At 67.6% G+C, this 54879-nt stretch carries 62 protein-coding genes (1 of these 62 only partly in view); 30 read left to right on the top strand and 32 right to left on the bottom strand.

All coding sequences use genetic code 11. From position 1 onward, the window contains the following. From RJ1_RS27395 to RJ1_RS27355, 9 genes are all read right to left on the bottom strand, one after another. On the bottom strand, positions 1-1203 hold the 5' portion of the coding sequence (locus tag RJ1_RS27395) for an APC family permease (protein WP_073365671.1). 162 nt of this gene lie to the left of the window's left edge; only the first 1203 of its 1365 coding nucleotides appear in the window; it begins with the start codon at positions 1201-1203; the stop codon falls past the left edge of the window. Then, positions 1200-2135 carry a carbon-nitrogen hydrolase family protein gene (locus tag RJ1_RS27390; RefSeq protein ID WP_073365670.1) on the bottom strand — a complete coding sequence of 312 codons (936 nt, stop codon included), beginning with the start codon at positions 2133-2135 and terminating at the stop codon, positions 1200-1202. The genes RJ1_RS27395 and RJ1_RS27390 overlap by 4 nt, the downstream gene beginning before the upstream one ends. A gap of 155 nt (positions 2136-2290) precedes the next feature. After that, positions 2291-2815 carry a flavin reductase family protein gene (locus RJ1_RS27385; RefSeq protein WP_073365669.1) on the bottom strand — a complete coding sequence of 175 codons (525 nt, stop codon included), beginning with the start codon at positions 2813-2815 and terminating at the stop codon, positions 2291-2293. Positions 2816-2822: 7 nt separating this feature from the next. Next, positions 2823-3170: a cupin domain-containing protein gene (locus RJ1_RS27380; RefSeq protein ID WP_073365668.1), complete on the bottom strand. Its 348-nt coding sequence runs from the start codon at positions 3168-3170 to the stop codon at positions 2823-2825. Positions 3171-3176: 6 nt separating this feature from the next. Continuing rightward, complete coding sequence (locus RJ1_RS27375; RefSeq protein ID WP_073365667.1) at positions 3177-4634, bottom strand: pyrrole-2-carboxylate monooxygenase subunit; 1458 nt, start codon at positions 4632-4634, stop codon at positions 3177-3179. Position 4635: 1 nt separating this feature from the next. Continuing rightward, on the bottom strand, positions 4636-5313 hold the full coding sequence (locus tag RJ1_RS27370) for a DUF2848 domain-containing protein (RefSeq protein WP_073365666.1): 678 nt from the start codon (positions 5311-5313) through the stop codon (positions 4636-4638). Then, positions 5310-6122, bottom strand: a complete 813-nt coding sequence (locus tag RJ1_RS27365) for a carbon-nitrogen family hydrolase (protein WP_073365665.1) — start codon at positions 6120-6122, stop codon at positions 5310-5312. Before RJ1_RS27365 ends, RJ1_RS27370 begins: the two co-directional genes overlap by 4 nt. Beyond that, entirely contained in the window at positions 6119-6340 is a 222-nt protein-coding gene (locus RJ1_RS27360; RefSeq protein WP_240319832.1) for an FCD domain-containing protein, read from the bottom strand. Before RJ1_RS27360 ends, RJ1_RS27365 begins: the two co-directional genes overlap by 4 nt. Before the next feature lie 101 nt (positions 6341-6441). Further along, positions 6442-7809 (bottom strand): MFS transporter, encoded by a 1368-nt coding sequence (locus tag RJ1_RS27355; protein WP_073365664.1) that lies wholly within the window; start codon positions 7807-7809, stop codon positions 6442-6444. 326 nt (positions 7810-8135) lie between these two features. Between RJ1_RS27355 and RJ1_RS27350 the strand changes: the two genes are divergently transcribed. Next, positions 8136-9749, top strand: a complete 1614-nt coding sequence (locus tag RJ1_RS27350; protein ID WP_073365663.1) for an amidohydrolase — start codon at positions 8136-8138, stop codon at positions 9747-9749. 8 nt (positions 9750-9757) lie between these two features. On the opposite strand, the gene RJ1_RS27345 is transcribed toward RJ1_RS27350, so the two are convergent. Next, positions 9758-10387 carry a TetR/AcrR family transcriptional regulator gene (locus RJ1_RS27345; RefSeq protein ID WP_073365662.1) on the bottom strand — a complete coding sequence of 210 codons (630 nt, stop codon included), beginning with the start codon at positions 10385-10387 and terminating at the stop codon, positions 9758-9760. 163 nt (positions 10388-10550) lie between these two features. On the opposite strand from RJ1_RS27345, the gene RJ1_RS27340 reads away from it, so the two are divergent. The 4 genes from RJ1_RS27340 (at position 10551) to RJ1_RS27325 (ending at position 14767) form a co-directional block, all read left to right on the top strand. Further along, a complete protein-coding gene (locus RJ1_RS27340) occupies positions 10551-12056 on the top strand; it encodes an APC family permease (RefSeq protein WP_073365661.1) in 1506 nt (501 codons plus the stop codon). 28 nt (positions 12057-12084) lie between these two features. Next, positions 12085-12447 (top strand): hypothetical protein, encoded by a 363-nt coding sequence (locus tag RJ1_RS27335; protein WP_240319831.1) that lies wholly within the window; start codon positions 12085-12087, stop codon positions 12445-12447. 42 nt (positions 12448-12489) lie between these two features. Continuing rightward, positions 12490-13041, top strand: a complete 552-nt coding sequence (locus tag RJ1_RS27330; RefSeq protein ID WP_073365659.1) for a TetR/AcrR family transcriptional regulator — start codon at positions 12490-12492, stop codon at positions 13039-13041. Positions 13042-13171: 130 nt separating this feature from the next. Beyond that, complete coding sequence (locus RJ1_RS27325; protein WP_083400562.1) at positions 13172-14767, top strand: GMC oxidoreductase; 1596 nt, start codon at positions 13172-13174, stop codon at positions 14765-14767. Between the two features lie 123 nt (positions 14768-14890). Here RJ1_RS27325 and RJ1_RS27320 read toward each other — a convergent pair whose 3' ends face one another. Continuing rightward, positions 14891-15805 (bottom strand): exodeoxyribonuclease III, encoded by a 915-nt coding sequence (locus RJ1_RS27320; RefSeq protein WP_073365658.1) that lies wholly within the window; start codon positions 15803-15805, stop codon positions 14891-14893. A 119-nt stretch (positions 15806-15924) separates the two neighbouring features. Between RJ1_RS27320 and RJ1_RS27315 the strand changes: the two genes are divergently transcribed. After that, positions 15925-16548 (top strand): maleylpyruvate isomerase family mycothiol-dependent enzyme, encoded by a 624-nt coding sequence (locus RJ1_RS27315; RefSeq protein ID WP_073365657.1) that lies wholly within the window; start codon positions 15925-15927, stop codon positions 16546-16548. 16 nt (positions 16549-16564) lie between these two features. On the opposite strand, the gene RJ1_RS27310 is transcribed toward RJ1_RS27315, so the two are convergent. Beyond that, complete coding sequence (locus RJ1_RS27310) at positions 16565-17989, bottom strand: WS/DGAT/MGAT family O-acyltransferase (RefSeq protein ID WP_073365656.1); 1425 nt, start codon at positions 17987-17989, stop codon at positions 16565-16567. Positions 17990-18366: 377 nt separating this feature from the next. Here RJ1_RS27310 and RJ1_RS27305 point away from each other — a divergent pair, with 377 nt between their 5' ends. Further along, positions 18367-19038, top strand: coding sequence for a nucleoside/nucleotide kinase family protein (locus RJ1_RS27305; RefSeq protein WP_073365655.1), 672 nt, complete (start codon positions 18367-18369; stop codon positions 19036-19038). An 8-nt stretch (positions 19039-19046) separates the two neighbouring features. On the opposite strand, the gene RJ1_RS27300 is transcribed toward RJ1_RS27305, so the two are convergent. From RJ1_RS27300 to RJ1_RS27285, 4 genes are read right to left on the bottom strand one after another with little or no spacing between them, the layout of a single operon-like run. Next, positions 19047-20048: a Gfo/Idh/MocA family protein gene (locus RJ1_RS27300; protein ID WP_073365654.1), complete on the bottom strand. Its 1002-nt coding sequence runs from the start codon at positions 20046-20048 to the stop codon at positions 19047-19049. A 1-nt stretch (position 20049) separates the two neighbouring features. Then, positions 20050-21234: a Gfo/Idh/MocA family protein gene (locus RJ1_RS27295; RefSeq protein ID WP_073365653.1), complete on the bottom strand. Its 1185-nt coding sequence runs from the start codon at positions 21232-21234 to the stop codon at positions 20050-20052. Between the two features lie 8 nt (positions 21235-21242). After that, positions 21243-21602: a universal stress protein gene (locus RJ1_RS27290; protein WP_073365652.1), complete on the bottom strand. Its 360-nt coding sequence runs from the start codon at positions 21600-21602 to the stop codon at positions 21243-21245. 37 nt (positions 21603-21639) lie between these two features. Beyond that, positions 21640-23058, bottom strand: a complete 1419-nt coding sequence (locus tag RJ1_RS27285; protein ID WP_240319830.1) for a sugar porter family MFS transporter — start codon at positions 23056-23058, stop codon at positions 21640-21642. 177 nt (positions 23059-23235) lie between these two features. On the opposite strand from RJ1_RS27285, the gene RJ1_RS27280 reads away from it, so the two are divergent. Together RJ1_RS27280 and RJ1_RS27275 are read left to right on the top strand one after the other, a co-directional pair. Further along, the gene (locus RJ1_RS27280; RefSeq protein ID WP_073365650.1) at positions 23236-23892 is read left to right on the top strand and encodes a TetR family transcriptional regulator; all 657 of its coding nucleotides are present in this window, start codon (positions 23236-23238) and stop codon (positions 23890-23892) included. Continuing rightward, positions 23892-24554 (top strand): enoyl-CoA hydratase/isomerase family protein, encoded by a 663-nt coding sequence (locus RJ1_RS27275; protein WP_073365649.1) that lies wholly within the window; start codon positions 23892-23894, stop codon positions 24552-24554. The genes RJ1_RS27280 and RJ1_RS27275 overlap by 1 nt, the downstream gene beginning before the upstream one ends. Positions 24555-24602: 48 nt before the next feature. Here the strand turns inward: RJ1_RS27275 and RJ1_RS27270 are convergent, their stop codons facing one another. From RJ1_RS27270 to RJ1_RS27260, 3 genes are read right to left on the bottom strand one after another with little or no spacing between them, the layout of a single operon-like run. Continuing rightward, entirely contained in the window at positions 24603-25802 is a 1200-nt protein-coding gene (locus RJ1_RS27270) for an acetyl-CoA C-acetyltransferase (protein ID WP_073365648.1), read from the bottom strand. A 32-nt stretch (positions 25803-25834) separates the two neighbouring features. Then, positions 25835-26497, bottom strand: coding sequence for a 3-oxoacid CoA-transferase subunit B (locus tag RJ1_RS27265; RefSeq protein WP_073365647.1), 663 nt, complete (start codon positions 26495-26497; stop codon positions 25835-25837). After that, complete coding sequence (locus RJ1_RS27260; RefSeq protein WP_073365646.1) at positions 26494-27261, bottom strand: CoA transferase subunit A; 768 nt, start codon at positions 27259-27261, stop codon at positions 26494-26496. Before RJ1_RS27260 ends, RJ1_RS27265 begins: the two co-directional genes overlap by 4 nt. A gap of 199 nt (positions 27262-27460) precedes the next feature. Here RJ1_RS27260 and RJ1_RS27255 point away from each other — a divergent pair, with 199 nt between their 5' ends. Beyond that, positions 27461-28243 (top strand): IclR family transcriptional regulator, encoded by a 783-nt coding sequence (locus RJ1_RS27255; protein ID WP_073365645.1) that lies wholly within the window; start codon positions 27461-27463, stop codon positions 28241-28243. Positions 28244-28484: 241 nt separating this feature from the next. Here the strand turns inward: RJ1_RS27255 and RJ1_RS27245 are convergent, their stop codons facing one another. From RJ1_RS27245 to RJ1_RS27230, 4 genes are all read right to left on the bottom strand, one after another. After that, positions 28485-28724 carry a DUF6400 family protein gene (locus tag RJ1_RS27245; RefSeq protein WP_073365643.1) on the bottom strand — a complete coding sequence of 80 codons (240 nt, stop codon included), beginning with the start codon at positions 28722-28724 and terminating at the stop codon, positions 28485-28487. 170 nt (positions 28725-28894) lie between these two features. Beyond that, the gene (locus RJ1_RS27240) at positions 28895-29449 is read right to left on the bottom strand and encodes a YceI family protein (protein WP_073362530.1); all 555 of its coding nucleotides are present in this window, start codon (positions 29447-29449) and stop codon (positions 28895-28897) included. A 125-nt stretch (positions 29450-29574) separates the two neighbouring features. Further along, the gene (locus RJ1_RS27235; RefSeq protein WP_073365642.1) at positions 29575-30051 is read right to left on the bottom strand and encodes a carboxymuconolactone decarboxylase family protein; all 477 of its coding nucleotides are present in this window, start codon (positions 30049-30051) and stop codon (positions 29575-29577) included. Positions 30052-30074: 23 nt separating this feature from the next. Beyond that, a complete protein-coding gene (locus RJ1_RS27230; RefSeq protein ID WP_073365641.1) occupies positions 30075-30536 on the bottom strand; it encodes a MarR family winged helix-turn-helix transcriptional regulator in 462 nt (153 codons plus the stop codon). Between the two features lie 100 nt (positions 30537-30636). Here RJ1_RS27230 and RJ1_RS27225 point away from each other — a divergent pair, with 100 nt between their 5' ends. After that, positions 30637-31146 carry a VOC family protein gene (locus RJ1_RS27225; protein WP_073365640.1) on the top strand — a complete coding sequence of 170 codons (510 nt, stop codon included), beginning with the start codon at positions 30637-30639 and terminating at the stop codon, positions 31144-31146. A 22-nt stretch (positions 31147-31168) separates the two neighbouring features. Next, positions 31169-31948, top strand: a complete 780-nt coding sequence (locus RJ1_RS27220; RefSeq protein WP_073365639.1) for a pirin family protein — start codon at positions 31169-31171, stop codon at positions 31946-31948. Here RJ1_RS27220 and RJ1_RS48940 read toward each other — a convergent pair. Further along, entirely contained in the window at positions 31911-32093 is a 183-nt protein-coding gene (locus tag RJ1_RS48940; protein ID WP_338049582.1) for a hypothetical protein, read from the bottom strand. The two genes, RJ1_RS27220 and RJ1_RS48940, sit on opposite strands and share 38 nt — an antisense overlap. A gap of 9 nt (positions 32094-32102) precedes the next feature. On the opposite strand from RJ1_RS48940, the gene RJ1_RS27210 reads away from it, so the two are divergent. From RJ1_RS27210 to RJ1_RS27145, 14 genes are all read left to right on the top strand, one after another. Then, on the top strand, positions 32103-32324 hold the full coding sequence (locus RJ1_RS27210; protein WP_240319829.1) for a hypothetical protein: 222 nt from the start codon (positions 32103-32105) through the stop codon (positions 32322-32324). Between the two features lie 24 nt (positions 32325-32348). Beyond that, entirely contained in the window at positions 32349-33341 is a 993-nt protein-coding gene (locus RJ1_RS27205) for an alpha/beta hydrolase fold domain-containing protein (RefSeq protein ID WP_338049581.1), read from the top strand. Next, positions 33338-34408, top strand: a complete 1071-nt coding sequence (locus RJ1_RS27200) for a quercetin 2,3-dioxygenase (protein WP_073365637.1) — start codon at positions 33338-33340, stop codon at positions 34406-34408. The genes RJ1_RS27205 and RJ1_RS27200 overlap by 4 nt, the downstream gene beginning before the upstream one ends. 51 nt (positions 34409-34459) lie before the next feature. Then, on the top strand, positions 34460-35137 hold the full coding sequence (locus tag RJ1_RS27195) for a FadR/GntR family transcriptional regulator (RefSeq protein ID WP_073365636.1): 678 nt from the start codon (positions 34460-34462) through the stop codon (positions 35135-35137). A 127-nt stretch (positions 35138-35264) separates the two neighbouring features. Next, the gene (locus tag RJ1_RS27190) at positions 35265-36539 is read left to right on the top strand and encodes an MFS transporter (RefSeq protein WP_073365691.1); all 1275 of its coding nucleotides are present in this window, start codon (positions 35265-35267) and stop codon (positions 36537-36539) included. A 41-nt stretch (positions 36540-36580) separates the two neighbouring features. Beyond that, positions 36581-37426, top strand: a complete 846-nt coding sequence (locus RJ1_RS27185; protein WP_073365635.1) for a fumarylacetoacetate hydrolase family protein — start codon at positions 36581-36583, stop codon at positions 37424-37426. Further along, positions 37423-39060, top strand: a complete 1638-nt coding sequence (locus tag RJ1_RS27180) for an FAD-dependent oxidoreductase (RefSeq protein ID WP_073365634.1) — start codon at positions 37423-37425, stop codon at positions 39058-39060. The genes RJ1_RS27185 and RJ1_RS27180 overlap by 4 nt, the downstream gene beginning before the upstream one ends. Positions 39061-39117: 57 nt before the next feature. Beyond that, positions 39118-40251 carry a DUF3500 domain-containing protein gene (locus tag RJ1_RS27175; RefSeq protein WP_073365633.1) on the top strand — a complete coding sequence of 378 codons (1134 nt, stop codon included), beginning with the start codon at positions 39118-39120 and terminating at the stop codon, positions 40249-40251. A gap of 145 nt (positions 40252-40396) precedes the next feature. After that, positions 40397-40984 (top strand): Rv1733c family protein, encoded by a 588-nt coding sequence (locus RJ1_RS27170; protein ID WP_240319828.1) that lies wholly within the window; start codon positions 40397-40399, stop codon positions 40982-40984. A 95-nt stretch (positions 40985-41079) separates the two neighbouring features. Continuing rightward, on the top strand, positions 41080-41277 hold the full coding sequence (locus RJ1_RS27165; RefSeq protein ID WP_073365632.1) for a hypothetical protein: 198 nt from the start codon (positions 41080-41082) through the stop codon (positions 41275-41277). Between the two features lie 62 nt (positions 41278-41339). Further along, a complete protein-coding gene (locus RJ1_RS27160) occupies positions 41340-41729 on the top strand; it encodes an ArsR/SmtB family transcription factor (RefSeq protein ID WP_073365631.1) in 390 nt (129 codons plus the stop codon). Beyond that, positions 41726-42814 (top strand): ACR3 family arsenite efflux transporter, encoded by a 1089-nt coding sequence (arsB, locus tag RJ1_RS27155; RefSeq protein WP_073365689.1) that lies wholly within the window; start codon positions 41726-41728, stop codon positions 42812-42814. The genes RJ1_RS27160 and arsB overlap by 4 nt, the downstream gene beginning before the upstream one ends. Next, on the top strand, positions 42811-43221 hold the full coding sequence (locus RJ1_RS27150; RefSeq protein WP_073365630.1) for an arsenate reductase ArsC: 411 nt from the start codon (positions 42811-42813) through the stop codon (positions 43219-43221). The genes arsB and RJ1_RS27150 overlap by 4 nt, the downstream gene beginning before the upstream one ends. A 113-nt stretch (positions 43222-43334) precedes the next feature. Next, positions 43335-44273 carry a peptidase associated/transthyretin-like domain-containing protein gene (locus RJ1_RS27145; protein ID WP_073365629.1) on the top strand — a complete coding sequence of 313 codons (939 nt, stop codon included), beginning with the start codon at positions 43335-43337 and terminating at the stop codon, positions 44271-44273. Between the two features lie 6 nt (positions 44274-44279). Here RJ1_RS27145 and RJ1_RS27140 read toward each other — a convergent pair whose 3' ends face one another. Together RJ1_RS27140 and RJ1_RS27135 are read right to left on the bottom strand one after the other, a co-directional pair. Further along, positions 44280-44885: an Rv1733c family protein gene (locus tag RJ1_RS27140; protein ID WP_073365628.1), complete on the bottom strand. Its 606-nt coding sequence runs from the start codon at positions 44883-44885 to the stop codon at positions 44280-44282. A gap of 102 nt (positions 44886-44987) precedes the next feature. Continuing rightward, on the bottom strand, positions 44988-45890 hold the full coding sequence (locus RJ1_RS27135; RefSeq protein WP_073365627.1) for a LysR family transcriptional regulator: 903 nt from the start codon (positions 45888-45890) through the stop codon (positions 44988-44990). A 74-nt stretch (positions 45891-45964) separates the two neighbouring features. On the opposite strand from RJ1_RS27135, the gene RJ1_RS27130 reads away from it, so the two are divergent. Beyond that, on the top strand, positions 45965-46921 hold the full coding sequence (locus RJ1_RS27130; RefSeq protein WP_073365626.1) for a DMT family transporter: 957 nt from the start codon (positions 45965-45967) through the stop codon (positions 46919-46921). A gap of 19 nt (positions 46922-46940) precedes the next feature. Here the strand turns inward: RJ1_RS27130 and RJ1_RS27125 are convergent, their stop codons facing one another. The 3 genes from RJ1_RS27125 to RJ1_RS27115 all read right to left on the bottom strand — a co-directional run bounded on the left by RJ1_RS27125 (position 46941) and on the right by RJ1_RS27115 (position 50480). Next, positions 46941-47996, bottom strand: coding sequence for a GGDEF domain-containing protein (locus RJ1_RS27125; protein WP_073365625.1), 1056 nt, complete (start codon positions 47994-47996; stop codon positions 46941-46943). 78 nt (positions 47997-48074) lie between these two features. After that, a complete protein-coding gene (locus RJ1_RS27120) occupies positions 48075-48971 on the bottom strand; it encodes a carbon-nitrogen hydrolase family protein (RefSeq protein ID WP_073365624.1) in 897 nt (298 codons plus the stop codon). Between the two features lie 3 nt (positions 48972-48974). After that, positions 48975-50480, bottom strand: coding sequence for an APC family permease (locus RJ1_RS27115; protein ID WP_073365623.1), 1506 nt, complete (start codon positions 50478-50480; stop codon positions 48975-48977). A 129-nt stretch (positions 50481-50609) separates the two neighbouring features. Here RJ1_RS27115 and RJ1_RS27110 point away from each other — a divergent pair, with 129 nt between their 5' ends. Both RJ1_RS27110 and RJ1_RS27105 read left to right on the top strand, forming a co-directional pair. Beyond that, complete coding sequence (locus tag RJ1_RS27110; protein ID WP_073365622.1) at positions 50610-51206, top strand: TetR/AcrR family transcriptional regulator; 597 nt, start codon at positions 50610-50612, stop codon at positions 51204-51206. A gap of 33 nt (positions 51207-51239) precedes the next feature. Next, positions 51240-51617 carry a hypothetical protein gene (locus RJ1_RS27105; protein WP_073365621.1) on the top strand — a complete coding sequence of 126 codons (378 nt, stop codon included), beginning with the start codon at positions 51240-51242 and terminating at the stop codon, positions 51615-51617. On the opposite strand, the gene RJ1_RS27100 is transcribed toward RJ1_RS27105, so the two are convergent. From RJ1_RS27100 to RJ1_RS27090, 3 genes are all read right to left on the bottom strand, one after another. Next, positions 51579-51962: a hypothetical protein gene (locus RJ1_RS27100; protein ID WP_073365620.1), complete on the bottom strand. Its 384-nt coding sequence runs from the start codon at positions 51960-51962 to the stop codon at positions 51579-51581. The genes RJ1_RS27105 and RJ1_RS27100 overlap by 39 nt on opposite strands. Positions 51963-52295: 333 nt before the next feature. Then, positions 52296-53369, bottom strand: coding sequence for an alkene reductase (locus RJ1_RS27095; RefSeq protein ID WP_073365619.1), 1074 nt, complete (start codon positions 53367-53369; stop codon positions 52296-52298). 200 nt (positions 53370-53569) lie between these two features. Further along, the gene (locus tag RJ1_RS27090) at positions 53570-54019 is read right to left on the bottom strand and encodes a hypothetical protein (protein WP_073365618.1); all 450 of its coding nucleotides are present in this window, start codon (positions 54017-54019) and stop codon (positions 53570-53572) included. A gap of 136 nt (positions 54020-54155) precedes the next feature. On the opposite strand from RJ1_RS27090, the gene RJ1_RS27085 reads away from it, so the two are divergent. Beyond that, positions 54156-54879: DUF222 domain-containing protein (locus RJ1_RS27085; protein ID WP_143169565.1), on the top strand; the 724-nt coding region annotated here is incomplete at its 3' end.

The raw sequence follows: 54879 nt of genomic DNA, 5'->3' as shown, positions 1-54879 counted from the left end.
GAGGCGGGTGATCATGTAGATGGTCACGCACAACCCCAGCGCAGGCAGGACCAGGTAGTTGACCGTGTTGATGTGCCGGGTGCGGCGGTGGCGCACGTAGTAGGCGATGACGCACGCGTTGACCGCGGTGAAGGCCAGGAACGCGCCGAAGTTGATGAAGCCCATCGCGGTCTCCAACGAGAGGTTGAGTCCGAGTATGCACATCGCACCGGTGACGAGCAGGCAGAAGATGGGTGTCTTGGTGCGCTTGTCCAGTCTTCCGAAGACGCGCCGGGGGAGAACGCCGTCGCGGCCCATGATGTACAGCAGCCGGCTGGAGCTGAGCTGGACGGCCAGGCAGGACGCCCACCCGGCGATGACGGCCGCGAGATTGGTCCAGTCCGCGAAGAGTGTGCCACCGACTTCGATGGACATTGCGTATGCCGCGGACTGGGCGTCGTCGAACTCGGCGCCGGGGTGGACGAGCTGCATGAGGAACGCGACGACGGCGAAGAGGGTTCCGCCGATGGCGATGACGAGGACGACGGCACGGGGAATGTTCCGTCTCGCGTCACGGGTCTCCTCGGCGAGGGTGGTCACCGCGTCGAAGCCGAGGTAGGAGTAGGCGGCGACAGCAGCGGCCGCGGACACACCGACGACGGTGCTGTTCGCGTTCCAGAAGGGCTCCGTGATCGATGCGGGGTGGTGCCCGGCAAGGTACTTCACGCAGTACGCGGAGAACAGCAGAACCACGAACACGGCGACGCCGGTGAGGATTCTGTTGACCCTGTCCGCCAGTACGACGCCGACGATGTTGACGGTGGTCGTCAGGCCGGCGTTGACGAGCATCCACACCCAGATCGGCACCGCCGGGAACTGCGCGTTGAGGTAGATGGATTGGGTGAGCCAGGCGACCATCGGAAGGAACAAGTAGTCGAGGAGAACACTCCAGCCGACGAGGAAGCCGACGGGCGAACCGAGGTTCTTGCGGGCGTAGAAGTACGCCGAGCCGGACACGGGATGGATGCGCGCCATTTTCGCGTAGCTCGTCGCGGTGAGAAGCATGGCGCCCGTGGCGAGGAGGAATGCGGTCGGGGCGGTGCCGGCGCTGGCCACGGCGATCACGCCGAAGATGACCATGACGAGGCTCGGCGCCATGTACGCCAGACCGAACGCGACGACGGAGGGTAGCGACAACCTGCGAGCGAGTTGCGTTTCGGTCATCGCTCGCCGTCCCGCGTCGCCGGACGCGCGAAGACGACGGGTTCGTCGGGGCGAAGGGTTTCCGGGGTCTCGGCGGAGATCGCCGGACGCCAGGTGGCAGGGTCGATGAAGCCGTTGTAGAGCGGAAGGTCCAGGGGGCTGTCTTCGGCGGTGAAGAAACTCCACGGCCACGAGTCGCCACCGGTACCGAACTTGCGCGCGGCGGGAACACGATCGAAGTCCACGATGCTCAGCAGCGTGGTGTATTCCATTCCGATTGCAGCGACGCGTATTTCGCCCTCGGGATCGACGAGCAGGCTTCTGCCCGACGCCGTCGGCCCGGCGCCGTTGACGCTGGCGACCCAGATCTGGTTGACGATGGCATTGGCCTGATTGATCGGAATCTCCTGCGCACGACCGGAGGTCGAGGTCTGCACGACGTTGACCACGAGTTCGGCGCCCATCCATGCGAGATGTCGGGTCACCTCCGGGTACCAGGCGTCGTAGCACACGGACAGTCCGACCCGGCCGACGTCGGGAATGTCGAAGACGACGAATTCGCGGCCGACGCACATCGGCTCGTAGGGGCGCCAGGTGAAGACCTTCCGGTAGCTCGCGACGAGCTGACCGTCGGGGTTGTATACGACCGCGGTGTTGTAGACGTCGCCGTCGGCACCGCGCTCGAGCACGGTGCCGGGGATCAGCCACACCCCGAGCTCACGTGCGAGGTCGCCGAGCGCCTGCCCGCGTGGGCCGTCGAGGGGCTCGGCGTAGGTGTCGTAGTACTCGTCGAGGCTCATCGTCTCCGTCCCGATCGAGCACAGATGCAGTTCGGGGTAGACGACGAGGTCGGCCGCGTTGGGCGACTTCATGCGAAGGCGGAGTCGCGCTGCGAAGTCGGCGAGCGATTCGGCAGGGGCCTGGACGAGGGCAAGCCGGAGATGTCGGCTCATAGGTATCAGATCCTCGAGGACGGTGGCGTCGGAATGGATGAGGCGGCATGCGTGCCCGCCGGTGCACCGTAAGGGGGTGCGCCGGCGAGCATGTTCGCCTTGGGCCGTGTTCGGTTGTCGATGCAACGCGAGTGCGTCGCAACGGAAATAGCGGATCAGAACAACCAGGGAACCTCGTCGTGACCGAAGTCGTGGAAGTCGCCGAACCGCCCTGAGTAGAAGACGAGTCCGGTACCCTCGCGCCAGCGCATGTCCGTGACTTCGCCGTAGAAGACGCGGTGGTCGCCGATGTCGTGGGCGCTGTGGACCGTGCATTCGAGTTGGGCCAGAGCGTCTTTGATCAGCGGGAGGCCCGAGCGGCTGTGATCGCAGGGCAGGTCGTCGAATCGGGCGCCGCCGCGTGTGGCGAAGCGGCGGGCGAGTGCTTCCTGGCGGGAGCCGAGGATGGAGACGGCGAACGTGCCCGCGGCTTCCACGGCCTCGGTGGTGCGGGAGCCGTGGGTGAGCGAGACGAGCAGGATGGCCGGGTTCAGGCTGATCGACGTCAGTGAGCTGATCGTCATGGCACTGGGGCTGTTGTCGCCGTCGTCTGCGCTGACGACGGCGACGCCGGTGGTGAACCGGCCCATGCTTCGTCGCATGTCCGTCGGGGTGGGGGCGTGGAATGCCGGAAGGGTCATGGTGGGCCTACTTACTGTGGTACCGGACTTCGAAGGTGACGACGCCTTCGTCCGTGCTCCAGGGGCCGTGGGGCATGCCGGGCGGACGGCAGGCATACGTTCCCGCCGTGAACGTCTCGCCGAGAGTCAGGTCGGTGAACGACCCCTCCAGAATGTAGACCTCCTCCCAGAAGTCGTGCTTCTGCACGCCCATCGGGGTGGAGTCGGCGCCGGCCTCGTAGCGCAGGATCCGGGTGGCGACCTTGCCTTCGGGGTCCGTGGAGAGAATGCGTTCGGTGATCTTCGGATCGTCACCGGGACACACCGTCCACTCGACGTCCGTCACCGGGAAGAATTCGAATTCGGGCTTTGCCATGATCGTTTACTCGCTTTCCGCTTTGTATCCGTCGGTGAACTGCTGCACTGCCGCGACGGCGCTGTCGTAGTCGTAGTTGCGGTACGTGTACGCGCCCTTCACGACGAAAGGGGCACCGGCGTAGAACATCTCGTACTGCTGGTGCCGTCCGGCGAATTCGGAGCCGATGATGTCCCAGGCCAGCTTGAAGAGCTTGACGCGTTCCTCGGACGGCACACCGGGGGACTGGACGTAGTGCTCGATGTCGCGGGACGTCACCGGGCTGGTGAGGTCCTTGACGCTCGACGGAAGCTGCAGCACACCACCACCGACGAGGTCGCGCAGGATGGCGATCACCCGCGGGTAGATCTCCGACTGCAGGCCCATCGACCCGTACAGCGCCTGCCGGCCCGGCAACCACATCCCGGCCGAATCGGGCTCGGCCGTGTACTCGGCGGCCAGCACCGCGGAACGGACCCCGCTGACGAGGGAAGCAAGTTCTCCCAGCTTCTCTTGAACGCTGGGGATCTTGTCCACTCCGTTGACCTGGGTGACCCGACGCGCTACGCCGGCAATGAATTCCAGCTTCGTCGCGAATCGGATCTGTGCCTGCCAGTTGCCGAGCACGTGTGCGCCCGTCTCGAAGAACTGACGGCGGACACCCGTGGTGTCGCGGTCGACGAACACTCGATCCCACGGCACGAGGACGTCGTCGAAGACGAGGAGCGAGTCGGGCTCGTCGTAGCGGCAGGTCAGGGGGTAGTCGAAGGAGCTCGTGGCGGCGGGGATGTAGGGGCGGCGGACGTACTGTTTGAGGCCGGGTGCGTTGGCCGGGACCACGAACCCGACGGCGAAGTCCGTGTCGTCGGGGCCGAGCGGTTTGATGCACGAGACGAAGATTTCGTCGGCGATCGCTCCGCCGGTGGCAAGCATCTGCGAGCCACGGATGACCAGGCCCTCGGTGGTCTCCTCGACCACGCCGGCCTGCAGGTACTCACCCTCGCATCCCGACGCCGTCGTCGCGCGGGAGACCTGTGGCGGGATGATCGCGTACGAGACGTAGAGGTTCTCGTCGAGCAGGCGCTCGTAGAACGTCGAGACGTTCGCCCCGAAGTCGTGCCCACCCTCGGCCTCGAACACCTCGGGATGTGCCGCGAACGCCGCGAGGAACGTTCCCACGTGATCGGGGCTGCGTCCGATCCACCCGTGCGTGTGCCGCGCCCACGTCTCGATCGCCTCCCGCCGCTGCGCGAGTTCCTCCCGCGACCGTGGGATCGAGAACACCCGATTCGCCGCGTTCCCGGTTTCGGCTGCGACGTACTGCATGCCGCTCGCCTCGTCCGCAGCCAGATCGAACATCTCGGCAATCGTCCGGGCCACGGGTGCGAACGCAGGATGGGTGGTGACGTCGTCGATCTTCTCCCCGTCGACGAGCACGACTCGCCCGTCGTTCAGGGAGGCGAGGTAGTCGGCTCCGGTGCGCATGTCAGTGTCCTTCGGTGGTGTAGGTGTGGGTCAGGGTTCGGCCGTCGGGCAGGGTGAGTTCGAGGTCCCACCGGTGGCCGGGGGTGAACTTTCCGTCGAGCAGCGGCAGGGTGCCGGCGAAGCAGAGGAGGTCCTCACCGGTGTCGCCGTGCCGGTCGGCGAAGATCTGCAGAAGGTTGTGCGGTGTGCGGAGACTGGCCAGGGTGCCGTCCTGGTACAGGACGCCGTCGACCCACGATCGGGCTCGGCACGCGTCCCAGTCGAACGTCGCCCAGTCGGCGATCTCGACGACGTTCGGGCCCACCGGCTTCGGGCACGCCCGCTTCGAGTCGCCGATGTCGACGGTCTCGAGTCGGCGGTCGGTGTGATCGGACCCGACACCGAGGTAGTACCGCCCGCGGTGCCGCAGGATCACCGGCTCGACCTCTCCCGAGGTGTGCGCGCCGGTGACGGGGGCCTGCGGCGCGGTCGTGATCGTCGCGATCTCGACGGGGTAGAACATCGGCACCTGCGCCGGCGGTGCGACACCGATGGCGGCGAGTTCGTCGATGTGATGCTGCACCGCTGCTTCGTCCCGGCCGGTGTACCCGGCGACCAGGGTTCGGCCGGCGCCGAATCGCAGGATCTCGGAGGAGTCGAGGGTTTCGAAGGTGAGCACGTCTGTGGTGGCGCGGGTCATGACAGTACCTTTCTGCGGTTGAGGAAGCGGTAGTCGTCGAGCCGGTCCTTCAGGACGGGGAACTCGGCGCGGATGCGGTCGACCACGGTGGGGTCGATCTCGGCGATGGTGATGCCCTCGGACGAATCCGCCTCGGCGATCACCGTTCCCCACGGGTCGACGATCCGGCTGTGGCCGCCGAGTTCGACGGAATTGTGGGTGCCGGTGGCGTTGCACGCGATCACGAAGACCTGGTTGTCGACGGCGCGGGCGGAGGTCAGCAGCCGCCAGTGCTCCGTGCGGGCCTTCGGCCAGGCCGCGGGCACGATGACCAGTTGTGCACCGGTGGACACCAATTCGGTCCACAGTCCGGGGAAGCGCAGGTCGTAGCAGGTGGTGGCGGCGACCTGGCCGAACGGGGTGTCGGTGGTGTGGATCTGCGTGCCCGGCTGCAGAAGCTGCGCTTCGAGGGAGTCGTACCCGAACACGTGAACTGTGCTGTAGTGGTGGTGGATCTGTCCGTCCGGGCCGATCAGGACCGCGGTGTTGCGCAGTCTTCCCTCTTCGCCCTGCTCGACGATGGTGCCGGCGTGGATGTAGCACTGCCGTTCGACGGCGACGGACGCCAGGACCTGGACGGTACCGCCGCCGAGGGTTTCCGCGGCCGTGGCGTAGTCGTCGAAGTGGTTGTAACCCACGCGCCACAGCTCGGGGAGGACGATCAGGTCGACTCTTTCGTCGAGCCCGGTCAAGAGGTCGCGTACGCGCCCCAGTCGATGTGCGGGGGTCTCGGAATCGGGGCTGGCCAGTTGGGCCAAGGCCATCTTCATGGGTTTCCTTCGTGCAGTGAGAGGTTCGGCCGTTTCATCGACCGCAGAGTGGTGTCGAGGTGTTCCCGCACCGCCCGGACCGCGGCGTGGGGATCCTCGGCCGCTATCGTGTCGGCGATGGCGCGGTGCTCGACGAGACAGTGCCTCGCGCACAGGGGTCCTGGAGATGCCGGAGGAGGCGGCGACCTGCGCTTCGGACAGGAACATCTCTTCGTCACGGGGCAAGGTGATGATGGTGTTCTTCAGCCATTCGTAGGCCAGCGCCGGGGCGGTTGCTCCGGTGGTCTTCGATGTCGTCATGGCTTGCCCTTCGAGAGAGTCAGTAGGTGACAGGCGCCGGCGTTTCCGGCGTCCGGGAAGTCGCCTTATCGCCCACCGCCGCGAGATCCACGGACTGCGTTTCCCGCGCGAGAAGTGAGGCGATGAGGGAGATGACTCCCATGGCGGCGAGATAGGCGCCGATGGCGTATCCGGTGCCGAACCGGGTGTAGAGCGCGATCGCGATGATCGGGGCCAGCGAACCGGCGAGGACGGAGGCGAGGTTGTAGGCCAGCGACACCCCGGAGTAGCGGACCTCGGTGGGAAACAGTTCCGAGAAGAACGCCCCGATCACGGCGCTGTAGGCCGCGAAGATCAGCAATCCCACCGCCACCGCGAGGGTGATCGCCGCCGGATTCTTCGTGTCCAGCAGGGCGAAGAACACGAATGCCCACACGATGGTCGCGGCCGATGCGCAGATGTAGATCGGGCGGCGGCCGATCCGGTCGGCGAGCACTGCGAACATCGGGATCGTCACCAGCGCAACGACCATGCCGATCATGACGGCGTTCAATCCGGTGCTGCGCTCGAGTTCGAGGATCTGGGTGATGTAGGTGATGACGAACAGCGAGAAGATGTAGAAGCCGGCGTTCTCACCGAAGCGGGTGAAGGCCGCGAGCAGGATCTGGCGCCAGTGCCCCCGGACGGCCGCTGCAAGCGGCATGCCCTTCTTCTCGGTGGGCGCGGTCTCGCGGGACTGCTCGAACAGCGGGGTCTCGGCGACGTACAGGCGCAGCACCAGACCGGTGATCACCAGTAGTGCCGACAACCCGAAGGCGATCCGCCAGCCCCACGACAGGAATGCATCTTCCGACAGCACTGATCCAAGGACCGCGAGCACCCCGGCCGCCAGCAGGTTGCCCAGCGGCGGACCGAGATTGGGCCATGCGGACCAGAACGCCCGTCGCTTCGAATCGCCGTGTTCGGAGACCAGCAGGACTGCTCCACCCCACTCGCCACCGAGGGCGAAGCCCTGCACCAGCCGCAGAAGCACCAGGATCAACGGCGCTGCGACACCGATGGACGCGTAGGTGGGCAGGAAGGCGATGAGGAAGGTCGATACCCCCATCAGCACGAGGCTGGCGATCAGCGTGGCTCGCCGGCCCTCGACGTCCCCGTAGTGCCCGAGTACCGCGGCACCGAGCGGGCGCGCCACGAAGCCGACCGCGTACGTCGCGAACGCGAGCATGGTGCCCACCAGGGGGTCATCCGTGGGGAAGAACAGCTTGTTGAACACCAGCGCCGCCGCGGTTCCGTACAGGAAGAAGTCGTACCACTCGACCGCGGTGCCGGCGAGGCTCGAGCCTGCGATGACGGGCAGGCTGGTATGGGGTCTGCGATTGATAGATTTGTCGTTGGCGGTTGCCATAGTCGACTCCTAGGTCGAATCGTCGCTACGTGACGAGCTGCACGTCCTTGCGCCTACCTCCAAGTAGGCGACTCGAATGGTCGTGCAGATGGTGCTGCCTGGGCTCGGTGGCTGCTCCAACAGCTGCCGAGCCCGCTTTTTTCTGCCTTCATCCGGCTGTGAAGCCGATCACGGAAGGCGGTACACCAGTTGTATACGACCGGTCTACGATCCGCAAGAGGGTTCGGACTCTTGGGTTTCCGCCTCTCTGACCGGTTATCTCTTGACGCCGGCCCGTGCGCGACCTACCTTAATCGAATCATATTCGATTAGTTGGAGGAGGGGCCGTGGACGCCGAACTGCTTGTCGTGGGAGGCGCGGTGCGCACTGGTGATCCCGACCGAGCCGTCAGCGACGCGCTCGCCGTAGCCGGCGGACGCGTGGTTGCCCTGGGCGAGCAGGCTCGTGCGATGCGGTCGAGCCGTACCGTCGTGATCGACCTCGGTGGCGGCGCATTGTTGCCGTCGTTCGGCGACGGGCATGTCCACCCGTTGATGGGCGGGCTCGGATTGCGCGGTGCCTCGATTCGCGACTGCGGCAGCATCGACGAGGTCCTGCGCGAGGTGCGCCGGTGGGCGGACGAGAACCCGCGAGCCGGTTGCGTATTCGGAGACGGCGTTTCCCCGACCCTCGCGGAGGGCGGAAGGTTCGAGGCCCGATGGCTCGACAGCGTCGTCCCGGACCGACCGGTCGTCTTGCCCACGATGGATCATCACACCGCGTGGGTCAACAGTGCGGCGCTGCGGTCCGCAGGCCTGACCCGGGATACCCCGGACCCCGCCGGCGGAGAGATCGTACGGGCGGACGACGGTGAATTGCTCGGCACGCTGCGCGAATGGGGTGCGATCAATCCCGTTCTCGCCCTGGTGCCGGAGGTGACCCTGGACGATCGGGTCGATGCGCTCGCGGCGGTGTCGGCGATGTTTGCCGCCGCGGGCATCACATGGGTCCAGGATGCGTGGACCGAGCTGGACGACGTCGAAGTCTGGCTGACCGCCGCGGACCGCGGGCGCCTGTCCACCCGTGCCAATCTCGCGTTTCGCGCCACGCCGGAGAGTTGGGAGACCGACCGGGAGGCGTTCGTCGCGGCCCGGCGGACGGTCGCGGAACGGGGCGGCGACGTAGTCGGGGCGGGAACGGTCAAGTTCTTCGCGGACGGCGTGATCGAGGCCGGGACGGCAGCGCTTCTGAAGCCCTACTCGGACTGTCCGCACTCCCACGGGATCAGCAACTGGACGACGAAGGAGCTGTCCCGGGCCGCGGCCGAGGTCGATCGGCTGGGGTTCCAGATTCACATCCACGCCATCGGCGATGCGGGGGTCCGCATGGCGCTCGATGCGCTCGAGCACGTCGAGCGATCCAACGGTCCACGCGATCGGCGTGCCACGATCGCGCACCTGCAGTTGGTCGACGGCGACGACCTCGACCGGATCACGTCGCTCGGAGCGGTCGCGAACTTCCAGCCGCTGTGGGCTCAGCTCGACGCCCTGATGACGGAATTGACGCTTCCGCGGATCGGCGCCGCGCGGGGCGCGCAGCAATATCGCATCGGTACCCTCGCCGAGCGTGGCGCCCGGGTGGCCTTCGGCAGCGACTGGCCGATCACCGCCTACGAACCGATCAAGGGAATCGCCACCGCGATCCACCGCCAGACCCCGTCCGGCATTCCGACGGAAGGATGGCTGCCGCAGGAACGCGTCGGCCTCGACCGTGCCCTCGCCGCATATTCGGCCGGAGTCGCCTACCAGGGATTCGAGGAGAACCTGTGGGGCTGCCTCCGACCGGGAATGCGGGCCGACATGATCCAGCTGCCGGTCGACCCCTACGACCTGACGTCAGCACCGGCGCTCAGCGAACTTGCCGTGACCCGAACCTGGCTGGGCGGCAGGCAAGTTCACTGAGACCGGCGCTATCGCTGAGCCACGCCGCACTCCGCCAGGAGGCTGCGAAAGCCCACCAGAAGGGCCGCCAGGCCGAGCTCGAAGGCCTGCTCGGCCCTCTCCGGCCCGCGGGGTGCGGCGGCAAGAGCCCGCGTCAGCGCATCGTCGGTCGTCGGCGCATCCGCCTCGATCATGACCTCCGGCGCGGCCGCATCCAGGGCGGCGCCGAGGAGAAAGTTCTCGGCGGCGGTGATGACGGCCATGATCTTCTCGTCCGGGAACCCGGCGTCGCGCAGGCCTGCCGCCGCCGAGTGGTACACCGAGAGCGAACCGGGGTCGCGCACCGTCTCGGTGGCCAGGAGGCGGATGGCGGTGGGGTGTCTGCTGAACGCCTCTCGATACGACCGGGCCCACGCGGAGAAGGCTTCGTCCCAGGGCAAGCGTTCGAAGGCCGATGCGTCGATCTCCTTCACGACGCGGTGTCGCACCAGTTCGACGACGGCCGCCCGGCCCTTGGCGTGGTGATAGATCGAGGACACCTGCACGTTCAGATGCCGTGCCAGATCCGGCATTCTGAAGTCGCCGTCACGATCGACCAGTTCGAGCGCCGCCGCCGCGATACGGTCGCGGTCCAGGCGTGCGACGCGGGGTCTGCCCATCGCTGCACCCACCTCTCCAATCGAAATTCATTCGATTATGCCCTTGTGGCGCCGGTCACAACGGATTAGCCTAATCGAAACACATTCGATTTGAACCTCGTCGCGTATCCGCGCCCCCGGTTTCCCCCGCCGCGCGCCCTTGCCCTGACTGGAGAAGTTCCTCATGAAGAAATCCGCACCCGGAACCGCCTCCGGCACGCAGTTGGAAGGCGGCGCCCTCGGCACCTCCGGCATCGTGTTCTTCGTCGTGGCGGCTGCCGCGCCGTTGCTCGTGATGGCGGGAGTGGCTCCGCTGGCCCTCGACGTCTCGGGGATCGGGGCGCCCGGCGGGTACATCCTGGCCGGGCTCGCACTGGGCATCTTCGCGGTCGGGTTCACCGCGATGAGCAAGTACATCCACAATGCGGGAGCCTTCTACTCGTACATCTCGATCGGGCTGGGCCCGCGTTGGGGCCTCGCGGCCGCGGTGCTCGCCCTCGTCTCCTACAACGCTCTCGAGATCGGGATCTTCGGCGCCCTGGGGTATTTCGCGCAGTCCACCGCGGCGGATCTGATCGGACTCGATCTGCCGTGGGGAGTGTGGTCACTGATCGGCGTCGTGCTCATCTGGATCCTGGGATCACGATCGGTCCATGTCGGCGCGCGGTTCCTGATCCTGCTACTGACCGCGGAGACGGGAATCCTGGTTCTGCTCGCGGTTGCAGTCCTTCTCCGGGGCGGCGCCGAGGGGCTCGGTGTCGAGTCCTTCGCCCCCTCCCACGTCTTCAGCCCCGGTCTGGGCGGCGTGCTGACCCTGGCGTTCGCCGCGTTCATCGGGTTCGAGGCGACGGCCCTGTACCGCGAGGAGGCGAAGGATCCTTCGCGGACGATCCCACGGGCAACATACACGGCAGTGGCCTTCCTCGGTCTGTTCTACGCCTTCATGGTGTGGATCATCATCCAGGCATACGGACCGGATCACGCTCTCGCACTGTCCGCGTCGGATCCCGCCGGAATGTACTTCGGCGCCATCGAAAACTACGTCGGCGGCTGGGCGAGCACGCTCATGGAACTGTTGATCGTCACGAGCATCCTCGCCAGCCTGCTCGCCTTCCACAACGCGATCACCCGCTACGCCTTCGCGTTGTCGCGCGAGCACATACTGCCCCAGGTTCTCGGTAAGCTGCACCCGGTCTACAAGTCGCCGTACGTGGCGAGCGCGGTCCAGAGCGTCCTGGCGATGGTCGTGATCGTCGTGTTCGCGATCGCCGGCGCCGACCCCTACCTTCAGCTCCTGCTCTGGGTGAATTCGCCCGGCGTCGTCGGCATCGTCGTGCTCCAGGCCATGGCCGCCGCAGCCGTTCTCGCATTCTTCTGGCGGGATCGACGCGGGCATTCGGTCTGGCGGGTCGTCGTCGCCCCCGCAGCTGCCCTCGCCATGCTGATCTACGCGACGTGGTTGATCGTCACCCAGATGGACCTGCTCACCGCGGCCGGACCCGCCGTCAACGCAGTCCTCGTCGCAGTCACCCCGGTGAGTCTGGCGATCGGGTTCACGTTCGGGACCCGACTCGCGCGACGCGACCCGGCCCGATTCGCACGGCTGGGAACCACCGACGTCGACGCCGAACCCTCGCTCTCGCCCGAAGAAGTGAGCAACGGTCCGATCCCGCCCGGCAAGGCAACGTAGACACACTGTCTGGGCGAAGAGGGAAAAAATGCTCGCACTACGAAACCGTGCATCCGACGGGGAGCGCCCCGATCGGCACAAGCCAACGGCCACAGGGGATTCTGATCCGCTCGAGGTGGACATCCGGCGCTACCGTCGATGGCGTGATCGACGCCGAGAAGCCGAACGTCATCGCGCCCGACAACCGAAGCTCGGCAAGGAGGTCGAAGACATTCTCGACTTCGCCCGAACCTGGGCGCCGTTCGGCGGTCCCCCGGAGGACGAGATCTTCGTCAATTTCGGAATGTGCCCGAGCCGATTCGCGGAACGACTCTGGCACATCATCGGCGAGTTCGGCTGCGAGCCCGCTGACGAGACCCAATGGCAACGGGCCTATCCACTGCATGATTGACCGAGGCGCGGGCCGCCCGGGATCGTGCTCGATAATGGTCGCATGCGGTCGCGGAGGAAGATCTTGGACGCCACGCTCGGGTTGATCGAGCGTGACGGCTTCGAGGGGGTCACCATCGCGGCGGCGGCCAATGCCGCGGGCGTCACGCGACAGACCGTGTACTCCAACTTCGGGTCGCGTGAGGAACTGGTGTCGCGGGCGATCGCCGGTGTCGCCGTAGAGGCACTGGCCGGGATCCATTCCCGATTGAACGCCACGGAAACGACGTGCGAGTACGTCGTCGAGCTCATCGTCGCAGGTCGGGCAGCGGTGCGAGCGCATCCGGTGCTGGCCACCCTGCTCCAGGCGGAACGGGGCAATCCTGTCTTCGACACGGGCATGATGTCTCGTGCGAAACCTGTGGCGCGCGAACTGCTCGCGCCGCTCGTCGAGCGTGATCCGAGCGTGGAGTCGAGTCTGGACGACATCGTCGAGATCGCACTGCGGCTGGCGTTGTCGGTCGTCCTCTTCGACGACGACGCCGTTCACACCGACGGGGACCTACGCAGCTTTCTCACCCGCTGGCTGCTGCCGACGATGCCGTCCGGCGCGTAACGGCAGTCACAGTAACTTCTTGACACATCGGGCTCGTAGTGTCTAGTTTGAGCTCGCCCAAGAGAAATGCTCCACGCCGATCTTTCGACATCTCGCCGAGTGAGTGCCGTCTGTGATCTGGGGGAAAACTGTGTCTGCATTCAATCGCCGATCCTTCTTGACCGGGGCCGCCGCCGCGGGGGTCGCGCTGGCGAGTCCACGGATCGCCCAGGCCGGGACCGGACACGCGGAACGCGGCAGCACTGTTCCGCTCACCCGCGAAGATCACCGGGTCATCGTCATCGGGTCGGGATTCGGCGGCGGAGTCGCAGCCCTCCGGCTCGCCGAGGCCGGCGTGCCGGTACTGGTGCTCGAGCGTGGAATGCGCTGGCCCACAGGGCCGAACGCCGATGCTTTCCCCCGTGCGACCGCCCCGGACAAGCGAATCCTCTGGTACCGATCCAGCCCGCAACTCTTCGGTGCGCCGGTGGCCCTGGAGCCGTACACCGGTCTCCTCGAGGCGGTGCCCGGCGACAACATGACCGCACTGTGCGCCGCGGGGGTCGGCGGTGGGTCGCTGGTGTATCAGGGGATGTCGTTGCAGCCGGCCGAGGCCGTCTTCAACGCACACCTGCCCGAAGCGCTCGACTGGGCCACCATGGACCGGGTCCACTACCCGCGGGTCGCGCGCATGTTGCAACTCGCGGTCGCGCCCGACGAATTGATCGACAGCCCGAACTACAAGGCCGCGAAAGTGTTTGCGCAGAACGTGCAACGCGCCGGACTGCCCGTGTCGAAGATCCCGATGCCGATCGACTGGAACTACGCGCTGGGCGAACTCCGCGGCGACATGACGCCGTCGTACACCAACGGCGACGGCGCCCTCGGGGTCAACAACGGCGGCAAGCACTCCGTCGACGTCACCTACATCGCCGCCGCTGAGGCGACCGGTCTGGCGACGGTCCACACTCAGCACGAAGTCACCGACGTCGAGCGCGCCCCGGACGGCCGCTGGACGGTGTACGTCGACAGGATCGACACGTCCGGCAGGGTGCTCGAGAACAAGATTCTCACCACGAACGCCCTGGTGATGGCCGCCGGCAGTCTGAACACCACCAAGCTGCTGGTGCGCGCGGCGGCGAAGGGCCACATCCCCGATCTGCCGGACGAACTCGGCGCCGGCTGGGGAACCAACGCCGACCGGATCTACATCTGGACGAGCCTCGAAGAAGAATTCGGCGCCCCGCAGGGCGGCCCGGTCGTCTACGGCAGCCTGAACTGGGACGACCCCGCGTCCGCCGTCACGGTCATCCAGGCCTCGATCCCGCCGCTGTCGTTCGACGCGCGCAGCACCATGCTGGTCGGCTACGGCGTCAGCGAGGGACGCGGACGATTCGAATACGACTCTGCCCGAGACGAAGCGGTACTCCGCTGGCCGAGGGAAGGCGACGCCGTCGTCCAGAACGGTCGCATCGATCCGATGGTACGGAAGATCGCCGGGCCGGGAAGCGTGCTCACGGACACCAATGCGGTATTCCCCTCCACCTGGCATCCGCTGGGCGGGGCGTCGATGGGCCCGGTCTGCGACCTCGAAGGCCGCGTGCACGGCCAGCGCGGGTTGTATGTGCTCGACGGCGCGCTGATGCCCGGAAACACCGCCGCGTGCAACCCGTCGATGACCATTGCGGCCGTGGCCGAACGCGCCTTGGACCAGTTGGTCGCCCGAGACGTCGGCACGGTGATCTGACCCAACTCATCGACGGCTACGACGCCAACGGCGCCGTGTCCTACATCGTCGACCGGTTGAACGACACCCGGATCGACGAGGGCTGCAGCCCGAACTGACTCCTCCGCGGTGCGTCGGGGACGATCAGAAGTCGTAGTCCACGACGACCGGAGCGTGATCACTCATCCGCCGGTCGGGCGCCGGTTCGCGGTCGGTGCCGGCCGCGACCGCCGCCTGTGCCAGTCGCGGCGTCGCGAGATGGTAGTCGATGCGCCACCCGGTGTCGTTCACGAACGACTGCCCCAGCCACGACCACCACGAGTACGGACCGTCGACACCAGGATGATGCTGCCGGACGACATCGACGAGGGTACGCGGCGACAGGATGGAGTCGAACCACTCACGCTCCTCCGGCAGGTAACCCTCGACCTGGTTGCTGCGCCGCCAGTTCCGTACGTCGTAACGGGTGTGCGCGATGTTGAGGTCACCCATCAGCAGGAGTTCCCTGCCGTTCGCGCGTGCCGTCCGCCGCGAGCGGGTCAGCTGTCGCGCAAACGCGGAGAGGAAGCGCATCTTGCGGTCGTAGCGGGCTCCGCCGTCGGGGGCCTCCCGCATGCGTCCAGGCTTCTGGAGGTGCGCCGGGAGACCGCCTTTCGGCAGGTACATGGACACTATGGTGATCGGCGCCTCGGCGAGGTCGACCTCGACGTAGCGGCCCTGGTTCGCGAACTCGCCCAGACCCCGAGCCAACGGCACCGGATCCAGTTCGACCCTCTCGGTGTGCAATTCGCCCGGTGCCCGCACCAGCGCGGTACCGCTCCACGTCCGCACCGCGACGGGGGCGTGCCGAGTCAGGACCGCGACACCGTTGCGGCCCGCGACGTCCCCCTCGTCGTAGGTGAGGTGATAGTCGCCGAATACGTCCGGCGGGATGGCGGCGGCACGGGCCCGTACTTCCTGAAGCGCGACCACATCGGGTTCGCGCTCGCCGAGCCACTCCTCGATGCCGCGCCGCTGCGCCGCGCGGATCCCGTTGACGTTGAAGGTCGCGATCCGCACCCGTCACAGTGTAGGGACCCGGCCGACCCGGCCCGCACCCCGGGAAGCGCTCGACCGATGAATTTCCGCTCCGCCGCGAGTCTTACCTGCATACGATGTGCCGACCGAAGGAGCGAACAGTGGGAGATGTCTGGTCGATGGTGCACGCGGAGCGTGCGGCGCTGATCGAAGACCTCGGCAGTCTCGACGCCGAGCGGTGGGACGAGCAGTCGCTCTGCGGTGAGTGGACCGTGCACGACGTGGCAGCCCACCTGGTCGACACGGCGCGGGCCACGCGCCTCGGCTTCATCGTCGCTCTCGCTCGGGCGCGGTTCGACTTCGACCGCCAGAACGCTCGCGGCGTGGAGCGCGAGCGGGGCGCCTCACCGCAGGAAACGCTGGAGCGGCTCCGGCAGGTGGCGTCGCGGACGTCGACCCCTCCGGCGCCGCTCGACAGCCGGCTCGTCGAGGAGGTCGTCCACGGTGAGGACATCCGCCGACCGTTGGGGCTCACCCGCTCCTACCCGCGGGAGGCCGTCGTCAGAGCGCTCCGGCTGCAGACGCGAACCCCGGCGTCCTTCGGCGGCGCCAAGGAACTCGTCGCCGGCGTCCGGCTGACGGCAGCGGACGACGACGTGTCGATCGGCGACGGTCCGGAGGTGAGCGGCACCGCCTTGTCGCTGCTCCTGGCCGCTTCCGGTCGGAAGGTGGCGCTCGGCGACCTCCAGGGACCGGGAGTCGCCGCGCTGGCAGCGGCGCTCTGACGAACCGCCGGTCGGGCTACAGCCCGACGGCGGTCTCGAGGAGGTCGAGTTCGGCGTCGAGCTGATCGAGCATCGGGTGCAGATCGGGGACGGTGCGCCGGCAGCCGGTGAGGCCGAAGACGATCTGATCGTCGCTGCTGGTGCAGGTGATGTTGAGGGCCTGACCGGTCGTGGGAATCGACAGCGGGTAGAGCGACTCGAGTCGGGCCCCGTTCCAGTACAGGGGGGTTCGGGGACCGGCGACGTTGGAGATGACCACGTTGAACGGCGGCCGCAGCGGGCCACGGCGGCCGAGGAACATCTCGACGCCGAGCGGAGCGGCGCCGAGGGCGCTCATCGCGAGGACCTGGGCGGGGCTCATCGCCTGGAGGGCGGCCTTGCCCTCGTTCATGCAGTTGCGCACGGTTTCGAGACGGTGTGCGGGGTCGGGAAGGTGGGTGGCGAGGTTGCACATGAGGACGCCCACCCGATTGCCGCCGTGGGTACGGTCGGCAGCCCCGGTATCCGGTGCGCGCAACGAGACCGGGACCATCGCGATCAGCGGGTTGTCCGGCAACGCGTCCCGGGTGTGCAGGTAGGCCCGCAGGGTGCCGGCGCACATCGTCAGCACGATGTCGTTGATGGTGGCGTCGGCGTGCTTGGCCAGCAAGCGGATTCGTTCCAGGGGGAAGGAGCGGGCGGCGACGTGGCGGGCGCCGCTGATCGGGACGTTGAACACGGTGTGTGGCGCGGTGAGCGATACCGCACCGCCCTTGCCGCGGCGGGCCCGATCCACGGTGCCGAGTGCCGCGGGCAGCAGTCCGGCCACCTCGCCGGCGGCGGCCCGGGCGGCGTCCCACGCCATCGCGGGCAGCGCGGAGCCGAATACCGACGTGTCGACGACGCCGGTGGCCGGAGTCGGGACGGCGGCGAGTGGAGTGCGCGGTTGCCAGGGGGCGGGCATGTTCCGGCGGTGCGGGTCTTCGCTCATGCTGTCGCGGAGCAGTCGCATCGCCGACGAACCGTCGGCGAGCGCGTGGTGGACCTTGGTGTAGACGGCGTAGCGGCCGTCGGCGAGGCCTTCGATCAGGTGCATCTCCCACAGCGGGCGGCTGCGGTCGAGCAGGGTGCCGTGCAGCCTCGACACCAGCGTCATCAGTTCGGTCATGCCGCCCGGCTGGGGAAGCGCATCGCGGCGCACGTGGTGCTCGAGATCCACCTCGTCGTGCGGGAGGTGATCCCAGCCCCACTGGCCGAGCGAGGTAACCGAACGGCGAGCCCGCTTCCGGAAAGGAGGGGCGACCTGGTCGCCGGCCAATGCCGTGTCGAACATCGCGCGCAGATCGGCCGCGGACGCCCCGTCCGGCGGGTTGAAGACCGCCAGGCCGCCGACGTGCATCGGATGCTCGCGGGATTCGCCGAGCAGAAACAGCGAGTCGGTCGGTGCCATCGGTAACAGCATGCGGTGTCCTTACCGTTCCCGAAACGCGATCCACCTGCGCGGATCCATTCCCCCCGGAACTGATGCTCTCAATCCATGTCTTCGTGCCCCGAGGTAACGGTTAGGTATGTTTCACATCACAAACCGGTCTCGCTGTTTTAGTTGTACAGCACAGAAGAAGTTTCCGCCACCGATGGAAACCTGGGTGAACCGAGCTCGACGGAGCAGGTCAGCTGTCCAAACCGGCCATGAGCGCTTGATGGCTGGCGTGGACGTAAGCACCCCGTTCCGCTCGCCCAATGTGACAACGGTTCAATCTGATTGACCGACGGTGACATTGGGCGACGGACGACAGGCGGCGGGCCCGGGATCCATGTCGGTTGAGCTACGGTCTGCCTATGGACGACGAGCACGGGGCGGGCACGACCGGCGGTCCGGTGCGGTATGAAGGTGGACTGCCGGGACTGATCGCGCGCGCCCGCGTGCTCGCCGACTCGGGACAGCGCCGGCTGCTCGGCATCGCCGGGTCGCCGGGCTCCGGTAAGAGCACCGTCGCCGCGGCGGTGCTGACGGCGCTCGGATCGTCGGCGGTGGTCGTGCCGATGGACGGATTCCACCTGTCCGGTGCGGAACTGTCCCGGCTCGGCCGGACCGGACGCAAGGGCGCACCCGACACGTTCGACGCCGCCGGCTATGTGGCGCTGCTGCGCCGCCTGCGGGAACCCGGCGGTGAGACGGTGTACGCCCCCGAGTTCCACCGCGAGGTCGAGGAGTCCTATGCCGGGTCGCTCGCCGTCCCGCCGCACATTCCGCTGGTGATCACCGAGGGTAACTACCTCCTCCTCGACGAGGGACCCTGGTCGGCGGTGCGCGATCTGCTCGACGAGGCGTGGTTCCTCGTCCCGGATCACGACGAGCGGGTGGCGCGCCTCGTCGAACGGCACATTCGGTACGGCAAGTCGCCGGACGAGGCCCGAAAATGGGTGCGGCACAGCGACGAGAGGAATACCGCGTTGGTGTGGCCGAGTCGCGCCCGCGCCGACGTCGTCGTCCTCGGCGACCCCGTGTGACCGGTGGTTCAGATCGGGTAGTCGATCTGTTCCATCCGGCCGCTGGACAGTGAGCGGGTCGCGGCCTCGGCGATCGCCTGCGCCTTCAGGGCTTCCGACAGTGTCGGACCGATGGCGGCGCCGGTCTCCAACGCGTCGACGAAGTGGTCGAGTGCGGTGCGGTAGCTGGCCCGGATCCGTTCGAACCATCCCGCGTGCAACCCGTCGTCGACGACGCGGCCTGCGCTGTAGCGGGACACGGCGCCGGCGCGCTGGCGCCGCGCCTCGACCATCCCCGTCGAGCCGAGCACCTCGATGCGTTCGTCGTATCCGTAACCGATCCGGCGGGTGCAGTCGATCTGGACTAGTGCGCCGCCGGGCAGGCGCAGGGTGACGGCCGAGGTGTCGACGTCGTCGTAGTCGGCGAGGCGGGGCTCGGCGAGCGTGGATCCGGTCGCGAAGACCGACTCGGGGTCGAGTCCCGAGATCCACCGGGCCAGGTCGAAGAAGTGGACGGTCTGGTCGCGCATCTGTCCGCCCGACACCGCGATGTACTCGAGCGGCGGCATCGCCGGGCCCCGGCTGGTCATCTGGATCAGCTCGACCGCACCGATCTCACCGGACGCGACCACCTGCTGGAGTTCGGCGTAGTCGCGGTCGAAGCGGCGGTTGAAATCGACCATCGCCCGGAGTGATCGGGTGTCGGCGAAGCGGACGATGTCGACGGCCCGCGCGAGGTCGAGGTCGATGGGCTTCTCGCACAGGGCCGGGATTCCGGCCGTCGCCGCGCGGCGCAGGTGCTCTGCGTGGGTGTCGGTGGACGACGCGATGAAGACGGCGTCGATTGCTGTGGGGTCGAAGACTTCCGTGAGGTCGGTGGTCGCGCGACTGCCGTGCCTCTTGGCGAGGTCCGTCGCGCGCGCGAGATCGATGTCGAAGACGAGGGCCAGGTCGACGTCGGGGTGCGCGGCGAGGTTGGCGCCGTGTACTCCGCCGATGAATCCGGCTCCGATGAGGGCGAATCGTTGCATGTCAGATACCGACCTTGTCGAGTGCGGAAGCGGGAACGACCCAGGCCGAGTCGGCGTCGTGGGAGGCGGCTGTCGCCTCCACGAACTGGACGCCGATCAGCCCGTCACGCCCGGTGGGGAAGGACAGATCACGGATGGTGGTGGGGTTGCCGTCGCGGCGGGCGCGGAGTTCGTCGGCGAGATCGCGGTAGAAGTTTGCGAACGCCTCGAGGAAGCCCTCGGGATGTCCCAGGCCGGGCCGGGTGAGCCGGGCGGCGTCCTCGGACAGCGTGCGCATTCCCTGCGCGAGAATCGTCGTGCCGCCGTCGAGGTCGCGCACCGTCAGATGGTGGGGGTCCTCGTGTCGCCATTCGATGCTCGCGGTGTCGCCGAAGATCCGGATGCGCAGGCCGTGCTCGTGGCCGGTGGCGGCCATGCTCGCCCACAGCGTCGCCGGTGCCCCGTTGGAGAGGGTGAGGCGAACGGTGGCGTTGTCGAACACTCGGCGGCCGGGGACGAGGGTGTCGAGTTCGGCGGACACCCGGGTGGCTTCGAGCCCGGTGATGTAGCGCAGCAGGTGGAAGGCGTGGGTGCCGAGATCGCCGACGACGCTGGGGAATCCGGCGACGTCCGGGTCCGTTCGCCAGCGTGCCTGCCGGTGCTCACCGAGTTCGAGTGGTGTCGCGGCCCAGCCGGACGCGTGCTCGACCGTCGCGAAGCGGATCCGCCCGAGGTCGCCGTCGCGCACCATCCGGGCTGCGTGCCGGACCATCGCGTACGCCGAATAGCAGTGCGGGACGGCAAGGATCGCGCCGGAGGACTCGGCGATCGCGACCAGTTCCGCAGCCGACGCCGAGTCGGGGGTGAGGGGCTTCTCGCACACCACCGAGATGCCCGCCTCGAGGAAGGTGCGCGCGATGTCGAAGTGGCTGTCGTTCGGGGTGGTCACGGCGACCACGTCGACGCCGTCCTCGCGTGTGGATTCCCGCTCCGCCATCTCCCGGTGGTCGCGGTAGGTGCGATCGGCCGGCACGCCGAGACTCTCCGCGAGCTGCGCCGATGCGACGCCGTCTCGCCCGAAGACCCCCGCGTGCAGGTCGTATCGATCGTCGAGGCGCATCGCGAAGCGGTGGGTCGTGCCGATGTCGGCCCCCTGCCCGCCGCCGACCATGCCCGCGACCAGTCGCAGGCTTCCTTGCTTGCTCAACTCGGCTCCTATTGAGGGGTTTTCACTGCGAGCACGGGGATCGGGGACTGCAGGATGAGGCGCTGGCTGACACTGCCGAGCAGGGCCTTGCCGACCGCGCTGCGGCGTTTGACCCCGATCACGAGACGTTCGATGTCGGGCCGCTCTTCGAGCAGGTCGAGCACGGCGGTCGCGGGATCGCGGTCTCCGCGGCCGATCCGGTCGAGGACGGTCACGCCGTCTTCTGCGAGGGTGTGGACGTCTTCGGGTTCGGTGAGGGAGAGGTTCACCACCAGGAGGTCGGTGTCCAGCATCGCGGCCTCCTTCTTGCCGGCGAGGAGGGCCTCCGATCCTTCGGAGGAGTCGGTCACGGCTACGAGCACTGTCATGGAATCAACCTTTCACGGGGACGTGGTGCGGCGACTGTCACGAGTAGTCGCGCCGGAACTGGTCTTCGAGTTCCTCGAGCGAGCGGCCACGGGTTTCCGGAACCTGGGTTTTGATGAAGACGAGAGCCAATACGCCGAGTCCTGCAAAGATGAAGAACGTCGCACCGATTCCCAGTGCGGCCACGACGGGCGGGAAGAGCAGCGCGACAAGGGCGTTGGCGATCCACAGCATGAAGATGCAGACGCCGATGGCGAAGCTGCGGATCTTCAGCGGGAAGATCTCCGACAGCATCAGCCACACCAGGGGGCCGATCGTGGCCTGCATCGAGAAGACGAACAGCACCACGAACGTCAGGATCAGGTAGGCCTTGAGGGTGCCGTCGGGCAGCAGGAACGCGGACAGGCCGACGAGCAGGTGGAACGTGGTGGTGAGGGTGAAGCCGCCGATGAGCATCTTCCGACGGTCGATCCGGTTGATCAGGGCGACGCCGGTGAGGACGCCGAGCACGCTGAACAGACCGTTGAGGGTGTTCGCGACGATGGCGGCGTTCGAGGAGAATCCGGCGTCGCCGAGCAGCTGGGTGCCGTAGTACATCACCGAGTTGATGCCGGTGGCCTGCTGGAACACGCCGAGGCCGACACCGATGAAGATGAGGCGGCGGATCCACTTCACCGACAGGTCGGCGGCCCCGCCGGTCTGTGAGAGCTTCTCTTCCTCGGCGAGCGCCCGGACTTCCTCCAACTCGGCACGTGCCCGCTCCGGGGACCGAACCTGGAGAAGCACGGCGAGCGCTTCGTCGTGCCGGTCCTGTGACATCAGCCACCGCGGGCTTTCCGGCATCCGCAGCATTCCGGCGAACAGGAAGATGGCCGGAAGGACGGCGACCAGAAGCATGAAGCGCCAGACGTTCTCGTGCTCACCCCAGATGTTGAAGATGATGGCGTTGATCACGAATGCGGCGAACTGTCCGACGACGATCATCACTTCGTTGCGGGAGACCACGCTGCCGCGTCGTTCCGTAGGGGAGATCTCGGAGAGGTAGACCGGCACGGTGGCGGATGCGCCGCCGACGGCGAGACCGAGGATGAAGCGGAACAGCGCGAGCACCTCCCATGTCGGGGACAGCACGCAGCCGAGCGTCCCGACCATGAAGATGAGTGCGAGCACCAAGATGTTGTGCCGGCGTCCGAACCGATCGGACATCCGTCCGCCGATCAGAGCGCCGATCGCGGCACCGAAGATCAGGATGCTCACCACCAGGCCCTCGGTGAACGAGGTGAGCTGGAGGTCTTCCTTGAGCGGTTCGAGTGCGCCGTTGATGACTCCGGTGTCGTATCCGAAGAGCAGGCCGCCGAAGGTGGCGACGACGGCGATGATGCCGAGTCTGTGCGAGTGCCGCCCGGTGGGGTCGGCAGTCAGGGACGGGGCGGTAGTTCGGGTGAGATCGCTGGCCATGAACATCTCCTCGACGTATTCCATGTGCAGAACACGTAATGTGTTTATGTCCGAACAAAGTTAACCCATTGTGACTCGGGGCACAACGGGAAGCCCATCATCGGGCGGCGCACACGGCATGGTCGGCCTCCACCTACCGACGAGTAATAGAACGCATGATCTGTTATCGTTCGGCGTATGCCCAGGCCACGCGTGCACGATCTCGGCGACGTTCTCGACACCGCCGAACGGCTGGCGGTCGAGGGCGGTCCGAGCGCCGTGACGCTGCGCGCGGTCGCCGCCGCCACGGAGATGTCCAACGGCGCGATCTATCACGCCTTCGGGTCGCGGGGAGGGTTGGTCGGGCGCGCGTGGTTGCGGGCAGCGCACCGATTTCTCGGCCTGCAGCAGGAGTCTGTCGAGCAGGCGCTGGGGCAGGATGGCGCAGACGGCAGGGCCGCCGCGGTGGATGCCGTCGTCGCGGCAGCCGACACCCCGGCCGTCTTCGCGGAGCAGTTCCCGCAGTCGTCGCGGTTCCTTCTCACCGTGCGCCGCGACGAACTGCTCGGATCGGACGTTCCCGACGATGTCGCCGGCGAGTTGACGCGGCTCGATTCCGTCCTCGTCGAACTGTTCGTCCGGTTGGCGCGGGCGCTGTGGGGGCGCAAGGACGGGCGCGCGGTCGAGGTGATCGAAGCGTGCGTCGTCGGACTCCCCACCGGACTGTTGCTTCAGGCCCGGCGAAAACCGGACGCCGCGATGCGTCAACGACTGGAAACGGCGGTCCGCGCCGTCCTCACCCTCGACCCCCCGCCTCCGGGGAAACGTCACGACAGCAACACGAAAGGCTCCTGATGACTGCCACGCTGACCTACCGGGACAAGATCGCCGTTCTCGACTTCGGCGACGACGAGAACCGGTTTTCCCTCGAATGGCTCGACACGGTCGACCGGCTCCTCGACGATGCACACGAGCACGGGGCGCAGGCCCTGGTCACCACGGCAACGGGGAAGTTCTACTCCAACGGTCTCGACCTGGACTGGCTGATGGCCAACGGCGACCGCGCCGACTGGTACGTCGGGCGCGTCCAGGCCCTGTTCAGCCGCATTCTGACGTTGCCGCTGCCGACGGTCGCCGCTGTGAACGGGCACGCGTTCGGCGCCGGTGCCATGCTCGGAATCGCCCACGACTACCGCGTGATGCGTTCGGATCGTGGGTACTACTGCTTCCCCGAGGTCGACATCCACATTCCGTTCACCCCGGGAATGGCGGCGCTGATCCAGGCCAAGCTGAGGCCGCAGACCGCGATCACCGCGATGACCACCGGTCATCGTTACGGCGGCGCCGAAGCGCACACCGGTGGGCTGGTCGACGGGACCGCACCCGAAGGTGCGGTCCTGTCCGCCGCCGTCGACCTGATCACCCCGCTCGCGGGGAAGGACTCCGGCACGCTCGGTGCGATCAAGGCCACCATGTTCGCGCCGGTCGTCACCGCCCTCGCAGCGGGTCGATCATGACGACGTGAAACCAACTGCGCGGTGAAACCTACTGCGCGAGAGTGATGGTCACTCTCCCGGCACGTGGAGGATCAGGGCGTCGCCCTGTCCGCCGCCGCCGCAGAGGGCAGCGGCACCGGTTCCGCCGCCGCGTCGTTTCAGCTCGAGTGCGAGGTGCAGCACGACGCGTGCCCCGGACATGCCGAGCGGGTGCCCGATCGCGATGGCACCGCCGTTGACATTGACCCTCGACGGATCGACCCCGAGTTGCCGGGTCGACTCGATGCCGACGGCGGCGAACGCCTCGTTGATCTCGACGAGGTCGAGGGCCGAGGGGTCGAGACCCTCACGGGCGCAGGCCTTGTCGATCGCGTTGGCGGGCTGCTGCTGGAGCGTCGAGTCCGGTCCGGCGACGACGCCGTGGGCGCCGATCTCGGCGAGCCATTCGAGTCCGAGTTCCTCGGCCTTGGCCTTGCTCATCACCACGACGGCCGCGGCGCCGTCGGAGATCTGCGACGCGGAACCCGCGGTGACGGTGCCGTTCTTGCTGAATGCGGGCCGCAGCTTCGACAGCGACTCGGCGGTGGTGTCGGCGCGGATCCCCTCGTCCTCGGTGACGACGAGCGGATCGCCCTTGCGCTGCGGGATGGACACGGGAACGACCTCGTCGTCGAAGAGTCCGTTCTTCCACGCTGCTGCGGCGCGCTGATGTGAGGCGGCGGCGAATGCGTCCTGCTCTTCGCGACCGATCTTGTCGGTGTTCGCGTTCCGGTCCTCGGTCAGCGCGCCCATCGCCTGGTCGGTGAAAATGTCGTACAGGCCGTCGTAGGCGAGGTGGTCGACGAGAGCGGTGTCGCCGTACTTGAAACCGCCCCGGGAACCGGGGAGCAGGTGCGGTGCCTGGGACATCGACTCCTGCCCACCGGCGACGACGACGTCGAACTCGCCGGCGCGGATCAGCTGGTCGGCGAGGGCGATGGCGTCGAGACCCGACAGGCACACCTTGTTGACGGTCACGGCGGGCACCGACATCGGGATGCCCGCCGCGACCGCCGCCTGCCGGGCCGGGATCTGACCGGCGCCGGCGGTGAGGACCTGCCCCATGATCACGTACTCCACCAGTTCCGGCGCCACCCCGGCCTTGTCGAGGGCGCCCTTGATAGCGATGCCGCCGAGGTCGGATCCGGACAGGCTGGACAGCGAACCGGTGAGGCGGCCGACCGGGGTCCGGGCGCCGGCGACGATGACGGACCTGGTGGAAGAAGTCATGAAAGTGTCCTTCAGGTAGTGACGAATGTCGTTCAGACGAGAACGGATTCGCGGATATCGAGGGGGGCTCCGGTGGCCGCGACGACGTCGTCGACGGTGACGCCGGGGGCGATCTCACGCAGGGCGAGGGTGCCGTCGCCGACCACGTCGATGACGGCGAGGTTGGTGATGATCCGGTTGACGACGCCCTGGCCGGTCAGCGGCAGGGTGCAGGTGTCGAGGATCTTGGGGTTGCCGTCGCGGTCGGTGTGTTCCATGAGGACGATGACGCGGCTGGCGCCGTGCACGAGGTCCATCGCGCCGCCCATGCCCTTGACCATCTTTCCGGGGACCATCCAGTTGGCGAGGTCGCCGGTGCGGGAGACCTGCATGCCGCCGAGGACGGCGGTGTCGATGTGGCCGCCGCGGATCATGCCGAACGACAACGCGGAGTCGAAGAACGCGGCGCCGGCGTTCACGGTGACCGTTTCCTTGCCCGCGTTGATCAGGTCGGCGTCGATGTTCTCCTCGGTCGGGTACGGGCCGGTGCCGAGGATCCCGTTCTCCGAGTGGAGGGTGACGTTCACGTCGGTGCCGAGGTACCCGGGAATGAGCGTCGGAAGGCCGATGCCGAGGTTGACGTACTCGCCGTCGACCATTTCCGCGGCCGCGCGGGCGGCCATCTGCTCACGTGTCCATCCGTTGGTGCCGGTCATCGAGTGGCTCCTTCCGTGCTGCTGACTGTCCGCTTCTCGATCCGCTTGTTCTGAGGGCCGGTCTCGACGATGCGTTGAACGAAGACTCCGGGCAGGTGCACCTGCGCGGGGTCGATGGTGCCGGCGGGGACGAGTTCCTCGACCTGCGCGATGGTGACCTTGCCGGCCATCGCGGCGAGGGGGTTGAAGTTCAGGGCCGTCTTGTCGAACACCAGGTTGCCGGCGGTATCGCCGCGCAGTGCGTGGACGAGCGCGAAGTCGGCGGTGATGCCGAGTTCGAGGACGTAGCGCTTGTCGCCGAAGACGCGGGTCTCCTTCGGGGGCGACGCGAGCGCGACCGAGCCGTCGTCGGCGTAACGCCAGGGCAGGCCACCGTCGGCGACGGGGCTTCCGACCCCGGCGGGGGTGAAGAAGGCGGGGATGCCCGCTCCGCCGGCGCGCAGACGTTCGGCCAGGGTGCCCTGCGGGGTCAGCTCCACCTCGAGTTCACCGGCCAGGTACTGGCGGGCGAACTCCTTGTTCTCGCCGACGTACGACGCGGTGACGCGGCGAATCTGACGGGCGCCGAGCAGAATTCCGAGCCCGTGGTCGTCCACACCGCAGTTGTTGGAGTAGACCTCGAGGTTGCCGACACCCGAGTCGGCGAGCGCGCGGATCAGTGCGTCGGGGATTCCGCACAGGCCGAACCCGCCGACGGCGATCGTCGCGCCGTCGGACACGTCCGCGACAGCTGCTTCCGGGGTGTCGAACACTCTCGATCCCATGTGCATCCTTTCTTCTGGCCGCCGAACCCGGCGAAACCTCTTTCCCGCGACAGTTCGTCCATTGAGTGGACGTTGGTACGTGGGGTGTTCCACTCCACTAAAAAGGGTCTCTGCATGCATTTCAAGGGATTCGGCGACAGTGATCACGGTCTGGACGTTGCGGACGCGAGTGTTCACTCAGTGGACGTATACTGCGGTGATGGACGACGCGCAGCGGCCGCAGGTGATCCAACGGGTGAGTGCCCTCCTCCGGGCCATCGGAGCCCTCGACACGTCGGGATCCTCGACGACCGCACTGGCACGCGAGACCGGTCTCGCGCGTCCCACGGTGCATCGCCTGCTCGTCTCCCTCGCCGAGGAGGGGCTGGTCGACCGCGACCAGAAGTCGGGCAAATGGTCGCTCGGCCCCGAGCTGTATCTCCTCGGATCACTCGCCGCGAGTCGGTACGACATCACCGACCGGTCCCGCGGCATCTTGCGTGACCTCGCCCGCGAGACTGGCGAGAGCGCCTACCTGTCGGCCCGTCGCGGCGACGAGACGGTGTGCATCGCCAGTGAGGAAGGCAGCTTCCCGCTGCGTTCGCACGTGCTGTACGTCGGCATCCGCCTCCCGCTCGGGGTGGCGTCGGCAGGGTTGGTCATCCTGTCGCACATGCCGGACCGCGAGGTCGACGACTATCTGACCCGCGCGGACGTCACCGGCCAGTGGGGGAACCGGCACAGCCGGGACGAGATCGCCGACCGCATCGCGGAGACACGCCTCAACGGGTACGCAGTCAACCCCGGACTCCTCGTCGAGGGCAGCTGGGGAATGGGCGCCGCCGTCTTCGACGCCCAGGGATCGCCGGCGTGGGCCCTGAGCATCACCGGTGTCGAAAGCCGGTTCCGCGAGGAGCGACGCCGGGAACTGGGAGAACTCCTCCTCCGCGAGGCGCACCGGCTCACCCAACTGCTCACCGACAGGCCGCGCAGTCGAGGGTGAGACGAGGCGGAACGGCCGCTACGCCGCCTTCGGTCGCCGCCGCGGCCGTCCGTGGCGGGTATCGATGTTCCACAGGTGCGCGCAGTCGGGGCACTGCAGGTGGACGTGGGTCCCCTGATTGCTCAGCAGGTACTGCCAGTGCCGGTCGCAGTTGCGGCCCGACCCGCAGTCGCGGCAGTCCGAGCCGTGGTCGCAGCCCGGGCAGGGCAACCAGGCGCGACGGGAGAAGTCCGCGGTCGGATCAATCGGTAACACGGCCCACCGTCCGATCCGGGAGCACACCCGCCTGGACCAGCTCGTCGTAGATGCGCTGCTGCTCGGGGTCGAGACCGCTGTAGAGCATGTCGTAGGCCCGCTCTTCCTCGGCGAGCACGGCCACCGGGTCCCAGTCCTCGCCGATTGCTTCGAGTACAGCGGTGCGCCGCCGAGCTTCGTCCAGCGTGAGGTCGAGTGCGAACGAGAGTTCGGATTCGCTGCCCATGTGATCACCTTCGTTTCGCAGTCGCCGATATCGAAGGAGTCAGAGTTGCTCGAGCCTGACCAAGATCACAATGACCTGGATCACGTCGATCGAAAGTGTTGCCCCGATTTAACGACGCGCGCCCCGCCATCCGAGTGGTGGATGACGGGGCGCGCGCTGCGAGGAAAGGGTCAGGCCTGGAGGCCGGCCTCGATCTCGAGGGTGATGGTGATCTTGTCGCCGACGACGGCGCCGCCGCCTTCGAGGGGCATGTCGATGGTGATGCCGAAGTCCTTGCGGTTGAGGACGGTGGTGGCTTCGAAGCCGGCGACCGGGCCGTTGCCCATGCCGGGGTTGACGCCGCCGAATTCGAGGGCGAGCTCGACGGGGCGGGTGACGCCGTGGAGCGTGAATTCGCCCTCGACCACGTAGTCGTCGCCCTTGGCGCGGACGGCGGTGGAGGTGAAGGTGGCGGTGGGGTACTGCTCGGCGTCGAAGAAGTCGGCCGACTTGATGTGGGCGTCGCGGTCGGTGTTCTTGGTGTCGATGGACGCCACCTGGATGTCGGCGGTGACGGTGGCGGTGCCGTCTTCGGCGACGGTGATCGCGCCGGTGAAGTCGTTGAACGTGCCGCGGACCTTGCTGACCATCAGGTGGCGGACGGAGAAGCCGACGGTGGAGTGGACCGAGTCGATGGTCCAGGTTCCGGCGGTGAGGTTGGGCAGGGTGGCGGTGGCGGTGGTCATGAAAACTCCTTGGGCTGTCGAACGAGCACTCGAAACAATGAAGTAATTGAATCTGCAACTACTAAGGTAGACCGAAGTGGTTGCGGAGTCAACTAAAATCTGGGAAATGCAGGTGAACTGCGGTGTTACTGCTTCGGCCGGACCGGATGGTGGCTGACGATGGAGATCCGGTTGAAGGCGTTCATCGTGACGGCAATCCAGCTCACCGCCGACATCTCCCGCTCGGACAGGAACCGCCGCGCGAAGGAGTAGTCGCTCTCCTGCGTGTGGGTATCGGGGAGGGTGGTGACCGACTCGGCCAGGGTGAGCGCCGCGACCTCGCGGTCGGAGAACAGCGTGGTTTCCCGCCAGGCGGGCAGGACCGCGAGGCGCTGCTGGGTCTCGCCCGCCACCAGCGCCGCGGCGACGTGGACGTCCAGGCAGTACGCGCAGCGGTTGATCTGGGACACGCGCACGTTGATCAGTTCGACGAATCGCCTGTCGAACCCGGCCTCCCTGGCCTCGTGGCGGATGGCCTTGGCGACGGCGATCTGCGCCTGGTAGACGGCCGGGCTCTGGGTGTCGATGTGAACGTGGTCGTTCTCCGCTGACGTGCTACTCATGACCAGCCTTTCCGGTGTGCGACTCAGGGGTTCTCCAGCAGATGGGCGCGCATTTCGCTGAAGTCGTGGCCGAGGAGAGTGACGTCTCGTGGGCTGAGCAGGTCGAACATGTTCCGGCGCACCTCCGCCACATGTCCGGGGCTGGCCGCAGCGAGCTTCTCCGCGCCGGCGTCGGTCAGTTCGGCGAGTGTTCCGCGCCTGTCGTCCTCGCACTCGACGCGCCGCACCCATCCGGCATCGACCAGGCGGCTGATGGCCCGGGTCACGCCGCTGCGGGTGGTGGTGACCGCGTCGGCGAGTTCGCGCATCCGCATTTGCCGGTGGGGCGCCTCCGACAGCACGACGAGGAGTTCGAAGTCGGTGAACGAGATGCTTGCGTCTCGGGTGAGCTGCCGATCGAGCGCCTGCAGGAGTAGGCGCGTCGCGTCCAGGTAGGCGCGCCAGGTGTTCTGTTCTTCGGCGCTGAGCCATCTGGTCGGTTCCACGCCACCAGCATAGCCGAAGTAGTTGACAGCGCAACTACTTGCTGTATGGTGGTGGTAGTTGAAAGCGCAACTACTGCGCTCCGTGGAGAGGGGCAGGGCAATGAGCACCACAGACGAGCAGGAGCGTTCGCAGAGATTCGCGGCGCAACGCGACCGGATTCGCGCCGAGCACCTGCAGCCGGTGTCGTCGAGGCCCGCATCCTCGGCCCGCGGACTCCACCACACCGCGCTGATCAGCAGCGACGTCGAGCGCACCGTCCGGTTCTATCAGGATCTGCTCGAGTTTCCGCTGACCGAACTGATCGAGAACCGGGACTACCCCGGGTCTTCGCATTTCTTCTTCGACATCGGCAACGGCAACCTGCTCGCGTTCTTCGACTTCCCGGGCCTCGACATCGGTCCGTATCAGGAAGTGCTCGGCGGACTCCACCACATCGCGATCAGCGTCGAACCCGACCGGTGGGAACACCTGCGCACGAAACTGATCGACGCCGGCGTCGAACTCGTCGAACACAGTGAGGTGTCGATGTACTTCCGCGACCCGGACGGCGCCCGCCTCGAACTCATCGCCGACCCGCTCGGCGAAATGTACGGCTCACACGTTCTGTGACAATCCTGGAAAGGCAACGCCCATGACTGCCGCCCTCACCCCGCCCCGCGTGGATGTCCGCCGAGCCGCCGACCGCTTCATGACTCAGGCGGGCGGCTGGCTGGATTCCAAGCACTCCTTCTCGTTCAGCCACCACTACGACCCGGCCAACACCCACCACGGGGTGCTGATGGTCAACAACGACGACATCGTCGTGCCGGGGCAGGGATTCGACACCCACCCACATCAGGACATGGAGATCGTCACCTGGGTGCTCCAGGGTTCGCTGGTGCACCAGGACTCGATGGGGCATTCAGGGGTCATCTACCCGGGCCTCGCCCAGCGCATGAGCGCGGGCACCGGGATCCTGCACTCGGAGAAGAACGACTCGTGGCGGCTGAACGGTGGCACCGACGAGCACAGCGATCCGGTCCACTTCGTCCAGATGTGGGTCGTGCCCGACGAAGCCGGCATCACACCCGGCTACGAGCAACTCGAAATCGACCACGAATTGCTTGCCGGGGGACTCGTACCTGTCGCGTCGGGCATCCCCGACCACGCCGACCATTCGGCGATCCGGATCAAGAACAAGTACGCCGCAATGCATGTCGCCCGCATGCAGCCCGGACAGGCGCCGGTCACCCTGCCCGACGCCCCGTTCCTCCACGTGTTCGTCGCGCGCGGCGAAGCGTCGATGGAAGGCCTCGGCATTCTCGCCGAGGGTGACGCCGTGCGGCTCAGCGGCGGCGGCGGTCAGCAACTGACCACCGACACCGGCGCCGAGGTCATCGTGTGGGAGATGCACGCGACAATCGCCGGGTGACGCGAGTGGCGGGGCAGGTGCGCGAGTATGTCCCCGCGCGAAGGAGTTCGGTGGTATCGCCCAGTCGGAGTTCGCATTCGCTGCCTCCCGGCAAGGTCAGGGTCAGCGTGAAGAGGTCGTCGGCGATCCGCCAGTTCACCACCATGGTTCCGTAATGCCGGCCTCGCTGGACTACCCGGCGCTCGCCCGCGAGTGCATCGCGGTGAGCGACGGCTTGCAGTTGCAGTGGGTGCTCAGCGACGGGGCTGTCGACATCGTCGAGGGTGTCCGCAGGCATGCCACGCGGCTGGCTGCCGCGCTGACCGGCGCGGGCGAGGCGGAATCCGGTTCTTCCGTTCGCGTTGCCGAAGCTGCTACAGTGCCCGACAGGCAGTGACCTAAGGAAGGGCCTTACAACCGCGTGCGCGGCGACCCAGGCCCGGGTCCTGCATCCGAAGGAGTTCATCCCTTGGACACGGCTTCGACCGTCGTCCGCCGATCCACCGTCGAGTACGCCCCCGGGCTGCTACTCGATCTCGTCCGTCCCGCCGAAGCAGAGCATTCCTTGCCTGTGATCGTGTGGCTACACGGAGGTGGTTGGCGGCTTCAAGACCGCACAGCTTGCCCAGACCTGGTGCAACACTTCGCAAGACATGGCTATGTCATGGTCAGCATCGACTACCGGCTTGCGCCCGAGACCCGCCACCCCGGCCAACTCTTCGATGTCCGGCGGGCCGTGCGCTGGCTGCGCGCCCACGCCGCGGACCACGGCATCGACCCCGACAGGATCGGGGTGTGGGGCTCGTCGGCCGGTGGGCACCTCGCCGCGCTGGCCGGAGTGCACTCGGCCACAACACGATTGCCCGGGGAGGAACCCACGACCGTCGACAGTTCGGTGCAGGCCGTGGTCGACGGGTACGGGCCCGCCGACCTACCCGGCCTCGTCGACCTCTCGGCGGAACGGACACAGGGGGAGGACCATTCCCCGGAGGCGTCGCTGCTCGGCGGTGCGATCCGGGACCGACTGGACGCGGCGCGATCCGCGAGTCCGGCGCTGCAGGTCGGTGCCGGTGCGCCGCCGTTTCTGATCATGCACGGTCTCGCCGACAATCTGGTGCCGTCCGGGCAGAGCGTGGCGTTGTACGACGTGCTCGTCGCTCACGGCAACGACGCCGTCCTCTATCTGATCGAGGGTTTCGGGCACGGTTTCTTCAACCCCGGCCACGTCCTCGAACTCGGCCCCGCCCAGACCCTCGACCAGGGGCATCTCGAAAGAAATCCACAGGCGCCGGTCTCGACCCGTGCGGTGAGCGACTTCGGTCGCGCACTGACCGAGCGGTTCCCCTCCGCCTCGTTCGAGGCGGTCGAAGCCTTCTTCTCCCACACACTGAAGCCAGGAACACCCACGCCATGACTACTTTCGACATTCCCACCCTCGACGACGTCCACGCTGCCGCTCCGCAACTCGGCACCCTCCCCGGCCGCTGCGTGCCCTACTTCATGGCCGCCGGGGAAGGTGAGCGCCACGAACTCGGCAGGCAACTGATCACCGTCATCGCCCGGCCGGAAGACACCGGCGGGCAGTTCGGTGCGGCATATGTATACGGCGGCAAGGGAACCGAGAGTCCGTTTCTCGCCCACGATCGCGAGCACCGCTTCCTGTACGTCACGGACGGACGACTGCAGATCTGGTTGCCGGGCGAATCGCACCTGCTGATACCCGGCGACTCGGTCACCATCCCGGCCGGGACGCCGTACGCGTACCGCATGCTCGCACACCGGACACGGTTCCTGAGCTGGCTCACCGCCGGAGACGGGCACCGGTGGTCGCAGGCCACCGGTCAGGCCACCCAGTCGCACGTCTTCGACGCCGGGGCCACGCCGATGTCGGACGCGCGGCAATCCGAGCTCGCGGATCAATTCGGGGTCCGATTCCACGATCTCGAGAAGAAGGACCTTCCGGCGGTGCCGGCGACGGTCTTGCCGGCTGCCGTGTCTCCCTACGTGCTGCAGGCCGGGGAAGGCGACCGCTGGGCGAGTCTGGATCAGCTGAACACCTACCTCGCCCGGCCGCGGAACACGGGCGGCACCTACTTCGCGATGCACACCATGGGCGGGAAGAGCCCGTACATTCCCCGTCACTTCCACCGCGAGCACACCGAGAACTTCTTCTGCATCGAGGGTCGAATTCTGCTGCACGCCAACGGCCGGGAGATCATGCTGACCAAGGGCGACTTCCTGCATGCCCCCGCCGGAACGATCCACAGCTTCGCGTTCGACAGTCACAACACGCAGATGCTCGGCCTGCTGACCACCGGCGTGTTCGAGAAGTTCTTCGAGTACATGAACGTCCCGACGGACGCGCACGTGCACACCGAGGGCGGCGACATGGCGTTCCCGGCCGAAGGGTTCGCGCGGGCACGTGCCGAGCTCGACCTCGAGGTGGTCGGACCGCCGCCGGGGCGGGGCGACGGACGGTGAGACCCGCCCGGCGCGCATACGTCCGCAGCGGCTGAGCTCTACACTCGAGCCATGGCGATCCAGAGCACCGTCACCCGGGCCGAGTCCCTGGTCGCCCACATCCAGGACCGGATCGCCGCGGGTGAGCTCGCGCCCGGTGACCGGGTGGGTACCCGCAAAGAGCTCCAGGAGGAGTCGGGGATGGCCCGCGGAACGGTCATCGAGGCCGTCCGGCTCCTGCAGGATCGGGGAGTCATCACCGTGCGCCCCGGGCCCGGCGGTGGCCTGTTCGTCGCCGAACCGTCGTCGGTGGTCCGGCTCGGGCGCACCCTGCTGACCGTCGAGGGTGACGCCGCGGGAGTCGCCGACGCCATCGCCGTCCGCGAGGAACTGGAACCCCTGGTGACGGAGCTGGCGGCCCGCCACCGGACCGATACCGACGTGACGGACCTGCGGCGATTGATGACGGTCCTCGAGGACTCGGCGGGTGATCCCGAGGCGTTCATCCGTGCCGTGTGGGATCTGCACCGCCGAATTGTGGCCGTCGGCCCGAATCAGGTGCTGCGCGAAACCTATCTGAGCCTCGAAACCTACGTGGAGCAGCACGCGACGCGCGCCAGCCGCGAACGGAGCGCCACCAACAGCGAGTACTTCGCGCGCCGGATCGACGTGCACCGCGCACTGGTCGACGCCATCGAATCCGGCGACCCGTCCCGTGCCCGCGCCGCCGCCCAGGCGCACGCTCACTAGTTCTCGCCGCCCCTTCTCGAGGTCAGTCCTTGACAGGGAGCCCCGGTCTGTGGCTACCATCACACATAACGGTTATAACCGTTTATGAAGGAGCTGATCCTTCCCCCACTGACCAGGAGTGTTCCGCATGAATTTCTCCACGTCCTCGCCCGGCCGCGGCAGAGTGCTCGTCCCCGTCCTCTGCTGGGCCGCTCTTCTGAGCGACGGGTACGACCTGTTCGTCTACGGCGCCACCCTGCCCGCCCTGATCGGGCACGCCCCGTGGTTCGTCACGGCGGGCGCTGCCGGCACCGTGGGCAGCGCCGCCCTGGTCGGCGTCCTCGTCGGGTCACTGACGGCGGGGACGCTCACCGACATCCTGGGTCGTCGCCGCCTGTTCCTCGCCTGCCTGACGGTCTTCTCGACGGCGACCCTGGTCACCGCGGTCGCCCCCACTTTCGAGGTTTTCGCCGCGACCCGGCTGGTCGCGGGCCTGGGGATCGGCGGGTTGATGCCCACCGCGATCGCGATGGCGGCGGAGTTCGCGTCCCCGGCCTACCGCTCCCGCATCCTCGGCGTCGTGCTCACCGGACCGGCGTTCGGCGGAGTCCTCGCCTCGACGGCGTCCCTACTGCTGCTCGAGGAGTTCGGCTTCCGCCCGGTCTACGCACTCGGTGCCGTTCCGCTGATCACGTTGCTGCCGTTGGCCTTCGCCCTTCTGCCGGAGTCGCGTGCCTTCGCGGTCGAACGACCCTCCGAGGGCCGGAAGTCCACGTCGCCGGTGGCCACGCTGCTGGGCGACGGGATGGCCCGCGCGACGGTCGGCATCTGGTTCGTCGCCATCTGCAGCATGCTCACCATGTTCGGGGTGACCACCTGGCTGCCGCAGATCATGCGCAATGCGGGTTACCCGATCGGTTCGGCGGTGACGTTCCTGCTCGTCTACAGCGCCGGCGCCATCGTCGGGACGCTGCTGGCCTCCGTGCTGGCCGAACGGTTCGGTCCCAAACCGCTGGTTCTGACCGGGTTCACCACGGCCGCAGTCTCTCTCGCGCTGCTGGGCACGCATCCCCCGACCGCGGTCCTGATGCTGCTGGTGGCGCTGGCCGGATTCGGCGGTCTCGGCACCCAGAACATGCTCAACGATCACATCGCGACGTTCTACCCCGCCCCGTTCAGGGCGACCGGACTCGGATGGGCGCTCGGCATCGGACGGGCCGGTGCGATCGCAGGTCCCACGTACGGCGCACTCTTCGTCGCCGGCGGTGGAGCCGTCATCGTCAGCTCACTGGCGTTCGCCGTGCCCGCGCTGATCGGCGGAGTCGTGATGGCGACCCTCCCGCAACGCGCCCGCACCACCCCCGCCGATGCGGACAACCGCCTGGAAGCGGCCACCCCGCGCAGCACCGAAGTTTCCCGCTAGAACTCGCCACCGAAGGGTGGCGGACGAAAAGGATGAAATAGATGAAGATTGTCGGCTACCGCAAGAAGGATCAGGACGCCGTGACCGTGGGTGTCCTCCAGGACGGCTTCGTACAACCGCTCGCCCCGCTCGACGAATTCTGGAGCGACGCCGCCGGCTGGCTCGCACGGGCAGAGCACCTCGAGACGCCCGAGGTCGATGTGACCCTCGTGAGCGTGGTGCCGCCGGTGCCCGACTCCGCCCGCGTCATCTGCGTCGGCCTCAACTACAAGGCGCACGCCGCCGAGGGCGGCTTCACCCCGCCGCCCTACCCGACGCTGTTCGGTCGTTGGACCCCGTCGCTGAGCGTCGACGGAGCCCCCACGCCGGTCCCGGCGAACGAGGCGGGCCTGGACTGGGAGGGTGAGGTGGCCGCGTTCATCGGCACCCGGCTCGAAAGCGTCGACGCGGTCACGGGCCGGGCCGGGGTGCTCGGCTACGCCTGCTTCAACGACCTCACCGCCCGCAAGGCACAGAAGCTGACGGCGCAGTGGACGCTCGGCAAGAACGGCGACCGGTCCGGACCGCTCGGGCCGATGATTCCCGCGGGCGAGGTCGGGGACCTGTCCGACGGTCTGCGGGTGCAGACCCGCGTCAACGGCACCGTCGTGCAGGACGGCAACACCCGCGACCTGATCTTCCCGGTCGGCGAGATCATCGCCCTGATCAGCGAGACCTTCACCCTGCACCCCGGCGACATCATTGCCACCGGCACCCCGGAAGGCGTCGGCTACGTGCGGAACCCGCCGTGGCTGCTCGGGCCCGGCGATATCGTCGAGGTGGAGATCGACAAGCTCGGCGTCCTGCGGACCCCGATCGTCGACGCCAGCGGAAGGAAGGGCGCATGACCGACAACGCGTCCGAGGTAAAGCGGACCCCGGTACTGATCGTCGGTGGCGGACCGTCCGGGCTGGCGGCCGCACTCGAGCTGGCCCACCACGGGGTGACGAGCCTCGTCGTCGAACCGAGGGTCGACGTCGACGCCGAACGTCCCCGCGCCAAGACCACCAATGCCCGAACCATGACGCACCTACGACGATGGGGGCTGGCCGAAGCCGTCCGTGCGGCGTCTCCTCTTCCCGTCGAGTGGGCGCAGGACATCGTGTTCTGCTCGACCCTGCTGGGGCACGAGATCACCCGGTTCGAGAACGGTTTCCAGCTCGACGTGGCGCAGCCGACGGTCGCGCCCGAACGCGGCCAGCAGGCACCGCAACCCATCGTGGAAACGGTGCTGCGGGACGCGGTGCACCGCAGCGAGCTCGCCGTCCTGCAGCTCGGCGCCCGGGTCACCGCGCTCGAGGAACTCCCCGACGGGACCGTCCGTGCCACCGTCGAGGAGCGGGGGCGGACCCGGACCGTCCTGGCGGACTACGTCCTCGGTTGCGACGGCGGCGCCAGTGTCGTCCGCGAGGCCATCGGCGCCCGGTTCGAGGGCACGTCCGGCGAACGTCCCAATCTCAGCATCCTGTTCCGCGCACCGGGGTTGGCCGATCAGGTGCCGTTCGAGAACGCCGTCCACCATTGGGTGATGGCACCGGGGGCGGCGGGCATCGTGGGCCGTCTGGACCTGCAGGACACCTGGTGGGCCATCGTGCAGGGTGTCGATGTTCGGGACGACGCGGTCGATGCCACCGCGCTCGTGCACAGTCTGATCGGAGAGCCCGTGCCGGTCGAGATCGTCGCCACCGATCCGTGGGTGGCTCGAATGCTGTTGTCCGACAGCTACCGCAAGGGATCGATGTTCCTGGTCGGGGATGCCGCGCATCTCAATCCGCCGTGGGGCGGGCACGGGTACAACACGTGCGTCGGGGATGCCGTCAACATCGCGTGGAAGGTGGCGGCTGCGGTGCGCGGCTGGGCGGGACCGCAGTTGCTCGACAGCTACGAAGCCGAACGCCGACCCGTCGCGGCCCGCACCATCGCCGACGCCGGATCTCAGGAAAAGGCGTTGGCACACCACTTCTCCACCGTCGAGATCGGCGGGGACGGCCCGAGCGCGGAGGATGCGCGTCGTCGCACGGCGGAGGCTCTCGCCGTGAAGAAGAGCGAATTCCATTCGCTCGGTCTCGTTCTCGGCTACGCCTACACCGCCTCACCCGTCGTCGTTCCCGACGGGACGACGCCGCCTGCGGACGACCCCGTCGAATATGTGCCCTCCGCGTGCCCCGGATCGCTCCTGCCGCATGCGTGGTTGGACGACGGGCGCTCGCTGTACGACGCGCTCGGCAGGGAGTACACCCTCATCGTGCTGGACGGTGCCGTGCAGACGCCGCGGCACACCACGGCACTCGACGCCGTGGCGGCGAAAGCCGCCGAACCGGGCGTCCCGCTGACGGTGCTGCGGCTGTCCGGCACCGCGGGAACTCTGGGCACTCTCCTCGGCGCCCCCTTCGTCCTCGTCCGGCCCGACCAGCACGTGGCCTGGCGGGGGAGCGACCTCGCGGGCGCGGAGAAGGCGATCGACATCGCGGCGGGATGGTGACGAAACCTGCTCTCGCCGAACGCTGCTCCTCCACCACACTCGAGAAGGAAGATTCACGTGTCTGCTCTCCATGAGGCGCCCCAGACGGCCACCAAGCTGCTCGTGACCGCCATGGGCCTGATCGATACGTTCGACCCCGGGCAACGGGCGACCGCGATCATCGAAAACTTCGACGACCCGCGGCGGCTGAACTGGGACATCATCCCCAAACCGGACCGCACCGGCATCCCGCTCCATCAACTGGACCGTCACCAGAAGGTGCTGGTGTGGGACCTGATCCGGTTGGCGGTTCCGCTGCGTACCTTCACCAAGGTGCTGGCAATCCCGCAACTCGAGCACGTGCTCCGGGACTACGAGCAGGATTTCCTCGGGCCGGCGCTGCAGACCTGGCGGACATCGGACTCGTACTTTCTGACGTTCTTCGGCCGGCCGGGATTCGAGGACACCTGGACGATGCGGTTCCTCGGGCACCACGTCTGCCTCAATCTGACGATCGTCGACGAGCGGTGGATCTCCGCCACCCCGGTCGCGTTGGGTGCACAACCCACCGAATACGACGGAGTGCTCAAACCCCTCGCCGACGACGAAGGCCTGGCCTTCGACCTGCTGGCAACCCTGAACGACGAGCAGCGCGGCCACGCCGTCATCCACGACGTCGCGCCGGCAGACTTCGTCACCCGGCAGGTGCCGCGGATCGGGGCGTACGAGTATCCCGACCACTACGACCTCGGCATGCCCGGCTACACCATCACCGACGCCGACCGCGTCGCCCTGAAATTCGTCCGCGACCGGCCGTCCGGGATCAGCGGCGCGAAACTGTCCGGTGACCAGCAGCAGGTGTTGCTGGGACTCGTGGATTGCTACCTCGAACGACTACCCGAAGAGGCCGGTGAGCGCCATCGGCGGGCGCTGCGTGACGGGGGCATCGATCGGGTCTTCTTCGCCTGGGCCGGCGCGCAGACACGAGGCGCGCCGCACTACTTCCGCATCCACACCGACCGGTACCTCATCGAGGCGGTCAACGCCGTCGGCGGCGGAAATCACCTGCACACCGTGCTGCGCGACTTCGACAACGACTTCGGGCACGACCTGCTCGCACTCCACGCGGGATCGGATTCGAAGTGGGGTGGCGGTCACCTCACCAGCCGCACCGTGTCCAGCGAACTGGCCGATCCGCACTTGGAACCCTGAGGGTCCCGCGCGGACTGTTGCGCCCTGTCGGGCGTGTCGCGCGAGTGTGAGACTCGTCAAGTTTGCTCATTTCGGTTTCCCAACGGCCTGATCAGCGGTGACACTGTTGATGCAGACATTTAACGTGGACGAAACAATGAGGTGAATGGTGTTGGGTCGCTCGAAGGCAACCGTGGTGTATTCGGTGTCGGGTCGGCCGTCCAACCCGTTCGCGCGACCGGTCGACCGCTTCGCCGCCACCCTGCGAACCGTCATCGTCTCGGTCGCGGGTCTGCTGATCGTGCTCGCCGGTGTGATCGGCACCTGGCAATGGCACGGGGCCAGCGAGCGGGCCGCGCAGCAACGGGCCACCACCACCCTCGTCGAGGCCGTCACCAGCGACGCCGCCCCGATCGCCATGTCACCCCGCGGTTCCGTCCGCACCACTCCGATGGTGAAGGCGACGTGGACGTGGCAGTCGGAGTCCCGCACCGACAGCATCGAGGTGCCGTCGGGGACGCCGGCGGGAACCGAGAAGCGCATCGTCGTCAACGCGGACGGAAGCTGGGCCGGCCCGAGGATCACGACCTCCGACGTCGCAAGCGCCGCCGTCGCGGGAGTACTCGTCACCCTCGGTGCGAGCGCGCTGCTGCTCGGAGCGGTCTGGGCCGTCTGCGCCCGCGCCGTCGAACGCCGCCGCCAGCAGTACTGGGACGAGAGTCTCCACAGACTGTTCGCCACCTACAGTCGCTGAGCCCGCGGGCACAGGGCAACAACCGGTGCAGGGTCCGCCGGTTTGGAGGTGTGCGCGCCGGGCTATTCAGGAGGTGGCCGCGAAAGGTGGGAGCGATGTCCGACAGGGACGCTTCGATATTCGAGAGCGAACGGGAACTCGACGAAGAGTCCGTCCGGAGGGCGCAACGGGCCGTCGCTTCCCACTCGATCGATGCGGACGACTGCCGGACGTTGCTCTCGATGCTCGGAATTCCGCTCGTGCCCGCCGACAGCGAGACGCTGTCCGGCGCGGCTGGTGCCGAGACCGTGTGACAGTCGGCTCCAGGTGAGCCTGTTCATTTGTGTCTTGATTCGACGCCTGTCAATATCGACGTATGTCGAATCAGGAGCCGATGGAGAGCGGCGCGTGTTGCTCGCCGCTGGTACGGGAACCGCTGACCGAGGACTGGGCCGGGGATCTGGCCCGGATGTTCAAGGCGCTCGGTGACCCGGTGCGGCTTCGGCTGCTGAGCCTGGTCGCGTCCCACGCCGGTGGTGAGGCGTGCGTGTGCGACATCTCCGAAACGTTCGACCTGTCCCAGCCGACGATCTCGCATCACCTGAAGGTGCTCCGGTCGGCCGGTCTGCTGGACTGCGAACGCCGCGGCACCTGGGTCTACTACTGGGTGATCCCGTCGGCGCTGCAGCAACTGTCCGCGGTATTGCTCACCGAGAGTGGACCGGCCGTCCTGTCCGAGGCGTGCACGGCGGAGGTGCCGGCATGAACGAGGCCACCACCGAACACCACCACCCGGCCGTCGTCGGCAAGCTCTCGACCCTCGACCGGTTCCTGCCGGTGTGGATCGGCGTCGCCATGGTCGCCGGCCTGCTCCTCGGCCGGATGATCTCCGGGCTCGGCGACACCCTGTCCGCCGTCGAGATCGACGGCATCTCACTGCCGATCGCCCTCGGCCTGCTGATCATGATGTACCCGGTGCTGGCGAAGGTCCGCTACGACCGGCTCGACACCGTCACCGGCGACCGCAAACTCCTCATCGGCTCACTGGTGCTGAACTGGGTGCTGGGACCGGCGCTGATGTTCGCCCTGGCCTGGCTGCTGCTGCCGGACCTGCCCGAGTACCGCACCGGCCTGATCATCGTCGGCCTCGCCCGGTGCATCGCCATGGTCATCATCTGGAACGACCTCGCCTGCGGCGACCGGGAGGCCGCGGCCGTGCTGGTCGCGATCAACTCGGTGTTCCAGGTGATCATGTTCGCCGTCCTCGGGTGGTTCTACCTGTCCGTCCTTCCCGGGTGGCTCGGCCTCGAGCAGACCACGATCGAGACCTCGCCGTGGCAGATCGCGAAGTCGGTGCTGATCTTCCTCGGCATCCCGCTGCTCGCCGGCTACCTGACCCGCCGCTTCGGCGAAAAAGCCAGGGGCCGAACCTGGTACGAGACGAAGTTCATCCCCCGGATCGGGCCGTGGGCGCTGTACGGGCTGCTGTTCACCATCGTGATCCTGTTCGCGCTGCAAGGCGACCAGATCACCTCCCGGCCGGTCGACGTCGTTCGCATCGCGATCCCGTTGCTGGCGTACTTCGCGATCATGTGGGGCGGCGGCTACCTCCTCGGCGCCGTCATGGGCCTCGGGTACGAGCGCACCACCACGTTGGCGTTCACCGCCGCGGGCAACAACTTCGAACTCGCCATCGCCGTCGCGATCGCCACCTACGGCGCCACCTCCGGGCAGGCATTGGCCGGTGTCGTCGGCCCGCTGATCGAGGTCCCCGTCCTCGTGGGCCTGGTCTACGTGTCCCTGGCGCTGCGCTCCCGCTTTACCACCGCCGGAAAGGTACTTTCCTCGTGACCGCGAAACCCAGCGTGCTGTTCGTCTGCGTGCACAATGCCGGCCGTTCCCAGATGGCCGCCGGATTCCTCGCCCACCTCGCCGGAGATGTGATCGAGGTCCGCTCGGCCGGGTCCGCCCCGGCCGAGACCATAAATTCCGCCGCCGTCGAGGCGATGGCCGAGATCGGCATCGACATCTCCGGGCAGTCCCCGAAGATCCTCACGCCCGACGCCGTCCACACCTCCGACGTGGTGATCACGATGGGCTGCGGCGACGCGTGCCCCGTCTTCCCCGGGGTCAGCTACCGCGACTGGGCACTCGAGGACCCGGCCGGCAAGGGCGTCGACGCGGTCCGCCCGATCCGCGACCAGATCAAGGCGCGGGTCGAGGCGCTGATCGCAGAACTGGTCCCCACCACCGCCTGAGACACGAAATCGGCGACACCTCTCACAGCGACTCCACAGCGCATCTCCAGGGCCCTTGTACCGGCGACCGTTTGTATGGACGTAATCCCCGAACAGCCCATGGAGAGGTCCTCATGACGAACAGCCCACGTCACCATGCCGACGAAGTGCACGAGCACGATCGCGGTCTCAGCCACGACCTGAAGTCGATGTTGTCGCGACGGCGCGCGCTGTTCGTGTTCGGCGCCGCGGGTGCGACGGCGCTCGCCGCGTGCTCGACGGCGGGATCCACGGCGTCGTCGACCACATCGGCCGCGGACGCGTCGTCGACCACGGCCGACGCGGCTGCCACCGGAACGTGCGTGGCGGCGGCACCGCAGGAAACTGCGGGACCGTATCCCGGTGACGGCTCCAACGGCCCGAACGTTCTGGTCGAGTCGGGGATCGTGCGTCAGGATATTCGTAGCAGCTTCGGGTCGTACTCCGGGACCGCGGAGGGTGTCGCGACCACGATCGAACTCACGCTCCAGGACCTGACGAAGGACTGCGCGGCCGGCGAGGGAATGGCCGTCTACCTGTGGCACTGCGACCGGGACGGCGAGTACTCGCTGTACGGGCAGGGCATCACCGAGCAGAACTACCTGCGCGGCGTCCAGGTGGCGGACTCCACCGGCACGGTGTCGTTCACGTCGATCTTCCCCGCCTGCTATTCGGGGCGTTGGCCGCACATTCACTTCGAGGTGTTCGACTCGCTGGAGTCGGCGGTGGCCGGCGAGGACGCCCGTCTGACGTCCCAGATCGCGGTGCCGCAGGACGCGTGCACCACAGTCTTCGCCTACGACAGCGGCTACGCGAACAGTGTTCGCAACCTCTCGCAAGTGTCCCTGGACTCCGACAACGTGTTCGGCGACGGCTGGGACGCCGAACTGGCGACCGTGTCGGGTGCACCGGCGAGCGGGATGACCATCTCGATCACCGTCGGCGTCGCCGAGAAGTCGGCGAACACGCAGTCCGCACCGAGCGGTCCGGGCGGGGGCGGCGGACAGCCGCCGATGGGTGCACCCAGTCGGTAACCCTCGTCAGCTGACGTGCCACCCGGGTGGTCTGTCGAGTTCGTTCCATTCGCGGGTCAATTGAGCCTGGTGGTGGCGGAAGGCCATCACGTGGACGATGAGGAAGAAGAGACAGTAGCCGCCGGCCGCCGTCACCCAGATCCCGCACGCGACGCTCACCGCGGTGGCGGCGTTCTGCGAACCGGTGTCCGGTGCGGCGACGATACCGCCGCTCGGGTCCAGCCAGACGGTGATCGTCTGGCCGGCCTTCGCGCCCGCCGCGGTGGGAACGTCGGCGGTGTGCGTGACCCCGCTCACCGACCACTGCACCCGTGCATGACTTTGATACTGCGGTGAGGCGGGGAGAGGTTCGCCTGCGGTGCCGTTGCGGGAATCCTCGACGAGCGTGGCGGGCGCCGGTTGCCGGGTGGCGAGCTCGGCCTGCGTCTGCTGGTCGAGCCGGGTGTACGTCGCCGTTCCGTAGGCGGCGGACAGCGGCACCATCGCGAGCACGAAGAGCACACCCATGATGACGATCACGGATTGGAGCCGGTCGTACCCCCGCATGAGTGGGTTGAGGCTCCACGGCCCCAGTCGCCACAGGCGTATCGGTGCTGCACATGTTTGGCTCATCACGCACCTCCTGTGATTGCCCACCCCCATTGTGCAACCCAAACGCCTGCAGGTGTAGGGCTTTGTGGCACCTGTTTGTGTTCGGCCGCGAGAGGTCCGGCGTCACGCACCGATATCGGCGAACGCCCCGGTCAACGCGTCGATTCCCGCGCGGACCGTGGGACGGTCGTTGTCGGCGCGGCGGAGGGCGTAGATCTCGCGCTCGAGCGTCGGGCGTACCGGGACGATCGCCACGTTGTCCGGTACCCAGACCCGGGCCAACCGCGGCACCAGGGCGGCGGCGAGCCCGTGTGCGACGAACTCGAGCTGAGCCGCGAACTCGGGGACCTCGTATCTGATCTGTGGTTCGACGCCGCGGTTGCGCAACGTCTGCACCAGCCAGGTGTGGAACACCGCGCCCGCCTTCCAGGTCGTCCACGGCATGTCCGCGATCTCGTCGAGGTCGACGTGATCGCGGGATGCCAGCGGGTGGTCCCGGGACAGCGCGACGTCGGCGGAGTCCCGATGCACCAGGGTGTGAACCGCGTCCTCGGGGAGTTGCAGCGGCATGGTGACCCAGCTGTCGACGATGGCGAGGTCGAGTTCGCGGCTGACGATCGACGGGATGAGTTCCTCGGTCTCGCCGACGATGAAGCTGACCCGAAGCTGCGGGTGGCGCCTGCGCAGCGTTGCCACGGCGGTCGGCACGACCACCCGGCCGGCAGAGGAGAAGGATCCGATCCGGAGTTCGCCGACCACGTCGCGGTCGAGTGAGACGACCTCGGATTCGGCCCGTGCCAGGAGCGATATCACTTCCTGCCCGCGCCGGGCGAGGAGCCGACCGGCGTCGGTGAGCTGAACGCCGCGGCCGGCGGGTACCAGCAGTGGGACGCCGACCTCCCGTTCGAACTTGCCGAGTTGCTGCGAGACCCCCGACGGCGTCACGTGCAGCGCACGGGCGGCCGCGCCGATCGATCCGTGTTCGGCGACGGCGCACAACGCGCGAAGTCGATCCAAGCTCAACATGGTAGGAATGCTACCGGTTTCATGACACGACTATTCACTTGTGATGACGGGTGGGGGCTCGGAGAATTTACCGGGTGACTACCGCCCTCCGCTCCCGTCCCCGTGCCCTCGTCGGTCCCTCCTTCAGCATCGCGTCCGTGGATCCGCGACTGCTGGTTCTCGCGGGTGCGGTGGCGACGTCGTTGACCGGAAGTCTCATCAAACTCTCCGGAGTAGAACCGGCCACCTCGACGTTCTTCCGCTGCGTGCTGGCATTACCCATCCTCGGGTTGCTTGCGCTGCAGGAGTTTCGGCGCTTCGGCGGGATTCCGCGCCGGGTGGTGGCGGCGCAGGTATTCGGCGGCATGATGCTCGGTGTCGACTTCGCGCTCTGGGCGCGATCGATCCACCTGATCGGCGCCGGAATCTCGACGGTGGTCGTCAACGTCCAGGTGATCGTCGTGCCACTGCTGGCGTGGATCTTCTTCCGCGCGCGGGTGCCGGTCCGGTTCGTCGTGGCGGTTCCGTTCCTGTTCGCCGGTGTGGCCCTCGCGGGCGGAATCCTGGGCGGCAGTGGCGACGGAGACCAGTTGTTCCTCGGGACGGTGCTGTCACTGGCGGCGGGGGTGGCGTACGGGATCTACATCTTCGTCATCGGCCGCGCCGGATCCGCGCATCGGGCGTCGTCGCAGGTGTTCGTGTCGACGGTCGCCGCGGGGGTCGTCGGGACCGCGGTGGGATCACTGTGGGGAACGGTGGATCTCACCCCGGGATGGCCCGCGGTGGGCTGGTTGGCGGCGTTGTCGCTGAGCAGTCAGGTTCTCGGCTGGGTCCTCATCGGATTCGCCCTGCCCAGGCTCGCCGCCGAGGTGGGCGCCACGTTGCTGCTGCTCCAGCCGGTGCTGGCGATGCTGTTCTCCATCGTGATCGTCCACGAGCGTCCGAGCCTCGGGCAGTTCGCGGGCTGCGCGGTGGTGGTCGGTGCGGTGGGGATGGTGACCCACGTGCGGCCGGCCGCCCGACGCCAGGTGACCGCCCGCCTCGCCGAATGATCGACGAGGCGTGGTCGGCTCAGACGTTCCATCCCGTCCGCAGCCACGGGTCGTCGGCCGGCGGCTCGGGTGGTCGCTGTCTCTGCTTGGCCACGTACAGCGCACGGTCGGCGTGGCGGTACAGCGTGGTGAGTGGGTCGGGTTCGCCGGTGCTGGACGCGGTGCCGAAGCTGAACGGGGTAGGGCACTGCCGGGCGAGTCGAGCGATCACCGCGGGTAACTCTGCGTGGTGCTCTCCGACCACGCAGCAGACGAATTCGTCGCCGCCGACCCGGGCGAGAAGGGCGCCGCGGGGCATGCTCGCGGAGAGGTAGTTCGCCAGGTCGACGAGAACCGCGTCACCTGCAGCGTGGCCGTAGTGATCGTTCGTCGACTTGAACTGGTCGACATCGATGAGCGCCAACGCCACGGAGACCCGCCCCGTTCCGGCGCTTTCGAGTGCGTGCCGGAACGCGAGCTCGAACCCGGCGCGATTGAGCAGGGCCGTCAGCGCGTCGGTACTGGCCGATTCGATCAGAGTCCGGGTCAGGGATCCGAACATCTCGGCGGCGCCGAGCACGCACGCGACGCCCACGACGAGAACGGCGGCCTTCACCGTCACCGCGTTCACGTCGACCGGCACCAGCGTGAGGGCGGAGGGAGCGACGGCGACCGCGACCACCATCAACGCGGTGAGGCAGCCGACGAGGAGTCTCGACTGCAGTTTCGGGTAGAACACGACGAAGTACATCGCCAGGAACATCGCGGCGATCGCGCAGAGCAGTTGGGCGACGGCGAGCACGAGACCGGACATCACGATCGGTGTGGCGAGGAGCGTAGCCGCCGTGCAGATCCGATAGGACCGTCGACTCGGCCTGCGCCCGCCCCGGTACAGGACCACGAGTGCGAACAGTCCGAGAAGGACACCGGCGGTGCGCGCCGCAACGGTCTCCGGCCGGATCGGCAACCCGACCATCGGAGGGAGGACGAACCCCGCCACGTGCAGCGCCGTAGTGATCCACAGGTAGCGGCGCAGGATGCGCGGCTGATAGTCCTGTAGGACCGTGTCGACGGACGAAGCAGCGAGGGGCCTCACCCTGGTAATTATCCAGTAGTGGCCGACGGAAGGGCGGGTCTCACGACAACCGCCCTTCCGTCCGCACCGCTCCGACTGTCAGCTGGATGTGGACGCCGGGGTCGCGAGGGCGTCGTCGTGCCACGGCGGTGTCTGGAAGGTCGCGCCGTACATCGGGAGGTGAATCTGTGCGCCGTATCGCGCGAGCTGATCCCACGGACGGTTGAGGCCGAAGGTGCCGTAGGTGCGGACCCGGGTGACGGCGTCGAGGTCGAGGGTGTCGACGAGGACTTCTTCACCCGAGCCCGCCTGCTGGCGGATGGTGCCCTCGGGGTCGACGACGACGCTCGCGCCGACACCTGCCGGGTCGGCTCCATTGACGTTGACGACGTACACCTGGTTGGTCCAGGCGTTGGCCCGGGAGCAGACGAGTTCCATCTCGCGGTCGCGGGTGGTGGTCAGAGTGGGTTGGATGATCACCTCCGCGCCGAGCCAGGCCAGTTGGCGCGCGGTCTCGGGGAAGGACCCGTCGTAACAGATGGCGAGACCGATGCGGCCGGTGCCCGGGATGTCGAAGACGACGAACTCGCTGCCCGGGGCGGTCTGCTCGTACGGCTGCCAGGGGAATACCTTGCGGTACCGGGCGACGACCTCGCCGACAGGGGACACGGCGATCGCGGTGTTGTAGATCTTTCCGTCGTCACCGCGCTCGTAGAGGCTTCCCGGGACCAGCCACAGACCGGTCTCCTCGGCGAGCGAACAGATCCGGTCGATGTGCGGTCCGGCGAGCGGCTGCGCCACCCCGTCCATCCAGTCGGCGCGGGCCTGCAGGAGGGGCGCCTCCGCGGCCAGCATCAGTTCGGGAACCACGACGAGTTCCACGTGGGGGAAGGTGTCGCGCACGGCGCGGACCTGGTCGGCGAAACGCTGCCAGGTGGCCTCCACGTCGAACGCGACCGGGGCGGTCTGGATGGCGGCGATGGTCAGTGTGCGCATGGTTCAGTCCTCTGTGACGGTCAGTTCGGTGACGGCGGTCCGGCCGTCTCGGAAGAAGCGGCGGAAACGGGTGCGGGCGAGCACCATCACCACGGCGCCGACGGCGATCGAACCGACACCGAGCAGGAACACTCCGCCGATGCCGTGGAACGAGGTGGCCCCGTAGTCCGGGTCGATCATGTCGTGGGCGCTGCGTGCGAACGCGGCGAGCATGATCGTTCCGCCCAGTGCGGGCAGGATGCCCCGGAGGAACAGGTCGCGCGGCGAGCCGGTCAGGCGGTGGCGGAAGTACCAGACGCAGGCGAGGCCGGTGACGCCGTAATAGAAGGCGATCAGCAGGCCGATCGAGAGGATGGCGTCGCCCAGGAAGTTGCCCGAGACGAGGGTGAGCACGGTGAGCAGCACGGCGGCGGTCGCACCGAAGAACACGGTGCCGAACGCGGGAGTGCGGTAGGTGGGGTGAATGCGGGTGAAGGCCCGGGGAAGAGCGCCGTGCGCGCCCATGGACAGGGTGGCACGTGAGCTGCCGATGACACAGGTGAGCAGGGCCGAGATCGCGGAAACACAGATGGCGAGTTCGACCACCTTCGACAGGCCCGTGCCGAGCACCGGCGGCGCCAGCGTGGCCAGGATGTCGGCGGCGTTGTCGGCATTGCTCAGGCCCAGCCCCTCGGTGCCGGTGCCTGCGAAGCTGATCGCCGCGAATCCGGTGAAGAGGTACGTCCCCAGCAGGACGACGGTGGAGATCACCGCGGCCTGGCCGGGGATGCGGCTGCTGTCGCGGGTTTCCTCGTTGACGGTGATCAGTGCGTCCCAGCCCCAGTAGATGAACAGGCACAGCAACACGGCCTCGGCGAACGGGCCGAAGCCACCGAAGGCCAGCGGGTTGAGCCAGGACAGGCTCGGCGAGGCGGCACCGTCGCGGGCGAACGCCGCGGCACCGAAACCGAACAGGGCGATCAACTGCAAGCCCAGCAGCACGTACTGGACGGACGCGGCGAGCTGCAGACCCCGGTAGGCGATCGTGGTGACCGCGGCGACGAGCAGGACGGCCGTGACGATCACAGCGAAACTGTTGGACGCCAACGAGTCCAGGCCCAGTAGGGCCAGGAGGTAGCCGGCCCCGACCCGGGCGAGGGCCGTCATCGCGATGAGGGTCGCGATCTGCACCACCCAGCCGCCGGACAGCCACCCCGTGTGCGGTCCGAAAGCGCGGGTGGTCCAGACGAAGGTGGTGCCGCAGTCCGGCATCTCGCGGTTCAACTCGCGAAAGGCGAATGCTGTCAAGAGGATCGGCACGAATCCGAGAAGGAGGGCAGCGGGCGCGAGGTTGCCGACGACCATCGTCACGAAGCCGAGGGTGACCGCGATGCTGTAGGCCGGCGCGACCGAGGACAGGCCGAGCGCGACCGAGGCGAGCAGGCCGACGGAGCCGCCCCGGAGTCCCTTCCCGGTGGGCGTGGGTGGTGGGTCGAGGCTGGTCTCGGCGTCGGTGGGGTTGGTCGACACGGTGGCTCCTGAGTTCGGAAACGGATTCGTTAAATTAAAATTTAAGAGAAGTGTGATCTACCTGTCAATAGCTGGGCAGGTATTGTTTAAATCTCCGTATAAGAACTAGGGCGAACAGGGGCGACGGCAGTGGCGCGGAAGAAGGATCAGGGGGCCCGCCGGGCCGAACTCGGGGAGGCCGTCCAGCGTGCCGTACTCGCACGCGGACTGGAGGGAGTGCGTCTTCGCGACATCGCGGAGCAGGCCGGCGTCACCCCGGCCGCGGTGCTCTACTACGGAGACCTGGATGCCCTGATCTACGACACGTATCAGCGGGCCATCGAGCGCTTCAGTCAGGAGCGTGAGCGCGTCGCCGAACAGTTCCCCGACGCGCGCGACCGCCTCCGCGCCTGCATCGACCACGGCGTTGCCAGCGGTCCGGACGACGAACTGGTCCGACTCCTGTTCGAGTGCTGGCCGAGAACTCTCCGCGACACCAAGGCGGCGGCCCTGGACAGTTCCCTGACCGAACGTCAAATCGCCGTCTACTCCGGCATTCTCGTCATCGGACAGACGCAGGGCCACTTCACGCTCACCGACGCGCCGCGCCTGCTCGCCGCGAACTTCGTGGCGATGGAGGACGGCTACCAGATGGAGGTGCTGGCCGGACGCCGCAGTCGCGCCGAGGTGATCACCAGCCTGCACTCCTATGCCCGCGCGGCCACGGGTCACGATCTGAGCGGTTAGGTCGAGTACGGGAAACTGGGAGTAACAGATAGGTTGGTTGCGCGTCGCCATGTCTGGCCGCCGAACACCGACAAGGAGTCTCCCATCAAGATCCTGCAGAACGTCGCGGGCGAACTCCGCGAGTGGGAACACGCCGTCACGACGGTGGCGCTCCGGATACGACAGATCGGTGTGCTGATCGACCGCCTCGGGCCCGCGCTCGACGACCTGTCCGCACTGCTCGACGCGGCCAAACAGATCGCGGAGACCGCCGAAGGGCTCGCCGTGAGCGCGAAAGGCATCGACCGGAGCGCCGAGATCATCGCCCGCGACGCGGAGAAGATCGCGGAGGCACTGCCCGCGGTCGAGCGATTGGGCAGGCTCGCGGACCGGCTACCCGGAGGCGGTCGGCGCTACGCTGCCGGCCGGTGACGAGGGTTCGGCGTCCGGGTCGTCCCCGATCCCGGCGATCGGCAGGGCGGCCAGTGCGCGGTCGAAGGCGTCGACGAGCCATTCCCCGGTCACCTCGACCAACTGGGTGTCCTCGCCGCCCGGCTGCCTCTGGACGAAACGCACGGTCCACGGGTGCTGCGCGTCGGGATCGGAGCTGAGATCCCCCGGCGCATTGGTGGCGAGCAGATGGACGCTGTGTTCGAAATCGACCCTGACCGCGTATCCGGAGCCGGTGTTGACGACGGTCGCCGGTCGGCGGGCTGCCAGCGCGAGCGTCATCAGGGCATCGGCGTAACGGGTGATGTGCTGCTCGGTGAGTGGCATGAACGATCACCTTTCGACTGTTGTGACCGTCGCGCCGCCCGCTGTGTTCGTCCTGCAGGCACCCCGGAGATCGTTGGTCCGGAAGACAGACTTCCGGCAGATCACGAGAAGATCGAAGTGGAAGGGGCGTCCTCGCGCACTGTGCGCGAGTGCTACGCCAGAACGGAGCACGGACACGTCGGACGTCCCGTGAACTCGGTAGCTGTGTACTCAACTACGACTAACCGTACGGGGCGGGACCGACATGCGCGACACAGGGTCATGCATCCGACAGCACGGTGGCCCCATGACCTGGAGTCTTGGGACCACCGTGCGGTGCCGTGCAGTGGGGGCTCAATGCTGCAGCACCGGGTAATCGGTGTAACCCTTCGCGCCCTCCGAGTAGAAGGTCAGCGGATCGGGGGTGTTCAGCGGCAGGTCTTCCTGCCAGCGCCGCACCAGGTCGGGGTTGGCGATCGCGGGACGTCCGACGACCACGGCGTCGGCATGACCGTCGTCGAGAAGGGCCAGCGCCTCGTCCCGGCTGGTGACGACCGAGAAACCGCTGTTGACCAGCACGGGACCGCCGAATCGCGCCCGCAGGTCCTGAACGAGGGAACCGGCCGGGTCCTTGTGCAGAATGCTCAGATACGCGGGCTTCAGCCGCGCGATTGCATCGACCAGTGCGCCGTAGGTTGCCCGAACGTCGTCGGCATCCATCTCCAGGGCGTCCTGGATGTTGTGTTCCGGCGAAATGCGGACACCCACACGGCCGGCGCCGATCGCCTCCGCGACGGCCTCGACCACCTCGATCACGAAACGCGCCCGGTTCGCGGGGGAGCCGCCGTACGCGTCCTCCCGCTGGTTCGACGCCGGTGAGAGGAACTCGTGCAGCAGGTAGCCGTTGGCGGCGTGGATTTCGACCCCGTCCAACCCCGCGGCCACCGCATTCCTCGACGCCTGGACGAACTCCTCGATCACTGCGGGGAGCTCTTCGGTGCCCAGCGCGCGGGGGACCGGGTACGGCTCCTTGCCGTCGTAGGTGCGGGTCTCGCCCTCGATGGCGATGGCGCTGGGCCCGACGACCTCGTGTCCGCCGGTGGTTCCCGCGTGGGTGACGCGACCCGCGTGCATGACCTGGGCGACGATCCGCCCGCCGGCCTCGTGCACCGCGTCGGCGACGTTCTTCCACCCGGCGACCTGCTCGGGTGTCACCAGCCCCGGCTGGCCGGGAAAGCCCTGGCCGGCGTGGCTGGGGTAGGTGCCTTCACCGACGATCAGACCGAGGGAGGAGCGCTGCCGGTAGTGCTCCACCACCAGCGGTCCCGGCACGCCGTCGCGCCCGGAACGGACGCGGGTCAGGGGTGCCATCACCACACGGTTGGGCAGTTCCAGTTCGCCGAGGGTCAACGGGGAGAAGAGATTCACAGATATTTGTCCTTTGCGCGTCGTTCGGCTGCACCGTCCTCTGTGCCGCCGTGCAGTATCGGGTCCATGGGGGGAACGGGCGCACGGTCCCGCCTATTCCGAGCTGAGACGACCGTCACCCTGAAGATGTTGCATGCCAAGGAGAGTCGGCAGAAGGACGTGTGTACGATGCCGCCCGCGAGGCGCGGGTCTGCGCTCGACTACAGGCTGTGTCCGCGCTCGAGGAGTGCGTCGAGCCAGAGCAATCCTTCGACGAGGGATTGCATACGGCTGAGCGCGGTGTCGGCCGGCGCGGGTGGTGGCGGAGCGGATCCCGTCCGGTGCCTGTTCTGCAGGTGCCGGACGACGGCGGTGAACAACCACTCGGCGGGTTCGGGCAACTCCTCGTCGAGTGTGTCCCCGTCGTGCACGAGAGGGACGACGTCGACGAAGGTGTCGACGGCGTCGTTGACGCTGGCGGTCGGATCCGCGATGAGGTCGGCGATGGTGGTGACCATCCACGTCACCACCGAGGTGAACGGCGATCGGTCTGTGACGTCGCACGCGATCTGTGAGATCACTGGGGCGAGCGCGTGGAAGTCCCGTTCGCCCACCAAGGTCAGAAGGTGGCCGCCCAGTCGAGCGGCACCGTCGGGCCCATCTGTCGCCATTCCCACGGCAGGTATTCGGCGCCGGCACGGTTGCGGATGGGCGGGGCGAAGAGGCTGCGCCTCGAGGTAAATCCACACCAGTGCATGGCCGGGATTGAGCATTGACTCGAATGTTTGTTCGAACTAGAATTGGAACATGGGGATCGGGGAGGATATCCAGGGGGCGTTGTCGGACGAGATTCTGGCGACTGCGGTCGGTGATGCGTGGCGTCTGGCCGAGGCGGAATTGCTCGACTCGGTGGTGCGGGTGTCGGAGGAGATCCAGCGGCTCGAAGCCTTGCGGGTCAAACTGGTCGGTGCCGTCGACCATCGCTGCCACGTCGATGTGCTGGGGTTTCCGAACGCCAAGATGTGGCTGGCATCGAAGACGTTGCTCGAGGTGGGTGCGGCGGGGCGAATCGTGATGCTGGGCCGGGGTTTGCGGTTCCAGCCGGAGATCGCGGATCAATTCTTCGGCACCACCATCTCGGCGGAGCACGCTGCGCTGGTCATGAAGTTCTGTGAGCGGCCACCGAAGGGCATGCCGGACGAGGCGTTGGACGACTGCCGGAGGGCGTTGCTGCTCGCGGCCACCGGTCCGACCGCGAACACCGATGCGGTGCGTGCGGTGATCGCGCGACTGGAGCGTGTCTTCGAATCGGATGATCCGCCGCCGAGTGAAGACACCGAACGCAACGAGTTCCACGCCTCGAAGACACTGAACGGGCGGGTCGCGGTGAAGGGTGACCTGGATGCGGTGACCGGTGAGATGCTGCTCTCGGCGCTGTCCGGGCTGTCGAAGCCGCGGCCGGCGCAGGATGGAACGAAGGACGAGCGCACCCCGGGGCAGCGGCGGGCCGACGGGTTCACCGAACTGCTGC

The organism is Rhodococcus jostii NBRC 16295, assembly GCF_001894825.1.
In the GTDB taxonomy this organism is placed as follows: Bacteria; Actinomycetota; Actinomycetes; order Mycobacteriales; family Mycobacteriaceae; genus Rhodococcus_F; species Rhodococcus_F jostii.
Note: the sequence above shows the minus strand (reverse complement) of the source record. Positions and strands in the feature narration are given on the sequence as shown.

What these genes read in the sequence shown, in the direction of transcription:
- RJ1_RS27165 (WP_073365632.1), top strand. Translation starts at nt 41,080, where the DNA reads ATGTCCGACAGGGACGCTTCGATATTCGAGAGCGAACGGGAACTCGAC.
- RJ1_RS27220 (WP_073365639.1), top strand. Translation starts at nt 31,169, where the DNA reads ATGACTGCCGCCCTCACCCCGCCCCGCGTGGATGTCCGCCGAGCCGCC.
- RJ1_RS27355 (WP_073365664.1), bottom strand. Translation starts at nt 7,809, where the DNA reads ATGGCAACCGCCAACGACAAATCTATCAATCGCAGACCCCATACCAGC.
- RJ1_RS27145 (WP_073365629.1), top strand. Translation starts at nt 43,335, where the DNA reads ATGACGAACAGCCCACGTCACCATGCCGACGAAGTGCACGAGCACGAT.
- RJ1_RS27160 (WP_073365631.1), top strand. Translation starts at nt 41,340, where the DNA reads ATGTCGAATCAGGAGCCGATGGAGAGCGGCGCGTGTTGCTCGCCGCTG.
- RJ1_RS27290 (WP_073365652.1), bottom strand. Translation starts at nt 21,602, where the DNA reads ATGACAGTGCTCGTAGCCGTGACCGACTCCTCCGAAGGATCGGAGGCC.
- arsB (WP_073365689.1), top strand. Translation starts at nt 41,726, where the DNA reads ATGAACGAGGCCACCACCGAACACCACCACCCGGCCGTCGTCGGCAAG.
- RJ1_RS27135 (WP_073365627.1), bottom strand. Translation starts at nt 45,890, where the DNA reads ATGTTGAGCTTGGATCGACTTCGCGCGTTGTGCGCCGTCGCCGAACAC.
- RJ1_RS27310 (WP_073365656.1), bottom strand. Translation starts at nt 17,989, where the DNA reads ATGCTGTTACCGATGGCACCGACCGACTCGCTGTTTCTGCTCGGCGAA.
- RJ1_RS27385 (WP_073365669.1), bottom strand. Translation starts at nt 2,815, where the DNA reads ATGACCCTTCCGGCATTCCACGCCCCCACCCCGACGGACATGCGACGA.
- RJ1_RS27225 (WP_073365640.1), top strand. Translation starts at nt 30,637, where the DNA reads ATGAGCACCACAGACGAGCAGGAGCGTTCGCAGAGATTCGCGGCGCAA.
- RJ1_RS27195 (WP_073365636.1), top strand. Translation starts at nt 34,460, where the DNA reads ATGGCGATCCAGAGCACCGTCACCCGGGCCGAGTCCCTGGTCGCCCAC.
- RJ1_RS27255 (WP_073365645.1), top strand. Translation starts at nt 27,461, where the DNA reads ATGGACGACGCGCAGCGGCCGCAGGTGATCCAACGGGTGAGTGCCCTC.
- RJ1_RS27340 (WP_073365661.1), top strand. Translation starts at nt 10,551, where the DNA reads ATGAAGAAATCCGCACCCGGAACCGCCTCCGGCACGCAGTTGGAAGGC.
- RJ1_RS27280 (WP_073365650.1), top strand. Translation starts at nt 23,236, where the DNA reads ATGCCCAGGCCACGCGTGCACGATCTCGGCGACGTTCTCGACACCGCC.
- RJ1_RS27190 (WP_073365691.1), top strand. Translation starts at nt 35,265, where the DNA reads ATGAATTTCTCCACGTCCTCGCCCGGCCGCGGCAGAGTGCTCGTCCCC.
- RJ1_RS27260 (WP_073365646.1), bottom strand. Translation starts at nt 27,261, where the DNA reads ATGGGATCGAGAGTGTTCGACACCCCGGAAGCAGCTGTCGCGGACGTG.
- RJ1_RS27305 (WP_073365655.1), top strand. Translation starts at nt 18,367, where the DNA reads ATGGACGACGAGCACGGGGCGGGCACGACCGGCGGTCCGGTGCGGTAT.
- RJ1_RS27345 (WP_073365662.1), bottom strand. Translation starts at nt 10,387, where the DNA reads ATGGGCAGACCCCGCGTCGCACGCCTGGACCGCGACCGTATCGCGGCG.
- RJ1_RS27285 (WP_240319830.1), bottom strand. Translation starts at nt 23,058, where the DNA reads ATGGCCAGCGATCTCACCCGAACTACCGCCCCGTCCCTGACTGCCGAC.
- RJ1_RS27200 (WP_073365637.1), top strand. Translation starts at nt 33,338, where the DNA reads ATGACTACTTTCGACATTCCCACCCTCGACGACGTCCACGCTGCCGCT.
- RJ1_RS27300 (WP_073365654.1), bottom strand. Translation starts at nt 20,048, where the DNA reads ATGCAACGATTCGCCCTCATCGGAGCCGGATTCATCGGCGGAGTACAC.
- RJ1_RS27170 (WP_240319828.1), top strand. Translation starts at nt 40,397, where the DNA reads ATGGTGTTGGGTCGCTCGAAGGCAACCGTGGTGTATTCGGTGTCGGGT.
- RJ1_RS27330 (WP_073365659.1), top strand. Translation starts at nt 12,490, where the DNA reads ATGCGGTCGCGGAGGAAGATCTTGGACGCCACGCTCGGGTTGATCGAG.
- RJ1_RS27185 (WP_073365635.1), top strand. Translation starts at nt 36,581, where the DNA reads ATGAAGATTGTCGGCTACCGCAAGAAGGATCAGGACGCCGTGACCGTG.
- RJ1_RS27365 (WP_073365665.1), bottom strand. Translation starts at nt 6,122, where the DNA reads ATGAAGATGGCCTTGGCCCAACTGGCCAGCCCCGATTCCGAGACCCCC.
- RJ1_RS27275 (WP_073365649.1), top strand. Translation starts at nt 23,892, where the DNA reads ATGACTGCCACGCTGACCTACCGGGACAAGATCGCCGTTCTCGACTTC.
- RJ1_RS27370 (WP_073365666.1), bottom strand. Translation starts at nt 5,313, where the DNA reads ATGACCCGCGCCACCACAGACGTGCTCACCTTCGAAACCCTCGACTCC.
- RJ1_RS27180 (WP_073365634.1), top strand. Translation starts at nt 37,423, where the DNA reads ATGACCGACAACGCGTCCGAGGTAAAGCGGACCCCGGTACTGATCGTC.
- RJ1_RS27235 (WP_073365642.1), bottom strand. Translation starts at nt 30,051, where the DNA reads ATGAGTAGCACGTCAGCGGAGAACGACCACGTTCACATCGACACCCAG.
- RJ1_RS27380 (WP_073365668.1), bottom strand. Translation starts at nt 3,170, where the DNA reads ATGGCAAAGCCCGAATTCGAATTCTTCCCGGTGACGGACGTCGAGTGG.
- RJ1_RS27270 (WP_073365648.1), bottom strand. Translation starts at nt 25,802, where the DNA reads ATGACTTCTTCCACCAGGTCCGTCATCGTCGCCGGCGCCCGGACCCCG.
- RJ1_RS27390 (WP_073365670.1), bottom strand. Translation starts at nt 2,135, where the DNA reads ATGAGCCGACATCTCCGGCTTGCCCTCGTCCAGGCCCCTGCCGAATCG.
- RJ1_RS27090 (WP_073365618.1), bottom strand. Translation starts at nt 54,019, where the DNA reads ATGGCGACAGATGGGCCCGACGGTGCCGCTCGACTGGGCGGCCACCTT.
- RJ1_RS27335 (WP_240319831.1), top strand. Translation starts at nt 12,085, where the DNA reads ATGCTCGCACTACGAAACCGTGCATCCGACGGGGAGCGCCCCGATCGG.
- RJ1_RS48940 (WP_338049582.1), bottom strand. Translation starts at nt 32,093, where the DNA reads ATGGTGGTGAACTGGCGGATCGCCGACGACCTCTTCACGCTGACCCTG.
- RJ1_RS27375 (WP_073365667.1), bottom strand. Translation starts at nt 4,634, where the DNA reads ATGCGCACCGGAGCCGACTACCTCGCCTCCCTGAACGACGGGCGAGTC.
- RJ1_RS27240 (WP_073362530.1), bottom strand. Translation starts at nt 29,449, where the DNA reads ATGACCACCGCCACCGCCACCCTGCCCAACCTCACCGCCGGAACCTGG.
- RJ1_RS27265 (WP_073365647.1), bottom strand. Translation starts at nt 26,497, where the DNA reads ATGACCGGCACCAACGGATGGACACGTGAGCAGATGGCCGCCCGCGCG.
- RJ1_RS27245 (WP_073365643.1), bottom strand. Translation starts at nt 28,724, where the DNA reads ATGGGCAGCGAATCCGAACTCTCGTTCGCACTCGACCTCACGCTGGAC.
- RJ1_RS27120 (WP_073365624.1), bottom strand. Translation starts at nt 48,971, where the DNA reads ATGCGCACACTGACCATCGCCGCCATCCAGACCGCCCCGGTCGCGTTC.
- RJ1_RS27210 (WP_240319829.1), top strand. Translation starts at nt 32,103, where the DNA reads ATGCCGGCCTCGCTGGACTACCCGGCGCTCGCCCGCGAGTGCATCGCG.
- RJ1_RS27100 (WP_073365620.1), bottom strand. Translation starts at nt 51,962, where the DNA reads ATGCCACTCACCGAGCAGCACATCACCCGTTACGCCGATGCCCTGATG.
- RJ1_RS27140 (WP_073365628.1), bottom strand. Translation starts at nt 44,885, where the DNA reads ATGAGCCAAACATGTGCAGCACCGATACGCCTGTGGCGACTGGGGCCG.